General features: G+C 40.9%; 58 protein-coding genes, 1 tRNA gene, 1 pseudogene and 1 other annotated feature (1 of these 61 running past the window's edge). Of the genes and pseudogenes, 9 read left to right on the forward strand and 51 right to left on the reverse strand.

The genetic code is table 11. From position 1 onward, the window contains the following. Window positions 1–167: 167 nt before the first annotated feature. The 8 genes from HMPREF9088_RS09900 to HMPREF9088_RS09935 form a co-directional block, all read right to left on the reverse strand. On the reverse strand, window positions 168–1397 hold the full coding sequence (locus tag HMPREF9088_RS09900; RefSeq protein WP_007209114.1) for an ABC transporter permease: 1230 nt from the start codon (window positions 1395–1397) through the stop codon (window positions 168–170). Continuing rightward, on the reverse strand, window positions 1363–2097 hold the full coding sequence (locus HMPREF9088_RS09905; RefSeq protein ID WP_007209115.1) for an ABC transporter ATP-binding protein: 735 nt from the start codon (window positions 2095–2097) through the stop codon (window positions 1363–1365). Before HMPREF9088_RS09905 ends, HMPREF9088_RS09900 begins: the two co-directional genes overlap by 35 nt. A gap of 12 nt (window positions 2098–2109) precedes the next feature. After that, window positions 2110–3243, reverse strand: coding sequence for an efflux RND transporter periplasmic adaptor subunit (locus tag HMPREF9088_RS09910; RefSeq protein ID WP_007209116.1), 1134 nt, complete (start codon window positions 3241–3243; stop codon window positions 2110–2112). 227 nt (window positions 3244–3470) lie between these two features. Beyond that, window positions 3471–3830, reverse strand: a complete 360-nt coding sequence (locus HMPREF9088_RS09915) for a DUF1304 domain-containing protein (RefSeq protein ID WP_007209117.1) — start codon at window positions 3828–3830, stop codon at window positions 3471–3473. A gap of 2 nt (window positions 3831–3832) precedes the next feature. Continuing rightward, window positions 3833–4120, reverse strand: coding sequence for a putative quinol monooxygenase (locus HMPREF9088_RS09920; RefSeq protein WP_040366985.1), 288 nt, complete (start codon window positions 4118–4120; stop codon window positions 3833–3835). A gap of 16 nt (window positions 4121–4136) precedes the next feature. Further along, complete coding sequence (locus HMPREF9088_RS09925; RefSeq protein ID WP_040367435.1) at window positions 4137–4766, reverse strand: nitroreductase family protein; 630 nt, start codon at window positions 4764–4766, stop codon at window positions 4137–4139. 14 nt (window positions 4767–4780) lie between these two features. Next, on the reverse strand, window positions 4781–5185 hold the full coding sequence (locus HMPREF9088_RS09930) for a MarR family winged helix-turn-helix transcriptional regulator (protein ID WP_007209120.1): 405 nt from the start codon (window positions 5183–5185) through the stop codon (window positions 4781–4783). 174 nt (window positions 5186–5359) lie between these two features. Next, window positions 5360–5998: a deoxynucleoside kinase gene (locus HMPREF9088_RS09935; RefSeq protein ID WP_007209121.1), complete on the reverse strand. Its 639-nt coding sequence runs from the start codon at window positions 5996–5998 to the stop codon at window positions 5360–5362. Between the two features lie 218 nt (window positions 5999–6216). On the opposite strand from HMPREF9088_RS09935, the gene mvk reads away from it, so the two are divergent. From mvk to fni, 4 genes are read left to right on the forward strand one after another with little or no spacing between them, the layout of a single operon-like run. Beyond that, window positions 6217–7155, forward strand: a complete 939-nt coding sequence (gene mvk / locus HMPREF9088_RS09940) for a mevalonate kinase (protein ID WP_007209122.1) — start codon at window positions 6217–6219, stop codon at window positions 7153–7155. After that, entirely contained in the window at window positions 7148–8140 is a 993-nt protein-coding gene (gene mvaD, locus HMPREF9088_RS09945) for a diphosphomevalonate decarboxylase (RefSeq protein ID WP_007209123.1), read from the forward strand. The genes mvk and mvaD overlap by 8 nt, the downstream gene beginning before the upstream one ends. Next, complete coding sequence (locus HMPREF9088_RS09950) at window positions 8137–9219, forward strand: phosphomevalonate kinase (RefSeq protein ID WP_007209124.1); 1083 nt, start codon at window positions 8137–8139, stop codon at window positions 9217–9219. The genes mvaD and HMPREF9088_RS09950 overlap by 4 nt, the downstream gene beginning before the upstream one ends. Further along, complete coding sequence (fni, locus tag HMPREF9088_RS09955; protein ID WP_007209125.1) at window positions 9216–10262, forward strand: type 2 isopentenyl-diphosphate Delta-isomerase; 1047 nt, start codon at window positions 9216–9218, stop codon at window positions 10260–10262. Before HMPREF9088_RS09950 ends, fni begins: the two co-directional genes overlap by 4 nt. A gap of 195 nt (window positions 10263–10457) precedes the next feature. On the opposite strand, the gene HMPREF9088_RS09960 is transcribed toward fni, so the two are convergent. Next, window positions 10458–10931, reverse strand: coding sequence for a GNAT family N-acetyltransferase (locus HMPREF9088_RS09960; RefSeq protein WP_040366987.1), 474 nt, complete (start codon window positions 10929–10931; stop codon window positions 10458–10460). 394 nt (window positions 10932–11325) lie between these two features. Here HMPREF9088_RS09960 and HMPREF9088_RS09965 point away from each other — a divergent pair, with 394 nt between their 5' ends. Together HMPREF9088_RS09965 and HMPREF9088_RS09970 are read left to right on the forward strand one after the other, a co-directional pair. Beyond that, window positions 11326–12012, forward strand: a complete 687-nt coding sequence (locus HMPREF9088_RS09965) for a response regulator transcription factor (RefSeq protein ID WP_040366988.1) — start codon at window positions 11326–11328, stop codon at window positions 12010–12012. Further along, window positions 12005–13357, forward strand: coding sequence for a sensor histidine kinase (locus HMPREF9088_RS09970; RefSeq protein WP_040366989.1), 1353 nt, complete (start codon window positions 12005–12007; stop codon window positions 13355–13357). Before HMPREF9088_RS09965 ends, HMPREF9088_RS09970 begins: the two co-directional genes overlap by 8 nt. A gap of 123 nt (window positions 13358–13480) precedes the next feature. On the opposite strand, the gene HMPREF9088_RS09975 is transcribed toward HMPREF9088_RS09970, so the two are convergent. The 4 genes from HMPREF9088_RS09975 to tgt form a co-directional block, all read right to left on the reverse strand. Further along, window positions 13481–13933 (reverse strand): hypothetical protein, encoded by a 453-nt coding sequence (locus tag HMPREF9088_RS09975; protein WP_040366990.1) that lies wholly within the window; start codon window positions 13931–13933, stop codon window positions 13481–13483. 121 nt (window positions 13934–14054) lie between these two features. Beyond that, entirely contained in the window at window positions 14055–16652 is a 2598-nt protein-coding gene (adhE, locus tag HMPREF9088_RS09980; RefSeq protein WP_007209130.1) for a bifunctional acetaldehyde-CoA/alcohol dehydrogenase, read from the reverse strand. Between the two features lie 137 nt (window positions 16653–16789). Beyond that, window positions 16790–17140, reverse strand: coding sequence for a preprotein translocase subunit YajC (gene yajC / locus HMPREF9088_RS09985; protein ID WP_007209131.1), 351 nt, complete (start codon window positions 17138–17140; stop codon window positions 16790–16792). 64 nt (window positions 17141–17204) lie between these two features. After that, entirely contained in the window at window positions 17205–18350 is a 1146-nt protein-coding gene (gene tgt / locus HMPREF9088_RS09990) for a tRNA guanosine(34) transglycosylase Tgt (RefSeq protein ID WP_007209132.1), read from the reverse strand. Between the two features lie 148 nt (window positions 18351–18498). Between tgt and HMPREF9088_RS09995 the strand changes: the two genes are divergently transcribed. Then, window positions 18499–19209 carry a DUF975 family protein gene (locus tag HMPREF9088_RS09995; RefSeq protein WP_007209133.1) on the forward strand — a complete coding sequence of 237 codons (711 nt, stop codon included), beginning with the start codon at window positions 18499–18501 and terminating at the stop codon, window positions 19207–19209. Between the two features lie 176 nt (window positions 19210–19385). On the opposite strand, the pseudogene HMPREF9088_RS10000 reads toward HMPREF9088_RS09995, so the two are convergent. From HMPREF9088_RS10000 to HMPREF9088_RS10080, 16 genes and pseudogenes are all read right to left on the reverse strand, one after another. Further along, a pseudogene (locus HMPREF9088_RS10000) lies at window positions 19386–21895 on the reverse strand (cation-translocating P-type ATPase). Between the two features lie 181 nt (window positions 21896–22076). Continuing rightward, on the reverse strand, window positions 22077–23108 hold the full coding sequence (gene queA / locus HMPREF9088_RS10005; protein WP_007209136.1) for a tRNA preQ1(34) S-adenosylmethionine ribosyltransferase-isomerase QueA: 1032 nt from the start codon (window positions 23106–23108) through the stop codon (window positions 22077–22079). Between the two features lie 241 nt (window positions 23109–23349). Next, on the reverse strand, window positions 23350–26067 hold the full coding sequence (locus HMPREF9088_RS10010) for a YhgE/Pip domain-containing protein (RefSeq protein ID WP_007209137.1): 2718 nt from the start codon (window positions 26065–26067) through the stop codon (window positions 23350–23352). A 220-nt stretch (window positions 26068–26287) separates the two neighbouring features. Next, window positions 26288–27088 carry a pyrroline-5-carboxylate reductase gene (proC, locus tag HMPREF9088_RS10015; protein WP_040366993.1) on the reverse strand — a complete coding sequence of 267 codons (801 nt, stop codon included), beginning with the start codon at window positions 27086–27088 and terminating at the stop codon, window positions 26288–26290. Further along, window positions 27085–27396, reverse strand: coding sequence for a hypothetical protein (locus tag HMPREF9088_RS10020; protein WP_040366996.1), 312 nt, complete (start codon window positions 27394–27396; stop codon window positions 27085–27087). Before HMPREF9088_RS10020 ends, proC begins: the two co-directional genes overlap by 4 nt. Further along, window positions 27393–27767 carry a type II toxin-antitoxin system PemK/MazF family toxin gene (locus HMPREF9088_RS10025; protein ID WP_007209139.1) on the reverse strand — a complete coding sequence of 125 codons (375 nt, stop codon included), beginning with the start codon at window positions 27765–27767 and terminating at the stop codon, window positions 27393–27395. The genes HMPREF9088_RS10020 and HMPREF9088_RS10025 overlap by 4 nt, the downstream gene beginning before the upstream one ends. Before the next feature lie 17 nt (window positions 27768–27784). Further along, window positions 27785–28897 (reverse strand): alanine racemase, encoded by a 1113-nt coding sequence (gene alr, locus HMPREF9088_RS10030; RefSeq protein ID WP_007209140.1) that lies wholly within the window; start codon window positions 28895–28897, stop codon window positions 27785–27787. A 16-nt stretch (window positions 28898–28913) separates the two neighbouring features. Next, window positions 28914–29267, reverse strand: coding sequence for a holo-ACP synthase (gene acpS, locus HMPREF9088_RS10035; RefSeq protein ID WP_007209141.1), 354 nt, complete (start codon window positions 29265–29267; stop codon window positions 28914–28916). A gap of 148 nt (window positions 29268–29415) precedes the next feature. Further along, entirely contained in the window at window positions 29416–30984 is a 1569-nt protein-coding gene (gene cshA / locus HMPREF9088_RS10040; RefSeq protein ID WP_007209142.1) for a degradosome RNA helicase CshA, read from the reverse strand. A 346-nt stretch (window positions 30985–31330) separates the two neighbouring features. Next, window positions 31331–32356: an adenosine deaminase gene (gene add, locus HMPREF9088_RS10045; protein WP_007209143.1), complete on the reverse strand. Its 1026-nt coding sequence runs from the start codon at window positions 32354–32356 to the stop codon at window positions 31331–31333. Window positions 32357–32580: 224 nt separating this feature from the next. Continuing rightward, window positions 32581–33924 carry a UDP-N-acetylmuramoyl-tripeptide--D-alanyl-D-alanine ligase gene (locus HMPREF9088_RS10050; protein ID WP_007209145.1) on the reverse strand — a complete coding sequence of 448 codons (1344 nt, stop codon included), beginning with the start codon at window positions 33922–33924 and terminating at the stop codon, window positions 32581–32583. A 56-nt stretch (window positions 33925–33980) separates the two neighbouring features. Then, a complete protein-coding gene (locus HMPREF9088_RS10055) occupies window positions 33981–35048 on the reverse strand; it encodes a D-alanine--D-alanine ligase (RefSeq protein ID WP_040366997.1) in 1068 nt (355 codons plus the stop codon). Window positions 35049–35159: 111 nt separating this feature from the next. After that, window positions 35160–35609 carry a YaiI/YqxD family protein gene (locus tag HMPREF9088_RS10060; RefSeq protein ID WP_040366999.1) on the reverse strand — a complete coding sequence of 150 codons (450 nt, stop codon included), beginning with the start codon at window positions 35607–35609 and terminating at the stop codon, window positions 35160–35162. 226 nt (window positions 35610–35835) lie between these two features. Further along, complete coding sequence (udk, locus tag HMPREF9088_RS10070; RefSeq protein WP_040367007.1) at window positions 35836–36471, reverse strand: uridine kinase; 636 nt, start codon at window positions 36469–36471, stop codon at window positions 35836–35838. Window positions 36472–36570: 99 nt separating this feature from the next. Continuing rightward, window positions 36571–37245 (reverse strand): YjjG family noncanonical pyrimidine nucleotidase, encoded by a 675-nt coding sequence (locus HMPREF9088_RS10075; protein WP_040367011.1) that lies wholly within the window; start codon window positions 37243–37245, stop codon window positions 36571–36573. A 1-nt stretch (window position 37246) separates the two neighbouring features. Next, the gene (locus HMPREF9088_RS10080) at window positions 37247–37969 is read right to left on the reverse strand and encodes a pseudouridine synthase (protein ID WP_007209151.1); all 723 of its coding nucleotides are present in this window, start codon (window positions 37967–37969) and stop codon (window positions 37247–37249) included. Between the two features lie 295 nt (window positions 37970–38264). Between HMPREF9088_RS10080 and HMPREF9088_RS10085 the strand changes: the two genes are divergently transcribed. After that, window positions 38265–38879, forward strand: a complete 615-nt coding sequence (locus HMPREF9088_RS10085; protein ID WP_007209152.1) for a 50S ribosomal protein L25/general stress protein Ctc — start codon at window positions 38265–38267, stop codon at window positions 38877–38879. A 222-nt stretch (window positions 38880–39101) separates the two neighbouring features. Next, window positions 39102–39836 carry a helix-turn-helix domain-containing protein gene (locus HMPREF9088_RS10090; protein ID WP_007209153.1) on the forward strand — a complete coding sequence of 245 codons (735 nt, stop codon included), beginning with the start codon at window positions 39102–39104 and terminating at the stop codon, window positions 39834–39836. 267 nt (window positions 39837–40103) lie between these two features. Here the strand turns inward: HMPREF9088_RS10090 and HMPREF9088_RS10095 are convergent, their stop codons facing one another. The 22 genes from HMPREF9088_RS10095 to HMPREF9088_RS10200 all read right to left on the reverse strand — a co-directional run. Next, on the reverse strand, window positions 40104–40952 hold the full coding sequence (locus HMPREF9088_RS10095) for a MetQ/NlpA family ABC transporter substrate-binding protein (protein ID WP_040367012.1): 849 nt from the start codon (window positions 40950–40952) through the stop codon (window positions 40104–40106). Window positions 40953–40971: 19 nt separating this feature from the next. Beyond that, window positions 40972–41658 carry a methionine ABC transporter permease gene (locus HMPREF9088_RS10100; RefSeq protein ID WP_007209155.1) on the reverse strand — a complete coding sequence of 229 codons (687 nt, stop codon included), beginning with the start codon at window positions 41656–41658 and terminating at the stop codon, window positions 40972–40974. After that, complete coding sequence (locus HMPREF9088_RS10105) at window positions 41651–42682, reverse strand: methionine ABC transporter ATP-binding protein (protein ID WP_040367439.1); 1032 nt, start codon at window positions 42680–42682, stop codon at window positions 41651–41653. Before HMPREF9088_RS10105 ends, HMPREF9088_RS10100 begins: the two co-directional genes overlap by 8 nt. 51 nt (window positions 42683–42733) lie before the next feature. Beyond that, window positions 42734–42975, reverse strand: a binding site (T-box leader). Between the two features lie 55 nt (window positions 42976–43030). Continuing rightward, on the reverse strand, window positions 43031–43375 hold the full coding sequence (locus tag HMPREF9088_RS10110) for a glycine cleavage system H family protein (RefSeq protein WP_007209157.1): 345 nt from the start codon (window positions 43373–43375) through the stop codon (window positions 43031–43033). Continuing rightward, on the reverse strand, window positions 43357–43731 hold the full coding sequence (locus HMPREF9088_RS10115) for an arsenate reductase family protein (RefSeq protein ID WP_007209158.1): 375 nt from the start codon (window positions 43729–43731) through the stop codon (window positions 43357–43359). The genes HMPREF9088_RS10110 and HMPREF9088_RS10115 overlap by 19 nt, the downstream gene beginning before the upstream one ends. Before the next feature lie 18 nt (window positions 43732–43749). Further along, a complete protein-coding gene (locus HMPREF9088_RS10120) occupies window positions 43750–44928 on the reverse strand; it encodes an FtsW/RodA/SpoVE family cell cycle protein (protein ID WP_007209159.1) in 1179 nt (392 codons plus the stop codon). Window positions 44929–45037: 109 nt separating this feature from the next. After that, window positions 45038–45406 carry a hypothetical protein gene (locus HMPREF9088_RS10125; protein WP_007209160.1) on the reverse strand — a complete coding sequence of 123 codons (369 nt, stop codon included), beginning with the start codon at window positions 45404–45406 and terminating at the stop codon, window positions 45038–45040. Window positions 45407–45530: 124 nt separating this feature from the next. Continuing rightward, window positions 45531–45603: transfer RNA gene (locus tag HMPREF9088_RS10130), tRNA-Thr, on the reverse strand. Between the two features lie 95 nt (window positions 45604–45698). Beyond that, the gene (gene upp, locus HMPREF9088_RS10135; RefSeq protein ID WP_007209161.1) at window positions 45699–46328 is read right to left on the reverse strand and encodes a uracil phosphoribosyltransferase; all 630 of its coding nucleotides are present in this window, start codon (window positions 46326–46328) and stop codon (window positions 45699–45701) included. Between the two features lie 136 nt (window positions 46329–46464). Further along, on the reverse strand, window positions 46465–47706 hold the full coding sequence (gene glyA, locus HMPREF9088_RS10140; protein ID WP_007209162.1) for a serine hydroxymethyltransferase: 1242 nt from the start codon (window positions 47704–47706) through the stop codon (window positions 46465–46467). Window positions 47707–47786: 80 nt separating this feature from the next. Beyond that, the gene (locus HMPREF9088_RS10145) at window positions 47787–48827 is read right to left on the reverse strand and encodes an L-threonylcarbamoyladenylate synthase (protein WP_007209163.1); all 1041 of its coding nucleotides are present in this window, start codon (window positions 48825–48827) and stop codon (window positions 47787–47789) included. Between the two features lie 161 nt (window positions 48828–48988). Continuing rightward, entirely contained in the window at window positions 48989–49822 is an 834-nt protein-coding gene (gene prmC, locus HMPREF9088_RS10150) for a peptide chain release factor N(5)-glutamine methyltransferase (protein WP_007209164.1), read from the reverse strand. Then, entirely contained in the window at window positions 49815–50888 is a 1074-nt protein-coding gene (gene prfA / locus HMPREF9088_RS10155; RefSeq protein ID WP_007209165.1) for a peptide chain release factor 1, read from the reverse strand. The genes prmC and prfA overlap by 8 nt, the downstream gene beginning before the upstream one ends. Window positions 50889–50900: 12 nt before the next feature. Beyond that, window positions 50901–51479 carry a thymidine kinase gene (locus HMPREF9088_RS10160; protein ID WP_007209166.1) on the reverse strand — a complete coding sequence of 193 codons (579 nt, stop codon included), beginning with the start codon at window positions 51477–51479 and terminating at the stop codon, window positions 50901–50903. Window positions 51480–51752: 273 nt separating this feature from the next. Further along, a complete protein-coding gene (locus HMPREF9088_RS10165; protein ID WP_007209168.1) occupies window positions 51753–52169 on the reverse strand; it encodes an Hsp20/alpha crystallin family protein in 417 nt (138 codons plus the stop codon). A gap of 154 nt (window positions 52170–52323) precedes the next feature. Then, the gene (gene recQ / locus HMPREF9088_RS10170; RefSeq protein WP_040367014.1) at window positions 52324–54075 is read right to left on the reverse strand and encodes a DNA helicase RecQ; all 1752 of its coding nucleotides are present in this window, start codon (window positions 54073–54075) and stop codon (window positions 52324–52326) included. Between the two features lie 96 nt (window positions 54076–54171). Then, window positions 54172–54564 (reverse strand): hypothetical protein, encoded by a 393-nt coding sequence (locus HMPREF9088_RS10175; RefSeq protein WP_007209170.1) that lies wholly within the window; start codon window positions 54562–54564, stop codon window positions 54172–54174. Window positions 54565–54624: 60 nt separating this feature from the next. Then, window positions 54625–55017: an OsmC family protein gene (locus tag HMPREF9088_RS10180; protein ID WP_007209171.1), complete on the reverse strand. Its 393-nt coding sequence runs from the start codon at window positions 55015–55017 to the stop codon at window positions 54625–54627. Continuing rightward, a complete protein-coding gene (locus HMPREF9088_RS10185) occupies window positions 55007–55909 on the reverse strand; it encodes an ATP-binding cassette domain-containing protein (RefSeq protein ID WP_007209172.1) in 903 nt (300 codons plus the stop codon). Before HMPREF9088_RS10185 ends, HMPREF9088_RS10180 begins: the two co-directional genes overlap by 11 nt. After that, window positions 55902–56771, reverse strand: a complete 870-nt coding sequence (locus HMPREF9088_RS10190; protein ID WP_007209173.1) for an ABC transporter ATP-binding protein — start codon at window positions 56769–56771, stop codon at window positions 55902–55904. Before HMPREF9088_RS10190 ends, HMPREF9088_RS10185 begins: the two co-directional genes overlap by 8 nt. Continuing rightward, on the reverse strand, window positions 56768–57604 hold the full coding sequence (locus tag HMPREF9088_RS10195) for an ABC transporter permease (protein WP_007209174.1): 837 nt from the start codon (window positions 57602–57604) through the stop codon (window positions 56768–56770). The genes HMPREF9088_RS10190 and HMPREF9088_RS10195 overlap by 4 nt, the downstream gene beginning before the upstream one ends. Then, a protein-coding gene (locus HMPREF9088_RS10200) for an ABC transporter permease (protein WP_040367019.1) crosses the window boundary here: on the reverse strand, window positions 57601–57671 show its final stretch. It continues 892 nt past the right edge of the window; 71 of the gene's 963 nt are visible here — the last part of the coding sequence; the start codon falls outside the window, past its right edge — the gene reads right to left on this strand; the stop codon is at window positions 57601–57603. The genes HMPREF9088_RS10195 and HMPREF9088_RS10200 overlap by 4 nt, the downstream gene beginning before the upstream one ends.

A 57671-nucleotide genomic window follows, 5' to 3' on the forward strand; every position in this document is an offset into this window, starting at 1 on the left:
AATTTTTGTTCATTCTTCAAGAAACGGCCGAAAAAAATTCATTTTCTTGCCATCATTCTTTAAATAGTCTACGTCTTATTTTGTATCAAAAAAGACGTAGACTATTAATTATCGGTTTTGCAACTTGCTCAACAATTTGCCATTCACCAAATTATAGATGACTGTACTTATTGATAAATTGCTTTAATTGGATCCATTCTCGCTGCACTAAATGCAGGGATAATGCCAAAGATAAGTCCAGTCAGTGTTGAAACTCCTGTTGAAATAGCAAATATTGGTACTGTCATGACGGGGGTTATATCAATATAGCCACCAATAATCACCGATAAACCATATCCTAATGCTACTCCAAGAAAGCCACCTAATAACGTGATAAACGCCGATTCAAGTAAAAATTGCCATAGAATCATTCTTGGTTTGGCACCAATGGCTCTTCGAATCCCTATTTCTCGTTTTCGTTCGGTGACAGATACGTACATAATATTCATTACACCAATCCCACCTACTAAGAGAGATATGGCTGTAATAGCCATCAAAAACATTGTCATACTTCCGATTGATGCTTGAATTTGTTCCATGTTTTTCTTTTCTTGATTGTCTTCGCCAAAGGCACCTTGAATTTCTTCATGCGCCTCCATTAAAATGGTAGTTGCTTGATCAATCACTTGTTGCCGATTAGTGCCTTCTTTTAGTTTGAAAACGATCATAGTGATTGGTTTTGACTGGGTCAGCTCATTGTACGCATCTTTGGGTACAAAGTTACTCTGTGCTAGATTCCAGTCAGTTGTCATCGTTGCATTTTCATAGTCAAACGCTGGGAGAATACCGATAACCTTGAACATTCTACCGCCTATCGATACCGCTTGGTTAACCAATTCTTCAGCAGTTATCGTATCACCTAATTGTTGTTCAACAATATCTTTTCTGAGCAAAATAACATCTTTTCCACTATCTGAGGAACGAAAATCTCGACCATAAACAACCTCATTTGCACCAGGGTTAGGTGCAATATTCAGGTAGGCTTGTAACCCAAAATAATCTAGCACCCCGTCGATGACACCACTTCCCATGCCACTATCATAGAGTGGATAGATGGTCTCAACTCCTTCAATATCACGAACACGTTTCATATCAACTTTGCTAAAAGAAAATTCTGTTCCATCATTAAATGTGTATTCTTCTTCCGATTGGTCACTAGGAATATACTTTAATTTTAATTCATTGGCTGACAAGCTCTTATTGGTGGCATCCACGACTTGTTTTTTCATTCCTTCTCCCAAAGTGGAAATGGCAACTACTGAAGCGATACCAATGATAATACCAATCATCGTCAAGAACACACGTAATTTATGTGCTCGAATGCTAAGCAAGGTTGTTATCATAAGATTTCGAATCATGAGAGATAACCTCCTCTGTTTCGAAGCGACCGTCTTTCATATGAATGACGCGCGTTGCGTATTTTTTTAAATCTTCGTCATGCGTCACCATGACAATTGTTTTTCCTTTTTGATTCAGGTCCGTTAGTAATTCCATAATATCGCGACTTGTTTCCGTATCTAAGGCCCCAGTTGGTTCATCTGCCATAATTAACACCGGATCATTCACCAATGCTCGTGCAATCGCTACTCTTTGTTGCTGTCCTCCTGATAATTCCGTCACTTTTGCTGTTTTTTTGCTTGCAAGTCCGACTACTTCAAGAAGTGATTCTGATAATTTTCGTTGCTCTTTGCGGTTTTTCTTTCCTTCGTACACACAAGGCAACTCAATATTTTGACGAATATTTAAAGATTGAATCAAGAAAAATTGTTGAAAAATAAACCCCAAATGCCGATTGCGATAACTAGATTTGGTATTTTCATTTAATGTAGAAACATTTTTCCCTTGAAAACAATAGGTCCCACTATTCGCTCGATCAAGGAAGCCAATGATATTCATCAATGTTGTTTTACCACTGCCTGACTTACCCATAATCATAATGAATTCACCTTGATAAATAGTTAAATCTAACTCTTTTAGCACATGCAATTGTTCTTTGCCCATCGTAAAATACTTGTTCATACCAGTCATTTCGATAAGAGGAGTTTGCTTATTTTCCATCGCTTTCTCCCCCTATTCTATATCAGTGGATGTTGTATCAATGACATCCCCTTCTTTTACTTCCGTTTTAGACGAGACAATGATGCGATCGCCTGCTTCTAATCCTGAAACAATGTGCGTTGTCTCACCCTCTTCTTCGGCTAGGACAATGGCTTTACGAATCACTGAACCAAAGTCATTGACAAGGACATAACTAGTTTCTCCTTCTTGATGAATAGCTGCCGTCGGAATAAAAATAGGTGTTTCCTCTCCCACATTGATAGCTGCTTGAATATGGTACCCATTTTTCACTTTTTCAGGTTCGTCAATACTTAATTTCACTTTGTAACTAGATAAATTGGTGGCTTGACCTCCATCTCCACTAGCCTCACTATTTTGTTCTGGCGGATTGGCATCAATATATTGAATATGACCGGACAGTGTTGTGCCATTTGAAACAATCGTTAAATTGGCTTTTTGATTCACTTGAATTTTTTCCAAATCTTTTTCGTTCACTGTACCGGCAACATACAATGTCTCGGATATCAATCGCATGATTGGTGTATTCGCTTCTTTTACTTCTGGAATAGCTACCTTTCCTTTAAAATCAGCCGTTGTTTGAATAATTTGCTTTTCATTTAAATCAGCAAGTGTTTCATTAATATATTGTTCTTCTTCTAGAATCGTATCTAGTTCTGTTTGGTATTGGTTATCCAATTCTTCTTTTGTTGTAGTTCGTTCCTCTTCAGATGTTTTTTTCCATTGCTCAATGGCTCGGTTCCACTTGCCATAGAGCGCAACTTTGCGATTCGCTTGCCGGGTCAACGCATTCGTTTGATTTTCAACCTCACTTGTCACTGCTAGATCCTCAACTTCATATAAGACCGTCCCAGCATCTACTACTTGTCCATTTTGAACCTTTAGAGTTGGAACACTTTTTTTCTCTTCCCCCAATATATATGCTTGCGATTGTTCTGGTTGGACTTTTCCATTAATATACACTTGATCCATTTCTGGAACATCAAAATAAGTAATCTCCAACTCTTCTTTTGAAGGTGCATTTGCTTTTGAATCAGAAGATCCTCCATATTTTATTCCATACCAAATTCCTGCTCCTCCAAGCAATACGATTAAAACTGAACCCCAAATTAGCCACTTTTTCTTCATACTCCACCTCTTTTAAATTTAATAAAATGTAAGCCATTTTATTTATCTTATCATGGGAGTGTGCGTCTTTCTACGCCAAGATCATGAAAACTAGCTACCTTACATATCTGTTAGTTTAACAACAGTTGCTCAATTATTTTCAGTAAAAAAACAACGGCCTCACGCCGATAGAAACTCGGAATAAGATCGTTGTTTAAAAATTCAAATTCACTGTAAGACTAGTTCACTTAAAAAAATGTTGTAATCAACGCAAGTATCGCTAATCCACCTTGTTTCAAAATAATTTTTTTGTCACTTGTTAAACTACCATATAAAGCAACCAAAATGATGTATACCAACAATAGACGACTCAATTCAAGCGATGCCCCAGAAATAAAGACGCTGTACAATAAACCGACACCGATCAAGCCATTGTATACCCCTTGATTTTTGAAAAGCGTTTGGACAGATGGGCGATTTAGCTCATCTTTGGTCATATTAAAGACTCTGCTGGTCGCATCAGAGCTAGTCGCGATTGTTTCCAAATACATGATATAGAAAAATTCAAGTGCAACAAGAACAACTAAAATCGAAGTTAACGTAGACATCCTTACGCCTCCTTATCAAATGTGAGAATGCTCGTTTTTTGAGCAGCATAATCAGGCATATGTTGAAACAATTGTTGCAACAAAGGCTGTTGATTATGAGACTCGATTGCTGCTTGGTTTTTCCATTGTTCAATCATGACAAATTGATTTTTGTTTTCAAATGATTCATACAATTGATAATCAATACAGCCGGCTTCTTTGCGTGCTGCTTCAACAAGTGGCAAGATATCTGCTAAAAAGGCCTCTCTTTTTTCTGCTTTAATAAAAAAAGTTGCTTGAATTACTTTCATCATTCTCTCCCCTTATTTATTTAAATTCGGTAATTTTTTCTGCTGCTAAACGTACAGATGAATAACCTTCTTCTTTGGCTTTCCCAATAGATAAAATCATGACTGGTACGTAGCGCTCTTTGTCTAGTCCCATCGCTTCTGCTAACTGATCTGCTTCAAAGCCACCGATTGGATTGGTTTCGTAGCCGTGTGCGCGAGCCACTAGCATAAATTGCATCGCAGCTAAGCTTGAATCGATTTTGACAACGTCGTTCATTTGTTGGGTTGTAAAGTTTTTGTAGTAAGGAATAATTGCTGCAAGTTGTTGATCTCTCACGTCAGCTGGCATTTTTCCTTCTGCAACTGCTTGATCATAAATTTCTTCCCCAAGCTCATAACACGCCATATCTCCAAAAATTAGGACCATCGCTGATGAGGTATCGTTTTGACGCGTGTTAAAGCGAATCAATGGTTTTAAGTTGGCTTTTTGTTCGTCACTTTCTACGACGACAAAACGCCATGGTTGCATATTTACTGAAGATGGTGCGGTCGTTGCTTCTTGAATCATCGCTAACATTTCTTCGTGTGAGATTTTGTATGTTTCGTCGTAGACACGTACGGACTTTCTACCGAATACGATATCTGAAAATGTTTGTTCGTTTGTCATGTTTGTTTCCTCTTTCATTTCACTAATTTTGTTAATAGTTCTAATAAAGCGGCCCCCTCTTGATCATCTAAGGGCAACAAGTTTGCTTGGGTCTGTTCATGCTCGTTTTGACACGTCGTTAAATCAGTGAGCGCTTTTGACGTGGGCTTTACGAATACTTCGCGGTTATTTTCTGAGTTGCGTTTGCGAACGACGTATCCTTTTTCTTCGAGCAATTTCAGATGCCTAGTGACGGCTGCACTATCAATCTGCAATTCATTTTGCAAAACAGTCTGCGTGCATTCACCTTGTTCTTGTAAAAACAACAACAACTCATAGCGCGTGATACTAAATCCAGTCTCCCGCTCAAACTTAGTCGTCGTCTCTTGTGTGGCAAGCTTTAATTGATACAACAATTTACTGACTGCTCTTAAATCCATCGTGGCACCTCCTTTATATGACTAATCAACAATTGATTAGTCAACTATACTGCAAAAAAATTCATTTGCAAAGCATTTTGTTTTAAAAAAATCCAGAAGTTGTTTTTCAAACTTTTTGGATTTTCTGATTTTTTATAGTATTCAGATACGCCAAAAATAGTCTGGCTCCGTTCATTACGCTCTGATTTGTTTTAACGTCTGCTCGATCGTTTTCAGCACGGTTTGCGCTGCTTGCGTATCTTCGACAAAGTCCAAGGCATCGCCGTCGATTTGCATTTTAGGACTAGCATCATAGGCATCATACCATTGATCGTATCGCTTATTTAGCTCTTGATAGTAGTCATACAGACTAGGGTCGTGGGCGATTTGTTCATAAGGTCGTCCTCTTTTGGCAATCCGCTCCAACATTGTATCGAATGAAATACGAATATGGACCAATAAATCCGGATGTTTCTTTTGCGAAACGTCAGGCAGCTCTTCTAGCATATTGGCCAATAATTCATCGTACACCTTTACTTCAGTCTTCGTGGCACGACCGAGATCAGCGTTCAAATGAAACAACAGTGAATCTTCATAAATGGATCGATCCAAGACATTATCAGGATGTGAAAGCGCACGTTTGATGCTATCAAATCGCTTATTCAAGAAATAAATTTGCAATAAGAATGCATATTTTTGTGGCTCGGCATAAAACAAAGGCAATACTTCATTGTCCTCTACTGATTCATAAAAAGCTACACTACCTAAGTGATGTGACAACATGGCTGTCAAACTGGATTTGCCAGCACCAATTGTCCCTGCTAATACAATCATTGTATCCCTCCATCTTCTCTTCTACTTTTTTCAACCTATCCACTATAACGCATGTAAAAACGGGAAGCAATGACAGAAAGAGACAAAAAATTAAAATTCTTTCTTAAGAAAAGGAATTTTTTTTAAGAAAAAGAGGCGGAGAGCTTAACGTATCAGTCAGAATCTAGTAGAATAAAGCCTAGGTTTACTCGATATGACAAAATTGAAAGAGGAGAATTATGAGAGACGTGGGTATAGGTGAAGCAACAGGGAAAATTATTCTGATGGGAGAACATGCAGTGGTCTACGGCGAGCCAGCAATTGCCTTTCCATTCACTGGCACCAAAATAAGAGCCAGCGTATCTGAATCAGTATCAGGGAATGAATTGACCTCTAGCTATCATTCTGGCAGTCTTTCCAATATACCAGAAGCATTAGCCAATGTGCGTGCATTGACTACCCGCTTACAAAAGGAACTAGTTACTCCTGACTTTCAGCTACAAATTGATAGCACTATCCCGGCAGAACGAGGCATGGGATCTAGTGCTGCTGTTGCTGTCGCGATTACGCGCGCCTTCTTTGATTGGCAAGAGCGCGATTTGACAGAGGAGCAGCTACTTTTTTATGTCAATTACTCCGAACAAATTGCTCACGGAAATCCAAGTGGTATCGACGCTGCTGCGACGAGTGGTAGCCACCCTATTTTTTTCCGTAAAAATAAAGAAATTACGTCCTTTCCTTTGCATTTAGATGCGTATCTTTTAGTTGCAGATACAGGAATTAAGGGCCAGACTCGGGCAGCGGTGAAGTCTGTCGCCCAATTACATGAAGTCGATCAAGCATTTACTAGCAATCATTTGCAACAAATCGGGCGCTTAACCAAACGGGCACAAAAAGCCATCATGGGCAATCGACCGGAAGAATTAGGTTTATTGATGACTGAAGCCCACTTACGTCTTGCTTCATTACATGTCAGCAATACAACGTTAAATGAATACATTCGTCTTGCTCTCTCAGAAGGAGCATTAGGTGCCAAGTTAACTGGTGGCGGTCGTGGGGGTTGCTTTATTGTCCTGACAAAAAGCAAAGAAGACGCTGAACGGATTGGCCAAAAATTAAAAGTAGCTGGGGTAAAAGATACTTGGTTACAAGGATTGGGAGTTTATCAATATGTTTAAGGGAAAGGCACGTGCCTATACAAATATTGCTTTAATTAAATACTGGGGGAAAGAAAATCAAGCGCTGATTCTACCGAAAAACAATAGTTTGTCACTTACATTAGACGGATTTTACACCGAGACCGAGGTGCTATTTACTGAAGAAGCCACGAAGGATTGTTTTTACCTTGATGGTGTGAAGCAGTCTGAACAAGCGACAAAAAAAGTCACTACTTTTTTGAATTTAGTCCGTGAACGGGCCAACTGCCCGTTTTTTGCTGTCGTTCGTAGCCACAATCATGTTCCGACAGCTGCTGGACTGGCTTCTTCGGCTAGCGGGCTTGCTGCCTTAGCCGGTGCTTGCAATCAAGCACTGGGTCTTAATCTTGCACCTAAAGAACTGTCCAAGCTAGCACGACGCGGCTCTGGCTCTGCCTGCCGGAGTATTTTTGGTGGCTTTGTAGAATGGGATCGTGGTGACTCAGATGAGACCTCCTACGCCCTACCGATTGATGCCCAAGGATGGGAACAAGAGCTAGCGATGATTTTTCTCTTGATTAACGATCAGCCTAAAGACGTCTCTAGCCGCGAAGGCATGCAGCGAACAGTCGAGACTTCAGCATTTTACCCACAGTGGGTCAAAGAAGCTCAGGCAGACCTACACATCGCAAAAGAGGCTATCCAGCATCATGATTTTCAAAAATTAGGGACTGTCATGGAAGCCAATGCCTTAAAAATGCACGCAACGACACTGGCTGCCGTCCCTCCATTTACGTACTGGTCACCAGATAGTTTGCGTGCGATGAATCTAGTGCGCTCGATTCGTCAAGCAGGCTTGTTTTGCTACTTTACAATGGATGCTGGCCCGAATGTCAAAGTCCTTTGCCAGAAAAAAGATATTGCTGCAATTTTTGAAGTATTGTCTTCTACTTTTTCCGACCAGCAAATGGTTGTCGCATACGCTGGCCCAGGAATCGAACTTTTAGAAATGGACGTGACAAAATGATTGAAGTTTCTGTACCCGGAAAACTATACATTGCAGGTGAATACGCCGTTGTCGAGCCTGGTTACCCAGCTGTCATCGTCGCTGTGGATCAATTTATCACCGTAAAAATCGAAGCTGCGACAAAAAGTGGCACCATTCACTCCCAACAGTACAGCGATCTACCCATTCGATGGACGCGTCGCAATGGTGAACTGGTATTGGATCATCGGGAAAATCCCTTTCACTATATTTTAGAAGCGATTCGCTTAACAGAAAAATATGCGGCTGAAAAAGGTCGCTTACTTGCCTTTTATGACTTAAAAGTGACGAGTGAATTAGACAATTCCAATGGACGTAAATACGGTCTTGGATCAAGTGGTGCGGTGACTGTGGCGACCGTTAAGGCCTTGAATTTGTTTTATGATTTGGAGATGGATCAGCTGACGGTCTTCAAGATTTCAGCGCTGGCTCACTTGGCCGTGCAAGGAAATGGCTCTTGTGGCGACATCGCCGCTAGCTCATATGGTGGTTGGATTGCTTTTTCGACATTTGATCATAAATGGGTCTTAGATAAGCAAGAAAAATGGCCAATCGGACATCTCTTAGCTGAACCTTGGCCCATGCTCACGATTCAACCATTACCAACACCGAAAAATTTACGACTAGTCATTGGCTGGACAGGTAGTCCTGCTTCGACATCTGATTTGGTCGACCAAGTCTCGCAATCGCGCGGAGAAAAGCAAAAACTGTACCAACAATTTTTAGATGAAAGCAAAGACTGTGTGCAAACTCTGATCGATGCTTTTATGGAAGAAGATGTTCCGACAATCAAACGCATGATTTTAAAAAATCGTGAACTACTAGCCAATCTATCTCAGATTACTGGGGTCATCATCGAAACGCCTTCGCTTGAAAAGCTGTGTCAGTTAGCTATCTCTTGCGGGGGTGCAGCGAAGTCATCCGGAGCTGGTGGCGGGGATTGTGGCATCGTGATTGCTGACCAACGAACCGGTATCTTACCTTTGATGAGTGCCTGGGAAAAAGCAGACATCATTCCTTTACCACTGCACGTCTATCATTATCGAGGAGGAAAAAAATGAATCGCAAAGACGAACATGTTTCACTAGCCAAAGCCTTTCATAAAGATCGTCCATCCGACTTTGATCATGTTCATCTTATCCATCGTTCCTTTCCGCAAGTGGCTGTAGATGACATTTCGATCACCTCGGAAATGGCTAGTTTGCCATTGAAGACCCCCTTCTTTATTAATGCGATGACCGGTGGCAGTGAAAAGACCAAGCAAATCAATGAGCAATTAGCCACGCTTGCTCGTGAAACATCCTTGGCGATGGCAACAGGATCGGTCTCGATTGCCTTGAAGGATCCGTCTGTCCAAGATAGCTTCACAATCGTAAGAAAAACCAACCCCACAGGCATGATTCTTGCCAATGTTGGTGCGGGGAGTTCGCTAGAGCAAGCACAGCGAGCCATCGATTTACTTGAGGCCAATGCCTTGCAAATCCATGTGAATGCACCTCAAGAACTTGTCATGCCAGAAGGAGATCGTGATTTTCGCTATTGGTTAGAAGATATCGCTAAGATTGCTAGCACCCTTTCCATCCCCGTGATTGTGAAAGAAGTTGGGTTTGGTATGACCCGTGAAACCATCCAACAGCTTATCGACTGTGGTATCACCAGCATCGATGTCTCCGGCCAAGGGGGCACTAGCTTCACCCAAATCGAAAATGCTCGCCGAAAAAATAGAGAGTTTGGCTATTTAGATTCATACGGTCTTTCGACGGTTCAATCGCTACTAGAAGCTAATGAAGTCCCTTACCCATATGAATTCATCGCTTCTGGTGGCATCCGCCAGGCATACGATATCTTCAAAGCATTAGCATTAGGTGCCAATGCAGTCGGCATTTCAGGAACTATTTTGACTCATTTGTTAACGAAAGGTCTCGACGAAACAATCCTACTCGTCCAACAATGGCAATCAGAGTTAACGACGCTCTATGCCATGACTGGTAGTAAAACCACCGCGCAAACACGAACTGTGCCACTATATTTTACCGGCTCAGTTCGTGAGTGGTGCGATGCGCGTAGAATCGCACCCGATAGCTACAGTTTTCGAACTAATTGACTGGATTTAAAGAAAAGTTTTTGACAAAAGTAGTTGGCTCCGAACAATAAGTTAAAAATTACTTCTCAAATTTTTAACTTATTGCTGAGAGAATTGCTTTTGAACACTATTTATATATGTTTAAGGGAGTGTGATAGACTCTTATCACACTCCCCATTTTTGATAAATCTCAGCCCTTTTACAGATGTAACTTTTTTATACATCCTTAATGATTTTTCTATAAATAAAAGAAACTGCATTTGATTCATACGTTTTCTCCCCAATTTTCTTAAAGCCATTTTTTTCGTAAAAGAAATGATTTCTTAGTGAGAAAGCTGGCGTTTCTAATTGCCATATTCCCTTCTTCTCCTGTTCTAACTTCCTCCAAGCTAAACTACCAATTCCCTTACCAATAAATACTGGATCTAAACAAAAATAATTTACGATATTAGGAGTACCTATTGTATAAACTAACACACCACATTCTTCCTGATCGGCAATTATTATCAATGTAGTAAAAGAATCACTATTTATAATTTTTTTACTTAAGGTGCCATTATCATATCCTGGAGGACCTAATCTTATGGATTTTCCAAAAGCCACTTCACTATCAAAGTTAAAAGATTTTTCTAATACATCATTTAAAAATAATTCATCTTTTTCAATAAGTTCTCTAAACAAAATTTGCATGATTTTTCTCCTATGTTCACATCCACTAATACTCTTGCTATTGATGCTTCTCTGATTTAATCTTACACTACCCATATAGAAAACGCTATCTCAGTATTACCAATTACCTTATTTAGTTATATTATCTGAAAAAGTAGGAGGAGCAAATTATGTTCGAATACATTTCATTAAAATTTAAAAAAACCAAGCAGAAAGATTAAGAGAGAAAACTAGTTTATTACGAAAAAATGCTATGAGCGAGGTTGTTGTAAAAGCGGTGGATTCATATTTAAGAGCTTGTGACAGACTGTTGTCACACTCCCATTTTTTTATAAAAAGCAGCCCAGATTCTTTTTTTAAGGTTATCTTTAGTTGGACATGCTACAACCGATAGTATATGGGAGAGGTGAAAGAATTGATTAAATTATCGGTAGTAGAAGATGATGCTGTATTGTCTGAAAATATTTTAGAAATTATTGAACCTCTTGGTGAAGTTACCCAAGTCTATACGGGGAGTGAAGGGTTATTTGAATTAGAAACCAATATTTATGATTTAGTTATTTTAGATTTAATGTTGCCTGAAATGAATGGCTATGAAGTACTTGCACAAGCGCGGAAGCAAAATATTCAAACCCCTAACTTAATCTTAACCGCAAAGGATGCCCTAGAGGATAAGATTACCGGTTTTGAAAAAGGCGCCGATGATTATTTAACAAAACCATTTTACCGCGAAGAATTACCCATGCGTGTAAAATCATTACTCAAACGCTCATTAGGATTATTTGATGAAAATTCATTGGTCTATCGAGACTTGACCTGTTCGTTAAATACCAAAGAAGTGACGTATAATGGCGAAGTCTTACCGATCCAAGGGAAAGAATTTGAACTGTTAGTCTACTTCATTCAAAATCAACGCGTCATTTTAACGAAAGAACAAATCTTCGACCGTATATGGGGATTTGATTCTGCTACGACATTGACCGTGGTTGAAGTCTACATGAGTAATCTGCGTAAGCACTTACGGACAACGGGAATTGATAAAGACCTACAAACTTTAAGAAATGTTGGTTATATGTTAGCCGGAGCAGATGCAAATGAATAAAGAGTTGTCAAAGAAACATCGGATTCGTTTTTTCTTGATGAATGTGCTAGCGTTCGCCTTGATTTTCTTTGCTCTTGGATTGATCGTTCTAAACGTCTTTCATCTTTCCGCTTATCGCGAAACAGATGATGTCTTAAATTCCACGAGTATCAGTTCCCCGATCGTGAAACTAGAGATAGAACGCTACGAGCAACAAGATCCGTCTTACAAAAATACCATGAGTAAATCATCCACCCCTTTTCGTGGTGGCATGAGTAATAATTTCAATACCCAAGTCATTCTCTGGTCCCAAGACGGTGAAATTTTAAATACCGACACATTAGTCGGCCGCTTTACCCAATTTCAAAATCTATCTTTGAATACCAAATCACTAGATGCTATCGACACGATTGAGCTACAAGATACTGCTTCGGATAACACTTCTGTCTTTCATTCAGTTACTTTAAAGAATACAAGTGACGAAGATAGTGAAGTTGCCTATGTCCAAATTTTGGCCAACACCAATCAAATTCGTTCAGCGTTAGCTAATTTTCAAGTGATTTTAATTTTGTGCATGGTTCTCTTTTGGTTCCTTTCGATTGGTGTGAGTTACTATCTCTCTAGTCTCTCCATGAAGCCCATCTTAGCTTCTTGGAAACAACAGCAAGAATTCGTAGAAAATGCTTCTCATGAATTACGCACACCTTTAACAATTATTCAAAATAGCTTGCAACATTTATTTACAAAGCCGAACCGTACGATTATCGAAGAATCCGAAAGTATCGCGCAAGCACTGACGGAAACAAGACGCCTGACAGGACTGACCAATGATTTACTCGTCATCGCTCGTAACGACTCCAATCAACAAACCTTGCACAACAAAGCGATTGCAGTCCAAACTTTCCTGACAAATCTCATGAAGCCTTTCCAAGAAATGGCCGAACTCGATCAAAAAACATTTGTCTATGAATCGACGGTCGCCCCCAATGTTACTTGGACATTTGATGAGAAAAAGATGCACCAAGTAATCGTGATTTTGTTAGATAATGCATTGAAGTATACCAATAGCGGTGATACGGTCAAGCTTATTAGTACGATAAATAAGGAATGGCAAATCGAAGTTCAAAATACCGGACCGTCGATTTCAGATCATGACAAAGAACATATTTTTGATCGGTTTTATCGTGAAGATCGTTCCCGTTCGAAAGAAACTGGCGGCTACGGCTTAGGTCTAGCAATTGCCAAACAAATCATCACCGAACACAAAGGGACAATCATCGTCAAAGATGTGCAACCAAAAGGGGTTTGTTTCCAAGTGAAATTACCAAAACGTGTAGCGAAAGTGGACGCCACCAAGAAAAAGTAAACAAAAAATGCTAAGACACACTCATTCAACTACAAGCAAGAAAACCAGAAAAGCTAAAAGTTGTTTCGACACCTTTTAGTTTTTCTGGCTTTTTGTTTGTAGCTAATTTTGTCACAGCTTCATCTATTCACTTTTCCCAAATAGTCGTTTAAAAAAGCTCGCTTTTGGTTGTCTAGGTTCTTCTTTGATGGCCACTTCATTAGCGACTGCTGCTTCAAATTGTTTTGCGTCTTGTAGTAGTAGGTGATTCAATTCAATCAGGCCTTTTAGACTAGCTTCAAGACGACGACCCTCCCCTGTCTCCAACGATTGCCCTTGTTGCACTACAAGTCGCAAGGAATGCTGCTGTGCTAGTAATAAGGCGACTGTATCTTTATCTACAGGAATATCGGTAAATTTCCCAGATGAGTCATCTGCTAGTATCTCGACCGCTTCCGTGTAATCTCTCAATTCAAATACAAACCGTTGTAGTTGCTCTTGCTTCATCAAGTGTGGGTTTTGACTATAGCTTTCTTGCAGTTGTTTCAGCCGTTGATTCAAAGCTAAGCTAACGAAAACTGGTGATTCTTCTGTCATTCTAATGCTCCTCTCTGTCAATATTTTTATCATAACCCAATTCAATCAGGAGGTCTATTTGAAAAAAACACTGCAAAAGCTCGCTCTCTCGCTTGCTTTTGCAGTGTTCGGATTACAATCATTAGCCTTCGTATGCGTCTAAGATAATTTGTTTCAACTCAGAAATAAGTGGTTCTTTTGGATTTGCTGTTGTACATTGATCTTCATACGCTAATTCCGCCATACGGTCAACTGTGTTATCCAAAATTTCTTGTGTCACACCTTGAGCCTTTAAGTTCATATCAATACCGACATTGACACCCAAATCATAGACTGCTTTAGCCAAAGCTTCTACTAACTCTTCAGTCGTTTTTCCTTTTAGACCTAAGAAGCGTGCAATGTCCGCATAATCAGTATCCGCACGGAAGTAATCATATTTAGGGAACATCGCATGTTTTTGTGGGTCTTTTGCATTGTAACGAATAACGTGTGGCAATAAGATTGCATTGGTACGACCATGAGGAATACCATATTCTCCACCAATTTTGTGCGCAATCGAGTGAGAAATTCCTAAGAAGGCATTGGCAAAGGCCATCCCAGCCATCGTTGATGCGTTATGCATTTTTTCGCGAGCTTCCATATCGGCTGTATGTGTTGATTTTTCTAAATAATCAAAGACAAGTCGGATTGCCTGTGAGCTTAAGCCACGGGTATAGTCTGACGCCATTACTGAAACGTATGATTCAATCGCGTGCGTCAAGACATCCATACCTGTATCTGCTGTCACTGACGCTGGCACTGACAAGACAAATTGCGGGTCAACGATTGCAACGTCTGGTGTTAATGCGTAGTCAGCTAATGGGTATTTCACGTGTGTTTCACTATCTGTAATTACTGCAAATGGTGTTACTTCAGAACCAGTTCCTGATGTTGTAGGAATGCAGACAAATTGTGTTGTTTCAGGTTTGTCAATTTTGTATGTTCGTTTACGGATATCTAAGAATTTTTGTTTTGCTCCGAAGAATGATGTATCTGGGTGTTCGTAAAACATCCACATGCCTTTTGCTGCATCCATCGCAGAGCCACCACCAAGAGCGATTACAGTATCTGGTTTAAAGTCGACCATCATTTTTGTTCCAGCATAGACTGTATTGGTTGATGGGTTTGGTTCAACATCTGAGAACACTTCAATTTTTACATTGTTTGAACGACGAGCCAATACTTCACGAACCGTGTCTGCATAGCCAAATTGCACCATACCAGGGTCACAGACAATCATCACGCGTTCAACATTTTCCATTTTTTCTAAATACAACAATGAATTTTTTTCAAAATAAATTTTTGAAGGTAATTTGAACCATTGCATATTATTTCTCCGTTTCGCTACTGTTTTGACATTAATTAAGTTTACTGCAGACACATTCCGAGAAACTGAATTCTTACCATATGATCCACATCCTAGCGTCAATGATGGAATCATTTCATTGTAGATATTTCCGATTCCGCCTTCAGCAGATGGTGTATTGACTAATATACGACAAGCTTTCATTCGTAAGCCAAATTTGACTTGTAGCTCTTCATTTTCTGTATGAATAACAGCTGTATGTCCGAGTCCACCAAGCTCTAGCATCCCTTCGCATAGTTCAAAGCCTTGCTCAGTTGAATTAGCTTTGATCATCGCTAGCACTGGTGATAATTTTTCACGAGACAATGGATAATCAGGACCAACACCTGCTAATTCAGCAATCAATAATTTTGTTCCTTTTGGTACGTCAATACCAGCTAAGCTCGCAATCTCTTCAGCTGAATGGCCAACGATTGCGGGATTGACTGCGTATTTTCCTTCGTTCATTACTGCATCTTCTAATTTTTGTAACTCTTCTTTTTTCACAAAATAGACTTGATGTGCTTGGAACTCTGCTTTGACTGCGGCATAGACTTCTTTGTCGACAATCACTGCTTGTTCAGATGCACAAATCATTCCATTGTCAAATGTTTTCGATACAATCAAATCATTGACTGCTCGTTTTAATTTTGCTGTTTTTTCGATGTATGATGGTACATTTCCTGGTCCAACACCTAATGCCGGTTTTCCTGTTGAATACGCTGATTTCACCATGCCCGATCCACCAGTCGCTAATACAATGGCGATGCCTGGATGATTCATCAAGCCTTGCGTTGCTTCAATCGATGGGTATTCAATCCATTGTACACAATGCTCTGGCGCACCTGCTGCAATCGCTGCATCGCGCACGATTCGCGCTGCTTCAGCGGAACATTTTTGAGCGCTTGGATGAAAAGCAAAGACGATAGGATTACGAGTCTTTAAAGCAATCATCGCTTTAAAAATCGTAGTAGATGTTGGGTTAGTCGTTGGTGTTACCCCACAAACGACCCCGACTGGCTCTGCAATTTCGATAAGACCTTTTTGTTTGTCTTCATTGATAACGCCGACTGTTTTGTCATGCTTAATAGAATGCCAAATATACTCTGATGCATACATGTTTTTGATTGCTTTGTCTTCATAAATGCCGCGGCCAGTTTCATCGACTGCTAATTTTGCTAAATACATGTGTTTATCTAAGGCAGCCATTGCCATTTCATGCACAATGTGGTCAACTTTTTCTTGATCAAAATCAGCCATTGCTTTTAGTGCTTCATTACCTTGTGCAGCTAATTTATCAATCATTACTGATACATCAATCGCTCCTGTTGTCTTTTCTACTTTTGTTTTTGCCATAATTCGTTCCTCCTAATCCTCTTAAACATTGTTAATATATTCACAAATAGAGTGTACAACAGATACCAGTAGTTGTAAAGAGTTTATTGTGATGTTTTTCACTTTATTTTTTGCAAAAAAAAATTAGCCGCTGAGGACTAATCTTCTTTCGTTGTTGGTTCAACTGTTGGTTCTGTTTCTTCTACAGGAGCGTCTACCACTGGCGCCTCTTGTGTAACGATTGGTTCTTCTGTTGTTGGAGGCGTCACTGTACGAATCGCTGCTCGTTCAAACTCTAAATAAACGCCTTCGCAATCCAATGTAACGGTTTTTTTGTCATCATCTACTTCATAGATCACTCCATGCAAGCCACCAATCGTGATGACTTTACTGCCCGGTTGCATAGAATTTAATGTTTCTTCTCGTTGCTGTTGTTGTTTCTTTTGTGAACGTTGGAAAAAGAACATCATTCCCGCAAAAAAAACAACCATAATAACTACTTGTAACATCTCTTCACCTCATTTTTTTATCTCTTTCTACTTTATCACATACGTTTCAAGAAACTCTAGCTTTTTAGAAGTTTTTCGCATTTTCTTTATTAAATCCATACTCTTCAAAGAAATGTTGCCGGAATTCCAATAAATTATCGTCCATAATTGCTTGACGGACTTGGCGCATAAGATTTAACAAGAAGTACAAATTGTGATAAGAGGTCAATCGCATACCAAATGTTTCATCACATTTGATTAAATGACGGACATACGCACGACTATAATTTTTACAAGTATAGCAATCACAATTTTCATCAATTGGTCGGAAGTCGCGTGCATATTGTGCATTTTTGACAACCAGACGTCCTTTCGAGGTCATACATGTTCCATTTCGAGCGATACGAGTCGGCAAGACGCAATCAAACATATCCACGCCACGAATGACGCCATCAATTAAGGAGTCAGCGGCACCCACACCCATCAAATAGCGCGGCTTGTCTTCTGGGATCAAAGGCGTAGTAAATTCTAGCACACGATTCATTTCTGATTTTGGTTCTCCTACTGATAAGCCACCGATTGAATAACCTGGAAAATCCATACTTATCAAATCCTTGGCGCTTTGTCTGCGTAGTTCCTCAAAACCTGCTCCTTGAATAATACCAAATAGGCCTTGGCGATCGGGATGCAAGTGTGCTTCAAGCCCTCGGGCAGCCCAACGAGACGTACGCTCAACGGATTTTTTGACATAGTCATAGCTTTCATCAAATGGCGGACATTCATCAAAGCTCATCATAATGTCAGAGCCTAGCTTATTTTGAATGTTGATGGCTTTCTCTGGAGACAAGAAGAGCTTTGAGCCATTCAAATGATTTCTAAAATGAACGCCCTCTTCTTCAATATTACGCATATCAGCAAGAGAAAAGACTTGAAATCCTCCTGAATCAGTCAAAATAGGCTGATCCCAATTCATAAACTTGTGCAGTCCGCCTGCCTCTTCGACAATGTCTTCTCCCGGACGTAACCATAAATGATAGGTATTGCTTAAAATAACACCTGCACCCATCTGTTTTAATTCTTCAGGAGCAATTGTTTTAACAGTAGCAAGTGTCCCTACTGGCATAAACATTGGTGTCGGAAACGTACCGTGTGGTGTAATCAGCTCACCGAGGCGCGCACCGGTGTGTTTTTCTTTTTTTATTAATCGATAACGAATGGCTGGTTGCGACATTCATTTCCCTACTTTCTATTCTTTTTACGTATACAATTCATCATACGTTTTCTAACGATCATTTGCAAGTCACAGTTTCCTCCCAACAACTTTGTAAGTTGTATTCAGGCCTTAATTTGCTATACTTAATGGTAATAGGAGGAAAGTTATGAAATCAAATCGCGAAATCAAAAAACAGGCCAAGGAACTGTTGGCCGGACGCTGGGGAAGTGCTATTTTATTAAATCTTGTCCCCACCTTGTTAGTTATTGTAGTCTTTGTTTTGATCGGTATCCCTAGTATCTGGGCTTTATCGTCCATAACTCAGGATACAAGCACCACTATATTAACGAACGTCAGCAGTGACAATGATCCAAATTATATGGTCACACTAGGTGCCAATATTATCGGAACATTATTTAGCACCGCCATTACGTGGACATTTTTAGACTTATTGCGTGGAACAAAGCAAAAAATCAATCCACTTTCGGATGCCTTTCGTGCATTTCAATCACCATTTTTATTGGCTGTCGTTATTATCTGTATTCTAATCAGTATTTTCCAATCACTCTGGTTCCTTTTATTTGTTATTCCTGGAATTATTAAAGGGTATTCGTATTCACAATCGTATACCATTTTTTATGACACGTATCAACACACCGGTGAAAAGATGGGCTATTTGGATAGTATCACGGCAAGTCGTCGACTAATGAACGGCTACAAAATGCAATTATTTTTATTAGATTTAAGCTTTATCGGCTGGCATATTTTGTGCCTATTCACCGCAGGAATCGGCTACTTATGGTTAACACCGTATATTGCAGCTAGCCATACCGCATTTTATGATAGCTTACCAAAAGAAGAAGCACTGGTTTTCTAATATCAAAATAGAGTCGAGCAATAGGATCGGAATGTTCGAACAGTGATTTGTAAGAAGAAACGAATACATTTTGACAAAGAGCAAAAAAGAGCAAAAAAAACCAGAACGTCCAGAAGTTTGAGTACCAACTTCTGGACGTTCTGGTTTTTTTGCTTGTAGCTGACTGTCTCGCCAGTTTACTCTTCATCTGGTAAACGGTGGAATTTAATTAATTCATTAATGGCAACCGGAATTATCGATAATGCAATCGCCAATAACCAATGATTAAAGCTGATTCGTACCAAGCTAAATAATTCTTGCGTAATTGGTAGAATCGCGATAACAGTCGTAATGACAATGGCCAAAATAGCCATTTCAAAGAGTGATTTGTTTGATTCAAGTTTTACTTTAAAGATAGAACGATCACTTCGAACATTAAAGACGTGGATAATCGATGAATATGCCAATACTAAAAAGGCAACTGTTTGACCGACTTCATGGCTTGCCTCTACCCAGGGACTAATTGAATTCACAAATGTTCCTAAGTAATACCCAATCAAGGTAACTACCGTAAAAATTGACGCGTTCACGCCAATTTTTTGCCAGAGCCCACGTGAAAAGATGCTCTCGCTTGGTGCAATCGGATCTTCATTCATGATTCCTTTTTCAGCTGGTTCTTTTCCTAATGCAAAACCTGGCAAGCCATCCGCTACGACATTGACAAATAGCAATTGCACCGCGGTAAATGGTGCCCCCCAGCCAAATAGTATCGCTAACAACACAATAAAAATCTCAGAAATGTTACAGCTCAAAAGGAAATTGACTGCCTTACGAATATTTTGATAGACGGTACGCCCTTGTGCAATGGCATCGACAATCGTAGCAAAATTGTCATCAGTCAAGACCATATCCGTTGCCACGCTTTGACAATTCTGATTTTGTCTTCAGGTGTCACGCGCGCATAGACTGATAGTTGTTTGACTTTTGTATCTAGTTCTTCTTCAGACAATTCACGTAGCTGTGCGCCGGTCATTGCTTCACTGGCTTTTGATAAAATACCTAGCTCTTTGGCAATTGTGCTTGCTGTTACAACGTGGTCACCAGTAATCATGACTGTCTTTATCCCTGCATGCTTGGCACGTGCAATCGCCCCTTTACTTTCCGGACGTGGTGGATCAATCATACCGACCAAGCCTAAGAGATGCAGATCTTTTTCCAGAAATGCTGATGTCAGCTCAGTCGGCTCTTCATCAAATGTCCGGAAGCCGACTGCAATAACGCGTAAGGCTTTTTTCCCAAAGCGATCATTGACGACAGCGGCTTGCTCCACATCACCATAGCGGAAGCGTGGCATCAAGACATCAAAGGCGCCTTTGGTCACAGATAGATACTTCTTGCCATGCTTATGAATCGTTGTCATCATTTTCCGCTCTGAATCAAACGGAAGCTCTCCAATTCGGACATAGGACTCATCTAATTCTTTTTTAGTATGGTAATTTTCTTCTAATGAACGAACAATGGCTACCTCGGTCGGGTTCCCTTTGTAGCTTTTTTCATCGCCCGGCTCGATAATAACATCTGTACATAGTGACGCAAGCTTCAACACTTCGATGGCTTCTTCTGTCATCGCATCTTCCGCATCTACGACCTCATCACCATGGCGCCAAATACGACGGACAGTCATTTTATTTTGCGTTAATGTCCCGGTCTTGTCTGAACAAATCACACTCGTTGATCCTAGTGTCTCTACAGCAGGCAAGCGACGAATGATTGCATGTTTTTTGGCCATTTTTTGGACACCAAAAGCCAATGCTAGTGTAACAATTACCATTAGTGTTTCCGGAACTGCGGCTACTGCTAGTGATACAGCAGTCATAAATAGTTCTAAGACTGGTTCTTCTTGTAAATAACCAATCAAAAAGACAATCGCAGCGGCACCAATTGCAACAAAACTAATTCGTTTGCCTAATTGATTTAATCTTTTTTGCAAAGGTGTAGCGGTTTGCTTCGTGTCATTTAAGAGACTTGCTACTTTCCCCATCTCAGTCTGCATGCCTGTCGCCGTCACGATCGCTCTTGCACGACCATTAACGACAGTACAGCCTTTGAATACCATATTTAGCTGATCGCCGAGACTCTCGTCTTCCGTCGTCATAAAGTCAGCATTTTTTTCAACAGGTTCGCTTTCCCCGGTTAACGCAGACTCTTCAACACGGAGTTGGGAAGTTTGAGTTAGCCGAGCATCAGCGACGATCATTGAGCCATTTTCCAGAACAAGTATGTCCCCAACGACAACTTCTTCTGCATCTATCTCAGTGACGTGGCCATCCCTCAAAACAGACGTAACTTGCTTATTCATATCTTGCAAGGCTGCAAGTGCTTTTTCCGCATTTCCTTCTTGGACAATTGCTAACACTGAATTAATCACGACAATGGCGATAATTAATAACCCTTCAAATAAATCCCCATGTTCCGTCGATACCGCTGTGTAAAAAGAAATTGCGGCGGCAACTAATAAAATAATCGTAGTAAAGTCCGATAAGCTATGCAAAATCTTACTAATTAATGACTCGCTGGGCGCTTGTTCAAATTGATTGCGTCCATTTTCTTGCAAACGATTCGCCACCTCTTGCGATGTCAACCCATTCTCCATCGATGTTTGCTGCTCTTTGGCGAGTTGCGCGTAATCTTTCTTGTATGCTTCCATTCCATTCCTCCTATACTATTGACATGCAATTTAACTATAGCATGATTGTTTTATCGGATTCAATGAATACCCCTTGTTAAATCGAAACGTTTACGTTTTTTTAGAAAATTGGTGACTTTTTTCACTTTCGTTACGAAAAAACGTCCATCCCGAAAAATTCTCTCGAGACGGACGGTATGATTTATTTTACAAACATGGCATCGCCAAAGCTAAAGAAGCGATACTTCTCATCAATGGCATGTTGGTATGCTTCTAATACAAACTCTCGACCCGCAAAGGCACTAACAAGCATTACCAATGTCGATTTCGGCAAATGAAAATTAGTCGAGAAGGCATCGACTAGTTTAAATTGGTAGCCTGGCTTAATGAAGATATTTGTCCAACCACTGTCTGCTTGAATGGCTCCATCAAACTTCGTGCCAATCGTTTCTAGCGTGCGAATCGATGTAGTACCGACTGCCACGATTCTTCCGCCTGCGTCACGTACAGCAGTTAGCTCATCCGCAGCTTCTTGTGTCAGACGGTAAAACTCACTATGCATCTCATGCTCAGCAATATTGTCGACACTGACTGGGCGAAACGTCCCTAAACCAACATGTAGTGTCAAGTAGACCAAATGCACACCTTTTGCTTGAATTTTTTCTAATAGTTCTTTCGTGAAATGAAGGCCCGCAGTCGGTGCGGCAGCTGAACCGTTTTCTTTGGCATACACCGTCTGGTATCGCTCTGGATCTTCCAGACGTTCTTTAATGTATGGCGGCAATGGCATCTCGCCTAGTGATTCCAAAATTTCTAAAAAGATGCCCTCATATACAAAGCGAATCATCCGTCCGCCATGATCCAATTCTTCTTCTACAATTGCTTTTAAGCGACCATCACCAAATGTAATTTCTGTGCCGACTTTGGCACGTTTGGCTGGTTTGATGAGTGTCTCCCACGTATCTCCCTCGGTATTATTTAAAAGCAATAGTTCTAAATGAGCACCCGTCTCTTCTTTCACGCCATACAAACGAGCTGGTAGTACCCGCGTGTTATTCATAACCAACGCATCACCAGCGTTTAGCTCATCAATAATTTCATAAAAGTGCTTATCCGCCATTTCTTTCGTTTTGCGATCCAAAACTAATAAACGAGAACTTGCTCGGTCAGTCAAAGGGGTCTGTGCAATCAATTCCTCTGGTAAATCAAAATCAAAATCTTCTGTTGTTAACATTCGTTCTCTCTCCTTACTTTCTTGCTCTTTTATTTTAGCATGTTTTGTGGGCCAAAAAGGACTTAAAGCATAAATAATTTAGCTCTAATCATTCCATATAAACCGTGACATAAAATGAGACGTTTTGACCAAAAACCAAAAATCCAAAAGTTTAAGAAACAACTTTCGGATTTTCTGGTCTGTTTACTTATTGCCGAACATTCAGTATCTTACGAATGATTCATCGTGACGCACCCATTTTTTAATGGAAGAGATGGCTTTGTTTTGCTCGTTCGCTCATCCGTTTTTGCAAGTCAGTAACCTTTGGAAATAGATAGATACCGACTGCAGCAAAGCCTACGAACATACAAACTAAAAAGATCAAATCTTGCCAAGCATTCGCCCAATAAATGCCACCCGCCGATTCACGCAATAGATTCACAGCATACGTAAATGGTAAGAGTGGATTAATCATCTGGAAGAACTTTCCGGATACTTGGATAGGATAGTTCCCGCCACCACCAGAAATAGAGAGCACGAGAATAATGATTCCGATTCCCTTACCGATATTACCAAACATGGCGACGAGTACATAAATGATCATCATAAAGCTCAGCGCCACTAAGACCGCAAAGAATACACTCCACGCTGGCTGTCTCACATCTACACCAAGTAAGAAATAATTTCCGAGTGTCACGATCAACGCTTGCCCAATCGCCATTGTCAAAAACGTCAACATACGAGCAATAAATGTTTCTCGCTTGGTGAATTGATTCTTTTGTTTGTCATTGAGGAAGTAACCCGTTGTTGCCACACTCGAGAAGAGCAACGCGCCGACCCAAAGACAAAGAGCCGTGTAAAATGGTGTACTAGCCGAACCATTATTGGCAATCGGGTACATCGTAGTTGTTTTTAGATCGACCGGATTGGTAAAGAAGTCACTTTCTTTTTGAATGTCTTGCTTCATTAATTTAATGACTTGACCTAAATCAATGGTCTCTTCTCCCTTACGGATTGCTTCGGCTGCTTTATGAATTCCTGCTTGAATAGAAGGCCAGTCATTTTGAATGAGGTCGTCTGCTAAATTCAATGCCTTTTCTACGTCAGGGAATTTTTCATTCATCAAGGCCAGCGTTGAGGTCAAATCATTACGTACCGAAGACCAATCGTTTTTCATAAAGTTCGCTGCGAGCTGCAGCTTTTCAGCTACTGTCGGCAATTCATTGTTGTAAAGATCTGCCCCCTTATTGATGGCATCGACAATTTGCGTCATATGGCCATTTAATAAGGTATTCGCATCTGAAAGTTCTTGACGAATCGCTGGTAGCTGCGCTTGATACTTCTCTAAGATACTGATGGCATTTTTCACCGTGCCATGAGTGGCAGTTAGTAATGATTCAAGTTGTTCAAAATTCACTTGTGACATCAACGAAGAGGCAGTCGTTAAGGTATCAATTAACTGATTGACAATTGTCGTGATAGAATCGCCGACATTTAAGGCTTTGACATTGGTAATTGTTGTTTGGACAGCACCGGCTGCTTGATTAGCTGAAGTTAACAGTGCAGAAATATCTGTTTTGATTTGATCAAACTCACCATTTTTAGCCTGTTCTGCTAAGCTTGTCGCTCGTGTAGCAAGATCACTCACTGTCTGTTCTACTGTTTTTAGCTGCTGAATCACACTATCAAGAGCGGTACTACCTGTCGCCTGCTGCAAATTCTCTAAGAGTGTAATTACAGAATTAAGGAGTGTCGCTTGAGTGTTAAAGTGTGCGGCCAATGCTTCTAGCAAGGTCACAACTTGCTGTTTCTCCGCATCGGTCAATTCATTTTTATCCAATAAGGTTTGTAAATCACTGGTAGTTGTTTGGACATCGCCTGCCGCTTGCGAGATAGCATCTAGCGTAGTATCCACTGAGGTAATAATAGTCGGCAAGGCCGTTTGCAACTGCTTGGCAAAGGCTAGGACAGATTCCGAGGTACCAGATGCCTGACTGCCTAATTTTTCAATCTCTGGCCAGAGTGATTGGACTTTCTCGATAATCGCTAAGCCTTCTTTCGCTTCTGACACCCCTTGATTCATCGTCTGTTCTACTGATGAAAAGTCCTCATTGATTTCAGCTAGTTGATTTCCAGCCGCTTGCAATTCTGGAATTTTCTCTTGGAGTGTCAAAATAACCGCCGCTTGTTTTTCCAGCTCTGGCATTTTATCATTCAATGCGATAATTTTTTCACCTAAGGCATCCACTTCTGGCAAGTAACTACTAAATTCATTGGCTTTTGCGAGCTTTTCTTTCATCTCAGGTAACTTATCATGAAGTGTGACAATTTCTTCAAGATACCCATTAATTTCAGTCGCGTGTTCATCCGTTGTCAAAATCAGATTTTTCACTTTGTTAATCGAGACTAAGTTTGCTTCAATATCATACCCGACATCCTTTAGGGCTGTAAATAAGGTCGTAGTCGCAGTACTTATAAAGTTTTCAGCGACTTGGTCTTTTAAGCTATTTGCACCTTTATCGGTAATTTTTGGTGCAATGGCATTAATTTTTTCATTAAAATAATAATCAATTTGAGGTTTTTTGATTTCCCCTTTCGTAAAACTGATTAAATCTTCAGAGAAGTCTTTCGGAATATAAATACCAGCATAATACTTACCTGATTTCACTCCTTCTGTAACAGCTTTTTTGGATTTTACAAAGCGCCATCCTAGTTGATCATTTTTCTTTAATTTCTTTAATACTTCTTGGCCGACTTCAATTTTTTTATCATTCAGCGTCGTACCGACATCATCACTATAGATGGCGATTGGAATTTCGCCTGTATTCCCATATGGATCCCAAAGTGCTTTAATATTAAACCACGCATAAAGTGATGGTAAGATCATCAATGCTACGATTAAAAAAGTAGCTAATGGAATTTTAAAAATTCGTTGCCAATCCAACTTATATAAATAGAAAATACGTTTTATTTTTTTCACTTTCTCACCTGCTTTTTTTCAGTCGCTTGCTACTGTATCATATTTTCAAGCTCTGTTTCGACTTTTTTGCTCTCCCATACAGACACTTACTACGATTTGTCTAATAACACAGATTCTTACGTAAAAAATCCAATGAAAAAGATTCTTGTTACTAGTTTATCATGCCTCACGGCGACAAGTTAGTAGCGAGCCTTCTCTTTCACTGGATGTTAACCGTTGTTTAGTTGGACATAGCTGCATTTTTCTGAGCGGCCGTACGGACGGCCTTGATAGTAGCTGCTCGAAATTGACTTTCTTCTAATGATTGCACTGCTGCAATCGTCGTACCGCCAGGCGAGCAGACCATATCTTTTAATTCACCTGGGTGTTTGCCTGTTTCTAATACCATTTTCGCCGATCCTAAGACCGTCTGTGCAGCAAATTCATAGGCTTGCTTACGTGGCATTCCCTCGGCAACTGCCCCATCAGCTAGTGCCTCAATGAATAGATAGACATATGCTGGCGCTGACCCACTGACACCGACCACTGCATCCATCATAGATTCTGGTACGACTTCTGATTTTCCAAAACTGTCAACTACTGTATGAACTTCTTCCAACACATCAGCCGTCACTTCTTTTGAAGAAGAGATACTACTCATACCTGCTCCCACCATAGCTGGTGTATTAGGCATCACGCGAATCACTGGATTACTAATTGTTGCTTGAATTTGTGCAATAGTCACACCTGCTGCAATCGATACGATGACTTGAGTGGGTCTAAGATGATCTTTCATTTGCTCGATTACTTGGGGCACGATTGGTGGCTTGACTGCCAAAATAATTACCTCCACTTCAGCTAAAAAAGTAGCCAAATCCAACTGAGGAGTAACCTGATATGTATGAACGACTTTTTCTAAAGTGGGTGCGTACCGATGATTGTATACTTGAATTTCTTCCGGTGCACATAATTGGGACGCTATAATACCTTGAATCATCGCTTGGGCCATATTACCGGCACCGATGAACCCTATTTTCTTCATGCTTGTTCCTCCGATTCCGTAAATGATTGTACGCTGTTCTCTTTTATGATTAAGTAGCCACGCTGAGGTGGTCGCATCTGAGTAAATTGCTGAAAGGATAGGAGCAATTGCCACTCTTTATCTCCTTGTTGGAAGACACCGACATAAGTGACCACATCTGTCTCTTCTTTTTTTAAAAGTTGTGTCAACAAACAGTACCCAATCGGTATGCCTCGTTTTGTGCACAATTGCTGGCTTTTCTTTCGTAGAAAATAAACAAAGAAAAACAGGGTAATCAAAACAATACTATAGCCTACTAATTGACTCATTTAGGCAACAATCCATTCTCCGATACTTTGATATCAATCCCTACACTTACTTTGATTGCTTTTTCGACTTCAATCATTTTTTCTTCATCAATGCGATAAATTTTATCCTTTAATCGCGACTTGTCAATTGTGCGAATCTGCTCTGTCAAAATCACGGAATCCCGTTCAAGACCCGATTTTGATGCCGGTAGTGAGATATGGGTCGGTAATTTTGGCTTAGAAATTTTTGCGGTAATCGCAACAACGATAACGGTCGGACTAAAGTGATTTCCTAAATTATTTTGAACGATTAATACTGGTCGAACTCCCCCTTGTTCTGAACCAACAACTGGAGATAAATCTGCAAAGTATACATCTCTCCGTCTTATCATACTCTTCCCCCTATTATTTACTCATATTCTCTTGGCAGTCGCTCAGATAATAAGCAAGCGACTTCATAATGAATCGTACCAATATAGCTTGCAATGTCTTGCAATGAGATAGTTTTGTCTCCATCTGTGCCGATCAGTGTCACCGTCGTGCCTACTGGTATATCAGCGGGTAAGCGAATCATCAATTGATCCATGCAGACACGGCCGACTATTTCACAGAACTGGCCATTTACTAACACATGAAATCCTTGTAACTTTCGGACATAGCCATCCGCATATCCAATCGGTACCGTTCCAATCCATTCATCCTGTGTTGTTTCATATGTATGACCATAGCCAACACCGGATTCACTAGGTAATTGCTTGACCTGAACTAGCTGCGAGGTCAATGACAGTGCGGGCACTAATGAATAGCTCGGCTGAAGTGCATCTGAGGATGGATTCAGGCCATACATAGCTACACCATAGCGAACCAGATTCCCTAATGGCTCATGCCACAACTGAGTCGCGCTATTGGTGACGTGAATATACCGAGGAGCTTCTAATACAGCGATAGTCTCAAAGAAGCGTGCCTTTTGCTCTTGCCAATAGGTCGCATCTGCTTGGTCGGCTGTCGCAAAATGCGTGAATACGCCCTCTAGATAAAAGCCCTCTGCTTGCGCTAGTGACACCTCTGCTTGCTTGACCTCGCCTGAATCAATAAAGCCAATACGACCCATCCCTGTCTCAATCGCCAAATGGACAGCAATCGGCTCATCCCATGGGTTTTTAAGATAGGCTTGTTCGGCTTGTTTCAACCAGTCAGTTGAAGCGACTGGAATCGCCAATTGATACTGACTGACAATCGGCAAGTATGCACAATCGACCAATCCTAAAATAAAAACAGGTAAAGTAATACCCGCCTCTCTTAATTCAATCCCTTCATCAATTGTTGCCACACAAAAACCAGCAACGCCTTCTTCTTCCGCAATTTTTGCTACTTGAACGGCACCATGTCCATAGCCATTTGCCTTTATTACTGCAAATAATGATTGATCTGCGGATAAATGCTCTTGAACAGTCCGTAAATTTTCACGAATGGCCTCTGTATGGATGGTAATCCGCGTGGGACGATAGATGGATTTCACCATACTCGTTACCTTCTTTCTATTCCTCTAGGATAATTTGTGCAAAGATCATGATATCTGTATGAGTAATACTGACATGTGCAACACCTGACTGAAATGGCGAACGCGTCACAATTGGTGCACCGGCTTCATTTGCCAACACTTCGATGTCTTGAAAACTCACCTTGCCAATACCAGTCCCCCATGCTTTTGAAAACGCCTCTTTGCATGCAAAGCGACCGCCTAAAAATTCCACTTGACGATGAAAAGGCAACCGATCATACCATTCCAACTCTTTTGAAGTCAAAACTCTTTTCGCAAATTGCGGCTTTTCTTTTACAATTTTTGCCATGCGCTCTGTTTCGACCGCATCAATGCCAATTCCCTTTATCATACTTCAATTGTCCTTCCTTAGTTAGTCTTATTCTACCCAAAAAAAGCGAGAAAATACAGAGGAATTTTCCTCACTCTTCGAATTCCTACTACCAAACAAAAAAAGCTATCGAAGCCCCTAATTTTGTAGGCTTCGATAGCTATCTTCATTAATCTTGGTTAGAGCGGATGACAAAGCTGCGTTTGCTGCTGTCATTTGTGCGACGACTTTTCTTGTAGCCATCTTCACGGTTGCTGTTAGCCGGCTTGCGGTTACGGCTACCATTTTCGCCATCACGGCTATAACGGTTGTCGCGATTTTCTCCTCGACCGCCACGGCTATCACGACGGCGATTGTTGTTGCCTCTGCGGTTGCCGCCACCATTTCCACCACGATTGCCAAAGTTTTTCTTCCCTTGTGGCAATGGTCTTTCAGGTGTAATTTTGACTGGCACTAAGTCAGTTGGGTCTTTGGCTAGTATTTTCACTAGTAAAGCAGCCAAATCTTGTGCAGAGTAGCGTTCAAGCAAATCATCTGCAGCAGATAGGTAACGGTCCAAGCCGTTTTCATCCATTTTTGATTCAATTTCTTCCAAAGCAGCACCAAGTTGTCCTTTAAATGCTTCTTTTTCGGTTGGTGGACGTAATGGTGTCATGCGTTTTTTCGTTAAGTTTTCGATAGTATGCAAGTAGCTCATTTCGTTTGGTGTCACGAATGTTACAGACATCCCACCTTTACCGGCACGGCCTGTACGTCCAATCCGGTGAACATAGCTTTCTGGATCTTGAGGGATATCATAGTTGTACACGTGTGTCACACCTGAAATGTCCAATCCACGAGCAGCCACGTCAGTCGCTACTAAAATATCTAAGTTCCCATTTTTAAAGCTACGTAGGACACTCATCCGTTTTTGTTGAGATAAGTCACCATGGATGCCTTCAGCTTTATAGCCACGTGTTTCTAGTCCACGAGCTAATTCATCTACACGGCGTTTTGTACGACCGAAAATGATCGTCAATTCTGGTGTTTGCACATCCAATAAACGTGTCATAATATCAAATTTTTCAAAGTCTTTTGAGCGAACATAATATTGATCAATTAGGTCTGCTGTCATTTCTTTGGCTTTGATTTTTACGTGTTCAGGATTTTGCATGAATTTCACGCCGATACTTTTAATTGCTGGTGGCATAGTTGCAGAAAATAATAATGTTTGACGAGTCGAAGGTACTTTAGAGATGATTGATTCAATATCTTCTAAAAATCCCATGTTTAACATTTCATCTGCTTCATCCAATACTAAGGTTTCGACAGTTTCCAATTTTAGGGTGTGGCGATTAATATGGTCTAACATACGTCCTGGTGTACCCACAACGATATGTGGACGGTCTTTTAATTGACGGATTTGGCGGCCAATATCTGCTCCACCGTAAACTGCCATTACACGAACCTTTTTATCTTTACCTAGACGATACAGTTCTTCTTGTGTTTGGATTGCTAATTCACGTGTTGGTGAAATAACCAATCCTTGAAGATGGGAACTGCTCGTATCAATTTTTTCTAACATTGGTAAACCAAATGCTGCCGTTTTACCGGTACCAGTCTGTGCTTGACCAATCACATCTCTTCCTGATAATGCTAAAGGAATTGTTTCAGATTGAATCGGTGTTGCTTCCTCAAATCCTGATCGTTCTACCGCTTTCAACAATTCTGGTGAAAGTTCTAATTCTTTAAATTTCAAATGAATCCTCCTATTATTTCCTCATACAGTTCATCTGTACGGTCCCTCTGTTCTGATTTCAGCGGGCATGTATTCTTTGAGGTGTTCGTAGTTCTCATCTACCGTCATCCAAGGTAGATACACACCGAAAAACCACCTCTTGAAGGCATTAGAAAAGGCTAGGACAAAATTGTACAGCCTTTCGTCTCAGCCTAGCTTTGAATATACAGTAGAATAAATTCTACTAGCTATCTATTAGTTCCTTAATTAAAAGGGTCAATCCGTTTCTAAATGAATACTTCATCTTTCGGCACGTAGATCATTGTATCATAGCTTGAAATTTTCATCAAGTTTACAGTCTTTCATTTCAAACGTTATCAGCAAATTGAGCTGTCGCCATCTCGTGCATTATTTGTTGCTTCAATTGCTCAGATGCATAAGAATACTGTATCGCATCTTGATTCATTTTTTGGATATCTTGCCAGCTTAATTGATGTGCTTGGCTAATTTGCCAATACTCGTTAGTTAAGGTCGTATCAGACACCGTGCGATTGTCCGTATTTAAGCAGACCTTTAAGCCATTACGTAGCCAGTCTTTGATCGGATAATCTTGGTAGTCAGCCACCGCTTTGGTCTGAATATTGCTCGTCGGACATCCTTCAATACAGACCGAGTGACTCGCGCAATCCATTTGTGCTTGCTGATTATTTTTTAGCGCAATCCCATGCCCAATGCGTGTTGCTCCAAAGGCAATCGCTTGATAAATATTCGCCACACAGCCGCATTCACCCGCATGTAGCGTAAATGGAATGGTTTTTTCTTCTATATAAATACGTAAATTATCACCTAGCTCTTCTAAGTACACATCTTCTTCCGGTCCAGCTAAATCAAACCCTACTACCTTCTCTTCTGAGCAATCGAGACTCTCTTGAAAGACTTGAGCAATCGCCCGTGCTTCTTCTTGGCGCATACCAATAATCAAAATATTACCATCGATGGGATATTGTTTCTCTGCTTGGGCAATGCCTTTTGCGACAGCTTCGATTGTCTCAATCACCGTCAACCCTTTTGCCATTGAAAGACTCGGTGCAAAGCGAATTTCAATATAGCGTACGCCGTCTTCAGCTGCTTGCTCCATTACATCGAAGGCCGCCATTTCAAGTGCCTTTTTGGTCTGTAAGTAAGGCAATACGAAATCAAAACACTGCAAATATTCAGCTAAATTTCGACAATCCTTTGGCGCTTGCATCTGTTGACGTATGTCTTCAATGTCGGATATGGACATGTGTTGCTCCTGAGCAATAGCTTGCAGCGTTTCTGGTCGAATCGAGCCATCCAAGTGACAATGCAACTCAGCTTTGGGGAATTTTTTTAGGGTTTGATAAGTGATCATGCGAACCTCCTGAAAAGTATATTGTTCGCATTATAGCGATATTCCAGATGATAGTAAAGGATATCTTCTTAAGATTAGGATTGTTTTCATTTAATTTTCCTAATTTTTTCATTTTTTTAAAAATGAGCCACAAACAAATAACAGGAACTCCCAAAGTTTGCGGGTAAACTTTGGGAGTTCCTGTTTTTTACTTCCAGCTGAGACTGTATCAGCCGCTAACGTTGTCATTCAGTTTCACTTGTCAGTGCATCAACAACTTGATTCAATTTCATCCCGTTGCTTCCTTTTAATAGCAGCATATCGGCTGGTTGAAGTAATTGCTTTAAGTCCTCAATCAGTGCCGCTAATTCATTTGCATCATACAGTTCGAGTGGAACGTCACTGTCTCTAGCAGCTAATTCTTTGGCCAAATAATCCATTTGTTCTCCGACTAAAAATAAGCCATCATAATTTTGGACGTGATCAGCCATCGCCGCATGCATGACTGATGACTCTGGTCCTAACTCAAGCATGTCCGCTAGTACTGCAAAGCGTCGGCCTTGGACTGGCAGTTTGCCAAAGCTATCTAATACCAACCCCATAGCAGTAGGATTGGCATTATAGACATCACTTAAAAGCCGTGTCCCATTTTCCATCTCTAGCCACTGCGTACGATTTTTGGTCACTTGCACGTTTTTCAGTCCGTTGGCGATTTGCTCAGGTGTGACGCCAAATTTTTCACCAATACTATACGCAATTAAGGCGTTTTTGACATTGTATGTTCCTAATAAAGGTATGCGGTAGTCTTGCTCCTTCACGGAAAATACCGTTTGTTCCGCATGCTCTTCAAGAATATGCGCAGCGACATCGCCTGCATCTATTCCAAACGTCACGACTTGTTGCGTCATCCCTTGGACAAGTGGGGCTAACAATGGCTCATCGCAAGGAATAATCAAGCACCCATCCGCTGCCAATGCTGTCGCAATCTCCATTTTCCCTTGGGCAATCTTTGCTCTAGACCCTAAGTTTTCAATGTGTGCTTCACCAATCATCGTAATGGCTGCGATATCTGGTCTGGCAATTGTGGAGAGGGTCGTAAGGTCACCTGCATGATCCATCCCCATTTCAAGCACGACAACTTTGGTATCTTTTGGCATGTGTAAGATGGTGTAAGGCAAGCCAATTTCGTTGTTATAATTTCCTTGTGTTTTATAGGTGCGGAATGCTTGTGACAACACAGATGCCGTAAGATCTTTGGTCGTCGTCTTCCCGTTACTCCCCGTAATAGCGACAACTTTTGGTGCAAGCAACTCACGGTAATACGTCGCTAGTTTTTGCATCGCTTCTAGACAATCAGTCACCTGAATGACTGTGATGTCTTCTGGTTGGTCTTGCACACTCCAAAACGTTGCAATCGCTCCAGAAGCAATCGCTTGGTTAATAAAGGTATGCCCATCCCTGGCACCGGCTAATGGGACAAATAAACTTCCTGCCACTACTTTGCGGCTATCAAATTCGACACTTGTGACAATCCGGCTATCTTCTACTTCAAGACCAAATAATTGGGCCACTTCTTTTACTGTAAACATCGAGCTCTCCTTTAAAAAAGAGCAAAGCCACTAATAAGCGGTTGCTCTTTTCTCATTTATTCGTTCGTAACATCCATTAATAATGCTTGTCGTTGTTCAAAGCGATTCATTCCTAGTTGAATTAATTCCTCAATTAAATCACCATACTTCAGTCCAGTTTGCTCCCATAACGAAGGATACATACTAAATTGGGTAAATCCTGGCATGGTATTTAATTCATTTAAGAACAATTCATTTTTGCTAGTCAAAAAGAAATCACACCGGCTTAACCCACTACCACCTAGCATCGTGTAGGCTTTTTTGGCATACTCTTGTGCTTTCACTTGAACTTCATCAGGCACAGATGCTGGGATTTGCATTTCAATTTTGTTATCAATGTATTTCGAATTGTAATCATAAAACGCAACGTCTTTAACAATTTCTCCAGCCATTGTCGTGCGCACATCTTCGTTTCCAAGAATGGCCACTTCAATTTCTCTAGCTTCAATTCCTTGCTCAATCACTGCACGCGTATCGTATTGATAGGCTTCCTCTAGCGCATGCTGTAATTCTTCGCGGTTTTCAGCTTTTGAAATACCTACACTCGAACCCATATTGGCTGGCTTAACAAACATCGGATAAAGCATTGATCCTTCGCATTGTTCGAAAACTTGCTTTGGATTTTCTTTCCATTGATGCTTTAAGACAGGCACATACGGCACTTGAGGAATACCTGCTGCTTGTAAAATGTACTTCGTCATAATTTTGTCCATTCCACACGCACTCGTTACGACACCAGCACCCACATATGGCATGCCGATGGTTTCCAAAAAGCCTTGGATTGTACCATCTTCACCATTTGGTCCATGTAAGAGTGGGAAGACAATTGCTTCTTCTTGCTTGATTTCACTAGGATGAATTTCTTTTGCTGATGCTTGTTCACCTTTCCAGGTTAATTGCAAGATATCTTTGGACTCTGGCTTCTCTGTTAAAAGCGGACCTTTCACCCATTCACCCTTCTTAGAAATAAATACCAACTGAACTTGGTAATACTCATAATAGATTGCTTGTAAAACAGAAAAAGCAGACAAAACGGATACTTCATGCTCCGCGCTTTTTCCCCCATATAACAAAATAATTTTCAAAAGTTTTTCCTCCTGTAAGGTCACTTTCCAGTAATTTTCTCCCTTATTTTAGCATAAATACAAGAATATGCCACTAACCCATCCAAAATAATCCAAGCAATTTCGTGCCATTTACTTTAAACTTTTGGTTAACTCTTCGCGTAAAATACGCAAAAAGATTTGGCGATTCTGCTGTGTAAATGCACTAGGTCCTTTCACTCTGCGATGTTGCTTTCGCATCTGCGCATGCTCAAAGCGCTGTAGCAATAGTAGATCAATCGTCTCAGAAAGATACTCCTTGCCTGAGTGGTGAAACACACGCACACCCTTAGGCAATAACAGTGAAGCCAGCCCATAATCTTGCGTAATCACCCAATCATCTGCTTGTACAAGCTTAACAATTTCATAATCTGCCCGATCTGCACCTTTTTCTACATAAATCAAGGAGACAAAATCCGGATAGTCTTTGACCGTATAGTGAGCAATACTCGTTACAATGACGACTGCTAATTGACATTCTTTGGCTACTTGGATGACTTCGTTTTTTACCGGTGAGCCATCTCCATCAATCATAATGCGCAACGCATTTCCCTCACTTTTCTTTGAAATAAAAAAAGCCAACAGACTCTCATCTGTTGGCTAGCCAGTGTTATTTCTAACAGATGACACCATTTCCACATAGCTGTCATCCGACACCCTACAATCCGGTAGGCGAGAATCTCTTGTGCCTCTGGTTGAGTGGTTAGCATACGCTAACTTCCTCGGCTCATCGCATAGTAACTATCATAACACAAAAGTGGACAAAAAACTAGTTTGCTTCAGCTTTTAAGATTGTTTTGACTTTTGTTGTAATCAAATCAATCGCCACATGATTCTTACCACCCTCTGGCACAATCACATCTGCATAGCGCTTAGTAGGCTCGATGAACTGATGATACATTGGTTTCACCACCGATAAATATTGATGAATAACTGAGTCCAATGTCCGACCACGCTCTTCCATGTCACGCTTAATCCGGCGAATAATGCGGATATCATCATCGGTATCGACATAAATTTTGATATCCATCAAGTTACGCAAACGCTCATCTTCTAAAATCATGATTCCTTCTAAGATAATGACCTCTTTAGGCTCTTGATGTACCACTTGATCACTGCGTGTATGTGCCACGTAGTCATATACTGGGATATCGATTGCTTGATAAGCTAACAATTGCTCCAAATGGTCAATCAACAAATCCGTATCGAAGGCTAACGGATGATCATAGTTTGTCTCCAAGCGCTCGTCAAAGCTTAAGGAACTTTGATCTTTGTAGTACGAGTCATGCTCAAGCATCATAATGGAATGATTTGGGAAATGGTCAAGAATTGCGCGACTCACACTTGTCTTCCCACTTCCTGATCCTCCAGTTACGCCAATAATAATCGGTTGCTTCTTGCCCATTCCATTACCTCTTTCATTCACATTTTTACACTGTTATCTATTATAGCGAAAATCTCAAAAAATACCATGTATAACAGCCGATTTTCTTTGAAAGATGTGTTAGATTTTTTTCAATAAGTATGGTAACTCCGTCAAGTGCTGAATCCAATACGTGCTCTTGGCAGACGGGGTGGGGTGCAAATAAATCGTATCAATCCCACTTTGGTGACCGCCTTGAATATCAGAAGTCAGTGAATCCCCGATAATGACAAATTGCTCTTTCATTATGCCTGGATTTTCGGAAAAAACTTGCTCAAAGAAGCGTGGATCAGGTTTTTGGACACCTAAGTCTCCTGATACAAATAGTTTATCAAAATAAGGCAAGAGTTGCGCTTTAGCTAGTCGCTCTCTTTGTGTCTTCCCATCACCATTTGACACAATTTGCAGTGAATATCCTTGCTTAAAAAGTCCTTGAATCACTTCTAAGCTCGCGCCCAAGCGTTGATGTTGCTGAGTAAGACTTGCTCGAAAGGTGCTGTCTAGTACCGCAGCGTCACCGACTAATTGACAATCATACAACGTCTGAGCAAAGCGCCAGATTAACCACTGTTCTCGAGTAGCCCGATTTTTTTCAATTTGCTGCCAAGCGAGTTGATTATATGTATGATATGTTTTAGCTGTTCGCTTAGTTAATGGTACTTGCTGCTCATAAAAAGCACTCTTCAAAGCTGCCTCCTCTGCCGCTTGAAAATCGAGTAACGTATCATCCACATCAAATAATAATACTTGGTACATCTTAGTTGCCACCTTCCATAAAGGGTCGTAATGCTTCTAATTCATGTTTCGTCAGTGACCGATATTCCCCGACAGGCAACGTCTTGAGTTCAAGAGGACCAAAGCTGATTCGCTTCAAAAAGGTCACTTTTTTCCCACAAGCTAAGAACATTTTTTTCACTTGATGAAATTTTCCTTCTGATAAGACGACTTCCGCCTCACTCTCCTGATCATGACAGCTCTTTAAAAGAAGCTGTGCTGGCAGACAGCGTGTCCCACCGTGAAAAACAATGCCCTCAGAAAAAGCCTGTACGTCCTTTTCAGTCAAGCGCGCATTCACTCGGACACTGTACTTTTTATCGACTTTCTTCGTTGGGTGAAGAAGTTGATACCCCAGAGGTCCATTCGTCGTCACTAAGACCAATCCTTCTGTATCGCGATCCAGCCGTCCCACTGCATACAGACCCGCTACCAGATCGTCTGTAGCGAATAAATCAAAAATCGTTGGCACCACTTTATCATGATTGGCAGTAACGTACCCAGCTGGCTTATTCATCAGCCAGTAGCGTTCATACCACTCGACTACTTGGCCATCGACAGTCAAACAGTGGAGATGACTATCAACATTAAAAGACTGATTACGCATAATTTCTCCGTCAATCTGCACCAATCCTTTGGCAAATAGTCGTTTCATTTCTTTCCTACTTGTGTGTAGCTGTGTCTCAATTACTTTGTCAATTCGCATGTGTTCCCTACTTTTATTCGTAATTTTTTATCATTATACCGTAGCTGCCATTGTGAAAAAAGGGTTATCGTTTGACTTTGAATTTGAAAAGGCCTATCGTTAATAGTGTAAAGTAAATAAGTTTCTCATACACAGCGTTATAACCTGGTGGAGAAAAGTTAAAAAAACTTTTTGGGGTAGCTGTGACTAGCTACCCTCTTTTTGCGTGTCTCACGTACCACTTAATGTGCAAGAGTAACAAAATTTGCTTAAAAACTACTACCCATTTGGTAGGAAATTTAGGAGGAATTGAGTTATGTCAGTATCATTGGAAGTAAGTAAGAGAGAAGTTCGCCCCCGTTCTTTACGGAACAAATTACGTCACGAAGGAAAAATTCCTGCAGTTGTGAATGGTTACCAAATCGAAAGTACAACCATCTCGCTTGATAGTGCAGAAATTGAAAAAGTATTGCGTCAACATGGATTGAATACTGTATTAACCATGAGTATCGATGGTAAAAAAGTCAATACGTTGATCCATAACTATACGACTGATACCTTCACTTCAAAATTAACTCACATTGAATTTTTATCTGTCAACATGAACGAAGTCACTGAAGTCGAAGCCGAAGTTGTTTTAGTCGGTGAAGCTGCTGGTGTGCGTGCCGGTGGAGTCTTAACCCAAACATTGTACAGTGTGACAGTCGCTGCAACACCAGACAAATTACCAGAAAATGTCGAAGTAGACGTGACAGACTTAGAAATTGGTCAATCACTAAGCGTGGCAGACTTGAAAGTTGATGGTGATTACGAAATCATCACTGATGCAGAAGAACAAGTCGTTACAATCACTGAAGCACAAGTAGAGGAAGAAGAAACAACTGAAGAAGCTTCAGAACCAGAAGTTATTGGTGAAAAAGAAGAAGAATAATTAACTTTAAGGGTCGAACATAGTGTTCGACCCTTTTTTGAAATGAACGTTCAAAGTTAGCCATTTTTGTTACAATTTCTTTTTTTGTACGCTATTTTTTACTTTTTTATTCTCTCAAAATTTCTAGAATGTTGGCGAATAGTCACATTCTGGAAATTTTTTTAGAATCTCGTTTGATAATTTAAATCTAATAAGTTATTTAATAATCAGGGAGGTTCTTTCATGCAGAGTTTATTTTTTTCAAAAGCTCATCTCAAAAAACTAACTGAATTAAAACAACTCAATTGCAGCTTACTTCCAACTACCAACTCCTTCACTGTGGCAGAAGCAGCTGTACCTTTTGGTGATTATGTCCATTTTTTCCAAGAATCCTTACAAGAAAGTCTTCATTTCCAATTGCTAAATCAGCTTTTACAAGAGCCTTTTTCAACTAATAAGGACCTGTGTGAAAAAATATTTGTTAGCAAGTCTACCTATCTTCGGAAAATAAAAGAACTAGGCAATCAATTAAACAAGTATTGTCTACTTACTAATGATCTGAGACAACCTTCCTCTAAATTAGCTGAAATTCAACGTCGCACGATGCTCATTCCTGTCATGGCGTTGGATCTACTGGATCTTCCAAGTGAAGAATCTATCGAACAGACGCTCTTTTCACTCTTATTAGAAGAAAAGCAAAAATGGAACAGTTCGTTAAATCGGTTTATGTATGAAAGCCTCCATCATCCCGCTTCGCTGTTTTTCCAAAGTGAATCAAATTATATCTACCTTTGGAAACTCATTCTGGGCATTGAGCATTATCCAGTCGATAGTCAGTTTTCCAGGTACTTAGCCTCTCATATGAAAAAAAGAACCTCTTGCACTTTTCGCTCTCTGAACAACGAGAGCTCGGACGCTTGTTCTTATTTTTTTTCGCAATCTATCCTTGTGGTATACCGGATTGTTTCTACGAGCTAATATGTAAGCGCTACAAAAATATAAAAAAGCACTACTCACCTGCTATCGATCAATACTCATTGCTACTTACCTTTTTTCTTTTCCCTTAAATACAAAAATAACGTCGTGCTATTAAATCCGCAATGGGAAGTCAAAAATGAGCTACTATTAAAAAAAGAGAATCCAAAAGTTCGAAAAACAACTTCTGGATCCTCTTCTTTTACTGGTACCTAAACGCAATTGTCACAACCTTGGTTAAACGGTGTTCAAAAGCAGCCGCTTTTAAAATTATTTGGAATCAGCGTCCACGATTTTAACGGAGCCTTTCCATTTTTCATTAACGTAATCTTTGATTTTATCTGAGTGTAACACTTCAACCAATTTTTTGATTGCGTCTTTATTTTCATCGCCTTTACGTACAGCAATGATATTCACGTATGGTGTGTTGTCTTTTTCCAATAGAACGGCATCTTTTTGTGGGTTTAAATCAATTCCTAAAGCAAAGTTGGCATTAATGGCAACAAGATCACCTTCGCCATTTTGATAGACTGTCGCTAACATTGCTGGTGCAATATCATGATTAAATTTCAAATTTTTAGGATTCGTAGCAATGTCATCAAATGTTGCGGTTTGTTTATCTACGCCATCTTTCAAAGTAATCAAGCCATTGTCTTCTAGAATCGTCAAAATACGGCCCCAGTCAGATGTCGAGTTCGAAGTAATGATTGTCGCTCCATCTGCTAAGTCTTTGATATCATCAATTTTTTTAGAATACAAGCCCATTGGTTCCACATGGACAGCCCCAGCATTCACAATGTCATACCCGTATTTTTCTACTTCTTGATTCAAATATGGAATATGCTGGAAATAGTTCGCATCAATATCACCTGCATTTAAAGCTTTGTTAGGAATTGCATAGTCGTCCATCACTGTAATTTCCAAGTCTACCCCTTCTTTAGCCAAAAGAGGTTTCGCTTGTTCTAATATTTCAGCATGTGGCGTACTTGAAGCTCCGACCTTTAGTGTTGTGGTTTTTTCACTACTTGACTCACTTGAGCTTGAGTTGCTACTGCCACAAGCTGCTAGCGTCACCGCTGCAACTGCTGTAAAAATTAATCCCAATGTTTTTTTCTTCATCTTCTTTTCCCCCAATTTTTTATCGTTTATCTGTTTGTTTCGTCAACGTATCACCGATTGCTTGAACGATAAAGACAATCACTAATATGATGACTGTTGCAACCATTGTAACTGTGTAGTTCCCTCGTTGAAATCCTTCTTGCCATGCCAATGAACCTAAGCCACCAGCACCGATTGTCCCTGCCATAGCGGTATAACCAATCATAGTAATCGTCGTCACCGTAATGCCCGATATTAGGGCTGGAATGCTTTCAGGAATTAATACTTTGTATACGACTTGCCAATAGCTAGCTCCCATCGCCTCCGCTGCTTCAATCACCCCTGCGTCAACCTCACGCAAAGCAATTTCGACCAGCCGTGCATAAAAAGGCGCTGCGGATAATACCAAGGCTGGAATCGCTGCTTTCGCTCCCAGCATCGTTCCGACTAATATCGTCGTAAAGGGAATCAACAAGACCATCAAAATCATAAACGGTGTCGATCGGAAAATATTGCTTATGATGGATACTATTGTATACGAGAATTTTGATGATGCTTTCTTTTTCCTTCCCAAACTATAAAGCACCAAACCTAGTAATAACCCTAAGACAATCACGAGAATTGTTGAGACAATCGTCATATATAAAGTGTCATAAAATGATTGCTTCATCGCTGACCAATCGACTTGGTCAAAACTAAAATACGTTTCGGCAAAAGACTTATTCATGATTGATCACCTCGATTGCCACTTGTTTTGCTTCAAAATAAGCAAGTGCTTGATTAATCTCTGCTTCCTCACCCGTCAGTAAGACAGTCAAGGAACCAATCGATCCCTCTTTGACTTGATCAATTTTGCCGAACACTACATTGACATCTATTTGATAGTGTCTGATTGCTTGTGAAATGACAGGCTCATTGGCATTGTGCTCCGTAAACGTCAACGTGACTAAGCGACCATTGGGATTTTCTTTGATAAAAGTAGCCAATAGTTCAGGATCGATAGGCTCCTCGATTTCTTGGCGCACAAAGCGTTTCGTGACTTCTTTTTGTGGTTGGCGAAAGATGGAAACGACTGATCCTTCTTCAACGACTTGCCCTTGTTCCATCACAGCTACTTTATTACAGATTTGTCTGACCGCATTCATTTCATGTGTAATTAGTACAATGGTTAAATGGAGTTCTTGATTGATTTTTTGCAGCAAATCAAGCACTTCTTCTGTCGTCTGTGGATCTAGCGCACTGGTCGCTTCATCACAGAGCAGAATTTCTGGATCATTGGCTAGTGCTCGTGCGATACCGACGCGTTGTTTTTGCCCACCGGATAATTGCGAAGGATACGCTTTTTCACGTCCTTGCAGCCCGACTAGATTTAATAACTCAGTCGCTTTTTGCGCACGTTCTTTTTTGGGAACACCTGCTAGTTCAAGTGGCAATTCGACATTTTCTTGTAATGTACGAGACCACAAGAGATTAAAATGCTGAAAAATCATGCCAATTTTTTTGCGGAACTCTCGTAATTCCTTAGGCTTTAAGCTCGTAATACTATGTTCGTTGACGATTACTTCACCCCCTGTCGGCAGCTCTAATCCATTTAGCATACGGATCAATGTACTCTTCCCTGCGCCTGAATACCCCACAACACCAAAAACATCACCACGTTCAATCGTTAACGATACCCCATCGACTGCGTGAATCGAGCCATTTTTTCCATCATATGCTTTTTTTACGTCTCTTAATTCAATTAATGCCATCTTACCACCATCTTCCTTGTCACTATAAAAAAACGCCCCTTGTACATATGTACAAAGGACGTGCATCATCTGCCGTGTTACCACCTTAATTCGTTCTATCATAGAACCTCTGCCGATACAGAATACTCATTCGATATCGTTACACTATAACGGGTGTGCCCGTAGCTTGCTCACCAATCAGCTCACTTGCTCTTGCTCATAGACCATCTTCTATCTTACCGCCATACCCTTTTCCACCAGTCAGGGCTCTCTTTGATTTAAGTAAAATATACTCATCTATTCGTTGCTTTTTTCTATTGAGCACATTATAGCAAGGTGTTTTGTGACTTGTCAACGTAAACAGATAGATTAGTCTTCGATTGCTTCAAAATCCGCTGCTTGAACATCTTTCAAGCTTAAGAACCATGCATTCATTTCATCTTCATCATTTAACACGTCGATGTCGTTATTGATTTTTTCATTTACCGAAGAAATGACACCTGCTAGTGGGCTTACGAATTCATTCACTGCTTTTTCAGCTTCCACCTCTAACAGCGTGTCGCCTACGTTTACTTGTTTGCCTACAGTAGGTAAAGTCGCAAACGTCACATTGCCCAGCTCATCTTGCGCTTCTTTGGTCAAGCCAACACAGTATTCTTTGCCATTAAATAAAATCCATAAATTATCTACTTTTTTTAAACATCTTTTTTCCATGACGCTAGCACCCCTTCGTACGTTTGTTCTTTGAAACCATTGAGGACAAATTGCCCATTCTTTAATAAGATTGGTCGCTTGAGTAACATACCATCTGAAGCCAATACTTCACAGGCCTCCTCTAGTGTATACCCATCGACTTTGTCTTTCAAGCCTAACTCTCGGTAACGAATACCACTTGTATTAAAGAAATGACGGATTGGAAAGTCAGTTGATTGAATCCAATCTGCGATTAGCTCTTTTGATGGTGTATGCTCTACAATATCAATCAATTCAACATCAACATCATGCTCGTGCAAAAATTTCATTGCTTTTTTACATGTCGTACATTTTGGATACCCATACACTGTTATCATTGTTCGTCTCTCCTATTTTCATTCTTTTGCTTGAAATCTCATTGATAAAATTAAGCCAATCCCAATCATGTTGCTCAGTAAAGCCGATCCACCTTGACTAATAAATGGTAATGGAATCCCAGTCAGTGGCAAAAGACCGATGTTGGCACCGATGTTTTCAAATACGTGGAACAAAATCATCATGATAATACCTGAAGCGATATAGGCGTAAAATTCATTATTTGTATCGTAACAGACACGGATCATCCGGTAGATCAACATAAAATATAAAAAGACCACAAAAGCACTACCGATAAAGCCGAAATTTTCACCAATTACTGAAAAAATCATATCCGATTCTCGAACCGATACATAGACATCACTCACATTGAAGCCTTTTCCAAGCAAACCACCTGACCCAATCGCCATGATGGCAGTCGCTACTTGTCGTGAACTCCCCTGAATATCATGAAATGGATCAAGCCAGGAGTCAATCCGCTTAAACTGGTACGTCTTCACAATCCCTAAATCTGAAAGAAATTTTCTTCCATCTTCATTAATGACCAAGAAGAGTGTTAAACCGGCCAACGCTAAAAATAAGACAATCACTGGCACAACAATTTTCCAAGAAATACCTGACATCAAAAAGATGCCACCAAAAATGGCTAGAAAGACCAACATCGTTCCAAAGTCTTTTTGTAGTAAGACCAAAAGCAACACAGGAACAGTCACGGCAAAGAGTTTCCCAATCAGTAATAAATCCGAGGTCAAGTTCCGTTGCCGATAGACCGTATTGTGCGCTGTCACCACACGCGCCATCATCAAAATATACGCAATCTTCATCAACTCTGCCGGCTGTAACGTAAAGGAACCAATACTGAACCAATTTCGTGATCCTGTTGACTCTGCTAAAGTACGATCATAAAACTCTAAAAGCAAGGTCATAATCACCAAGCCACCACCATAAATATAAGGTGTCAAACGCCAAAGGACTTTTGATTTTATTTGCATAATAATCATCACTGCAAACATCCCTAGCACATACCACAATGCTTGCTTGGCTACCCCAGCAAATAGACTACCTTTATAGTTAGGATTTTGTGCATAGGCAACGTATAGGGCAGATAAACCAATTAAGCAAAGTAAAAATACCGGTAAAATAACTCCATAATCAATCCGACTATCTAATTTCTTACTCATTCTGCTATTTTTTTCCATGAATTCTCTCTTTCCATCGATTCGTTCTTTTCATTATAGCGCTAGACCACCAACAAAGAAAAGTCTCATCGGCTCGCAATCAATAAAAACTTAAGTTTTTCATCTACTACTATTCATCCGATGAATCAAATTGTTGTTTCATGATTTTTTGGAATTGTTGCTTTTTCGTACGATATTTGTAAAAGAGATGAAAGGCCCCTGCCAATAATAAAGTAATCGCATAGGGTGCGCTGTCATTCCAAAAATAAATCATGTTCCAATAAGCCAACAAGAGTAACGCCATCCAATAATAGCCAATGATCCGGAAAAAGACTCCTTTTGAGCCAATTTTATGGAAATACTCCTGCCATTTTTCTTCTGTCATCTTTTGAAGGTGGCGTTTCACTTTAAAATGAAGCATCAAAAATCCGACTGATAACACCGCAGACAATCGAATGCTAATAATAAACAAGAGCAATGTTCCTAAAATAAAAAGCATATAAACACTCCTTTAGTTGTTGGTTCCTTTTCTATTTTACACGAAAATAAAAAAAATGGGAATGTGACAAACATCTGTCACATCCCCATTAAAAATGAATAAATAGTGCTACTTTATTTTTAAATGCCAGCTGCAGGAATCGAACCTGTGACCTACGCGTTACGAGTGCGTTGCTCTACCTACTGAGCTAAGCTGGCAAAAACCACATAGACGATTATAGAAAAGAAACGGATTTTTGTAAAGAGGAAATAAGAGAAAATAGATAAAAACCTACTCTCTCTCATTCATTCTATTATTTTGTTCCGAATAAACGGTCTCCTGCATCGCCCAAACCTGGTACGATGTAGCCATTTTCATTTAAATGATCATCTAACGCTGCAGTATAGATATCTACATCTGGGTGGGCATCACGTAATGCTTTGACACCTTCTGGAGCAGATACAAGGCAGACAAACTTAATATTCGTTGCACCACGTTTTTTAAGTGAATCAATGGCCATAATTGCTGAACCACCAGTGGCCAACATCGGATCAACGACAAGTAATTGACGGCTATCAATATCATCTGGCATTTTAATAAAATATTCATGCGGCTCTAATGTTTCTTCATCACGATACATACCAATGTGACCGACTTTGGCAGCTGGAATTAATTCTAAAATACCATCTACCATGCCAATACCGGCACGTAAGATTGGAATAATCGCTACTTTCTTCCCAGTAAGAGTCTTTTGAACAGACTTCACGATTGGTGTTTCAATTTCAATGTCTTCTACTGGCATATCTCTTGAAATTTCGTAGGCCATTAGCATGGCGATTTCATCGACAACCTCGCGGAATACTTTGGTCCCACAATTCTTATCACGAATAATTGTCAGTTTGTGTTGGATTAATGGATGATCAATCACTTGAAATTTTCCCATGTTCGTTCTCCTTTGTGTTTTTTTCTATTGTAAAACAACTTTCTCAATGCCGCAAAGAATTTTACCGTTTAATACTATACCACAAAATCGACTTGAAAAAAGAGAATCCAAAAAAAATTTGGATTCTCCTAAGATTTTACTTTTTATAAATTGGGTATTGATCGGTTAGTTCTTTCATCTTCGCTTTCACTTCTGTTTGAATGGCTTCGTCCTCTGGGTTGCTTAAGACTTGCACAATAAATTCAGCGACTTTCGTAGCATCGGTTTCTTTAAAGCCCCGACTAGTAATCGCTGGCGTACCGACACGAATACCACTCGTTTTAAATGGACTTAGCGTTTCAAATGGAATGGAATTTTTATTAACCGTGATATTTACTGAATCTAGTAATTTTTCAGCTTCTTTACCATTCATCTCAAACCCACGGACATCAATCAATAATAAATGATTATCTGTCGCACCAGAAACCAACCGCGCACCCGCAGCTTGATTAAATACTTTTGCCATCGCTTGTGCATTGGCAATTACTTGTTCACTGTATTCTTTAAATTCTGGTGCCAACGCTTCTTTAAAGGCCACAGCTTTCCCTGCAATGACATGCTCTAATGGTCCACCTTGAATCCCGGGGAAGACATTGCTATTGATTTTTTTGGCTAGCTCTTCATCATTGGTCAAAATCATACCACCACGAGGGCCGCGCAACGTTTTATGTGTCGTTGTAGTCGTGATGTCTGCATAAGGAACTGGGTTTGGATGCAATCCTGCAGCAACCAAACCAGCAATATGTGCCATATCGACCATTAGTTTCGCACCGACTTCATCTGCGATTTCTCTAAATTTTTCAAAATCAATGATTCGTGAATATGCACTTGCACCTGCAACAATTAATTTGGGTTGATGTTTTCTAGCTAAAATGCGAATAACTTCATAATCGAGCACTTCAGTCGTTGGATCGACACCGTATCCTACGAAATGATACGTTTTTCCACTAAAATTGACTGGAGAGCCATGTGTTAAATGACCACCTGCAGATAGATCCATTCCTAAAACAGTATCTCCTGGCTCGATTAATGATAAATACGCAGCCGTATTGGCTTGTGACCCGGAATGTGGTTGGACATTTGCAAATTTAGCCCCGAAGAGTTCTTTTGCTCGCTCAATTGCCAAATTCTCAACGACATCAATAAATTCACAGCCACCATAGTAACGTTTGCCGGGATACCCTTCTGCATACTTGTTCGTTAGAATGCTTCCTTGTGCTGCTAAGACACCTTCAGACACGATGTTTTCAGAAGCGATCAGTTCCAAGTTGTTTTGTTGGCGTACACCTTCTTGATCAATTGCCTTCCATAATTCTGGATCAAATGCTCGATAGTCCATATTTGCACTCTCCTTTTTGACTAATTATGTGAATTGTAACACAGGAAAAAACACCCGCCTAGTATTCACCCTAAAAAGTATTAAACTTCTGTTTCATTGTTCGTAAAATACATTTGATTCGCTGCTTTTTTCAAGCGATTCATATAGGCGACACCTAAGCCATCTTCTGGATACGTCGCCACATATAAGCAATCTAAGCCCGCTTTCGTCTCATCTAAGGCCCGCAACCCAGAAAATAATCCTTGCGTCGCTGCTTGGACAGAGTCGTCGGCATACATATAGACTGCGGCGGCCTCTCCTCGAACTACTTCAGCGGCAGTCGGGCCCGCGAGTATCCCAGCACGTATCGGATGATGAGCCAGATAGCTTGCTACTTGCTCCCACTCTTGTTCATGAACCATTTGTACAGGGACAACGGGCGCATAATGTTTGTACTTCATTCCAGGAGCTTTGGGCGCTTCATCGGCACGAAGCAAATGACTATCGACAGCGACTGGTGTGTGACAGGCTTGTTCAAGCATTTCTTTTGTTACTGCTCCTGGCCTTAAAATCATCGGCGGTTTGTTCGGATCACTGAGATCAAGCACTGTGGACTCCACACCAATCTTTGTCGGCCCGCCATCTAGTACACCTTTTATACTGTGCTCAAAATCATGGATCACGTGCTCAGCAGTCGTCGGGCTAGGATGACCAGACAGATTCGCGCTTGGTCCGACCAATGGCACACCAGCTTGACGAATTAACTCCAAAGTCAAGGCTTGATCTGGCATTCGAAAGGCAACGGTCGCTAAACCTCCCGTCACGACTGTATCAAACGTATTGGGCTTGATAGGTAAAATAATCGTCAATGGCCCCGGCCAAAATGTTTGAACCAGTACTTCTGCTAATGGATGGCTTTCTTGAATGTATTCTTTGACTTGTTCGAAGCTAGTCACATGGACAATCAACGGATTATCACTCGGACGGCCTTTGACTTGATAAACTTTTTTTACCGCTTGTGGATTCAATGCACTGGCACCTAAGCCATAGACGGTCTCAGTAGGAAAGGCGACTAACTCCCCTTGTTGTATGTAATGTGCTGCTTGTTTGACCTCATCAGTTGAAATTTTTTGAATTTCCACAGTTTATCCACACCCCTTATTGGTTAAAACATTTAGTTATTCACATTTCAATAAGTTATCCCCATTTTGTGGATAACTATCTTTGCTTTTATCTTTCTAATATTGTGTATATCTCAGACTATTTTTGCGATGTTTCTTTGAGTTTTACACATTATCCACAATTAGTGGACAATGACCATTCGCGGTTGACCGAACAAATCCTTTTTCACTTGAACCTCTTTTTGCGGAAAAGCTGCTTGAAAGATTTGCTGGACTGCTGGTCCTTGGCGGTAACCAATTTCTAAAAATAGCCAGCCGTTTTCCGCTAGACAGGATTGCGCTTGGCTAGCAATCTTCTTATACATCGCTAAGCCTTGGTCATCTGCAAAAAGTGCCATCTTAGGCTCAAATTGGCGAACACTAGCATCCATGATGGACCATTCGTCTGAGCTAATATATGGTGGATTCGAGATAATGACATCCCACGTTTGATTTTTTACAGGTACTAGTGTATCACCATGATAAAACGTCACTTCACTGCCGATGCGTTTGGCATTCTTTTGGGCAATGACCAGTGCCTCTGATGACAAATCGACTGCCGCGACCTGCCATAACGGCCGCTCAGCCTTTAGCGTCACCGCGATGGCTCCCGTACCGGTACCGATATCCACAACGTGACAGGCTTCGCTTTGCACGTGCTTTAGACATTGATCGACTAATTCTTCTGTCTCAGGACGCGGAATAAGTGTCGCGTCACTGACTACAAACGTCCGACCGAAGAACGCTTCTTGTCCCGTCAAGTATTGAGGAGGGACATCGGCTAATAGCTGACGCAAATCACTAGTCAGCTGCTCTTCATCTTCTGGAAGACTTGGGTTATGCATTTGAAGTAGCCATGTTGTTGTGTCCCATTTTTTTCGCGTAAGAAAAACAGATTGAATCGCATGGCCTTCTTTGCCATGCGATTCTAATTGAGATTTAGCCTCTTGTATAAGTTGAAAATAACTTTTAGCCATTTTGTAATTCTTCTAGCTTCGATGTTTGATCATAAAGAACCAATGCATCGATAATCTCGTCCAATTTTCCAGCTAAAATTTGGTCTAGCTTTTGGATGGTTAAGCCAATGCGGTGATCTGTGACACGGTTTTGTGGGAAATTATACGTACGGATACGCTCTGAGCGGTCACCTGTCCCGACTGCTGATTTACGGTTCGCATCGTATTCACTTTGTGCTTCGTGTTGCAATTGATCATAGACCCGTGCACGCAAGACTTTCATCGCTTTCTCACGGTTTTTCAATTGGGAACGCTCATCTTGCATCGCCACTACAATCCCTGTCGGTAAGTGAGTCAGGCGAACGGCAGATGCTGTTTTATTGACGTGCTGACCACCTGCTCCAGATGCATGATAAATGTCGACACGAATGTCTTTATCTGCTAAATCTAGCTCTACTTCTTCGGCTTCAGGCATGACGACCACTGTCGCTGTCGATGTGTGAATGCGTCCTTGTGATTCAGTCGAAGGGACACGTTGTACTCGGTGAGCACCACTTTCATATTTAAGCTTGGAGAAGACATTGTCGCCGGTAATCATCATGATGACTTCCTTGTAGCCACCGATACCTGTAATATTGGCATCCATGACCTCTACACGCCAACCTTGTGATTCGGCATAGCGTTGGTACATATTAAACAAATCACCTGCAAATAATGCCGCCTCATCTCCACCAGCAGCGCCACGAATTTCCATAATAATGTTTTTGTCATCGTTAGGATCTTTAGGCAACAACAAAATTTTGATGGTATCTTCTAAGACTTCTTTTTCTTTTTTTAAATCTGATAATTCTTCTTTGGCTAACTCCGCCATCTCAGCGTCTAGATTTTCACCTAGCAATTCTTCTGCGTCAGCAATCCCTTGAACTACTTCTTTGTAACGGCGATACGTCGCTACTGTTTCACGGGTATTGGCTTCTTCTTTTGATAATTCCATAAAGCGTTTCGTATCGGAAACGACTGCTGGATCACTTAATAATTCTCCTAATTCCTCATAACGGTCTGCAATCGCTTGTAACTGATCGTACATACTTGCTCTCCTTTATTCTTCCATTCGTTTGGGGTGAAAATAGTGGTGGCGACAAACAGGATAATAGGCTTCATTGCCACCTATCTGAACTTGATTTCCCTCGTAAACAGGTTTTCCGTCAATATAATGTAAGTTCATCGTCGCTTTCTTATGACAAAACCAACAAATCGTCTTCATTTCTTCGATTTTATCTGCATATAATAACAAATACTTTGAGCCTTCAAATAATTCATTGCGAAAATCATTCTTTAAGCCAAATGCCATCACTGGGATGTTCAACTCATCGACAATTTGGGTTAACTCTATTATATGGTGTTTTTGCAAAAATTGCGATTCATCAATTAACACGCAATAAGGTGGTATTGCTAATTTGCGAATCACGTCATAAACGTTGGTTTTCTCAAAAATAGGAATGGCTTGCTCCTCTAATCCAATTCGACTAGAAACATTGCCCACTCCTGACCGCGTATCCAAAGCACTCGTCATCAAGATGACTGATTTGTTTTGTTCTTTATAATTGTGTGCCACTTTTAAAATCTCAATCGACTTGCCACTGTTCATTGCGCCGTACTTAAAAAATAACTGTGCCATTTCTGCGACTCCTTTTTTAGCTTCTTTGGTATTATACTTGAAATAGCAGATTTTTTACAGTGGAAACATTGGTATTTGTCTTGAACAACTACTTTACGGTGCCCATTTTTTCGTTGACTTGCTCCGCTTTGTTCTTTCTTTTTTTCCTCAAATATTTGTCCTTTGTCAGCGAATGGTAGAAACAATCACTGATAAAAAAAGACCCCCAAAAATTGACTTGTCGGCCTAATTTTTGGGAGTCCGCATCCTCTAGATGAATTCTTCATTAAAAGGTTACTTAATCTCAATCTTCTTTAATGGTTCTTTCGCATCTGCTCGTTTTGGTAATTGCATGGTTAACACACCATCCTTGAATTCTGCCGCAATGGCACTTTCATCAATTCCCTTTAACATAAATTGACGATGATACGATTGACTACTACGTTCGCGCCGAACGAAATGTCCTTCTTCGTCTTTGTCTTCCACAACATTGTTGCGTTCCGCTGCAATTGTTAAAACATCATGATCATAAGTCACATTTAACTCTTCTTTTTTAAATCCTGGTAAATCGGCTGTTAATTCATATTCGGCATCATTTTCTTTAATGTCTACTTGAAATGTGTCATTACCAAAAAACCTAGGGAAGAAACTGTCGAATAAATCATCCATTCTTGCTAACCCACCATCATATCTTGATACTGCATTTGCCATTTTCACTTTCCCCTTTCAAAATTGGTTTTCTCTTACAAGTACAAGCGGCAACACCTGTAAGTCTGGAAGCCTCTCACTTCCTTACACTTATTATTGTACTCACCCTCTAAAAAAATGCAAAGATTTAGCACTCTATTATATTGGGTGCTAAAAATTATTTATTCTCTTGAAGGATTGCTAAAAAAGTGGTGCCATATTTATCCAGCTTATTTTGGCCCACGCCTTTTATTTGAAGAAGTTCTAGTGTAGTGGTTGGTTGTTTCTGTGCCATTTCTTGCAAAGTCTTATCAGAAAAAATGACATAGGGTGGCACCCCCTGTTCTTGAGCCAATATTAAGCGTAGCTGCCGCAAACGCTCGAATAATTCATCATCTATAATTAGCTGTTTAACGACTGTTTGTTTGCGATAAACCCGTTGTTTTCCTCGTAGAACATCCACACTACTTGCAGAAACACTTAGTAACGGGTACTGGCCTTCAGATAACATGAGATATTGTTCCGCCGTCAAATAATCAATCAAGTCTGTGACTTCTTTTTGTGACCAAGTAGCCAACAAGCCATATGTCGTTAGCTGGTCAAATTTCCATTGACTAATTTTTTGATCTTTAGAACCTGTCAAGACTTTGCTAACCAACCCTTTCCCAAAGCGTTCCCCCATCCGTTTGACACAAGACAATACTTTTTGTGCTTCCTGTGTCACATCAATCGCTTCACGCTCATCTAAGCAATTGCTACACTTGCCACACGCCGTACCTGTTTCACCAAAATAGCGAAGAATGTAACATTGCAGACACATTTGCGTATGCGCGTATTGATTCATCTCACGCAATTTCAAATATTCGTTTTGCTTATAGTCAATTGTCGCTTCTGATTGCTCAATAAAAAACTGCTGAATTTGCAAATCTTGGGCGCCGTACAGCAAGATAGCTTCACTTGGTAAACCATCACGACCTGCTCGGCCTGCTTCTTGGTAATACGATTCGATGTTGCCTGGAATTTGTGCATGAATGACAAAGCGCAAATTGCTTTTATTAATCCCCATACCGAATGCATTGGTGGCGACCATGACTTGAATCTGGTCGTACAAAAAAGCATCCTGATTGCGTGAGCGTGCTTCTTCGCTCATCCCACCATGGTACATACCAACTGCAATTTTTTGGTGTTGCAACAAATGATACAAGCGCTCCACTTCTTTGCGCGTACTGGCATAGACAATGCCCGATTGCTTATGATTCACCTTTAAATACTCAAGCAAATACACATCTTTTTGGTCTTTGACGACTTGGAAGGCTAAATTTTCACGTGCAAATCCTGTTTGTATCACTTGCTCTGGTGCAATCATGAGTAATTGGCAAATATCTTGCGCGACTTCTGGTGTTGCGGTCGCAGTCAGTGCGACAATCGTCGGCGTTGTGGCAAATTGCTGCAGCCACTGTGCGAGATACAAATAGCTTGGGCGAAAGTCATGACCCCAATGTGAGATACAATGCGCTTCATCGATTGCCACTAAGGATAAGGTGACGTGTCGCAATAATTCCGTGAACTCTTTGGTTGCTAACCGTTCTGGTGCAACATAAAGCAACGAGACCTCACCTCTTGCCGCCATCCCTAACCGTTGCTGACTTTCGGCAAAAGAGAGACTGCTGTTCACATAGGTGGCTGAGATGCCCATCTCGTTTAGACTATCGACTTGGTCTTTCATTAATGAAATCAGGGGTGAAATGACTAGCGTCAAGCCCTCCATCATCATCGCCGGCAATTGATAGCAAACTGATTTTCCACCACCTGTTGGCATGATACCTAGGACATTCTCACCATTAAGGACGCGTTCAATGATCGCCTCTTGTCCTGGACGAAATTGATCATAGCCAAATGTTTGTTTTAGTCTTTGTTTTAATTCATTCATCGCTTTGTTGCACCTCTCCATTCCTTTCGATTATAGCGAATTCTGTCATCAATTCCTAGCTTCAAAAAAAAATGAACACTTGAAGAGATATACTCTTCAAGCGTTCCTATTTACTTTTTCAGTAGGTAGAAATGTCAGCTGCGCTACTTCTTTTGCCGTCAAGCCATACTTAGTCAAATCAAGCGAGCTTGGCCTCATCTGAGGCTGAGCGACTAAAACATCAATTCCAGCCGGAGTAACGAGCGAGCGCTCAAAACGAATCACTAAGCAACGATCATCAAGATACACAATTGACCACTTGCTTTTTAGAAAAGCGAGTACCCCCCTGCCTCGCCAAGTAAAGCCGCTCTCAGTCCGCGTATCAATGCCACAAATCTGCTTTCGTTTGGCTTTTCTAGTGTAACGAACCGTATCGATCAGTTTTAGAGGCGCTTCTTGTAAAAACTCATACGTGATGGTAGGATACTGGCGCTTGCCACTCGTCCACATGGGAAAGGTCGTCGCTGCAATGTGCCATTTCTTCAGTGACTTCAGCTTGCTTCCTCCTACTTAATTAAAAACGACCGTCTCCGTTACTTGAATTCCTTTGTCCAGTGATTGAATCACGGGGCAATTTTTTGAAACCAATTTGACACAACGCAAGGCTTTTTCTTGGTACTCTTTCTCGATGTGTACAAAAAATGTAATGTCAATCGCTGATAATGGTTCAGCTTGCTTTGATTGGTCTCGATCATAGGATACTTCTATTTTATCAAACGTATAGGGGATGTGTGAATTTTCCAGTACTGAACTATAGACATACCCACCACACGTCGCCGTGGCTGTCACGAGCATTTGGACTGGGGAATAGCCTACCTCTCTAGCCAAGATCCAATTCGTCGGCTCAACGGGTAGCTCAAATTTTTCTTTTCCTTTTTGAATGGTTAATGTTTCAACTGACATGATGGTCACTCCTTACAAAATGATTGGGTCGGACTTCTTGCCACTGAAAGTCCGTCGTTAATTGGATTGGTTCTTGATGAATTGGCTGTTGCAATTGCTGTCTAGCTAACTTTGGATCGGCAATCGGAGCCGCCGCCAATAGTTTTTTCGTATAGGCATGCTGCGGATGTTCGAATAAATCATTCGTTGGGGCTAATTCGACTAATTGCCCTTGATACATCACTGCGATGCGGTCAGAAATATGGCGAATGACCGACAAATCATGTGAAATAAATAAATACGAAAGTGCATATTCCTTTTGCAAGCGTACCAATAACGCCATGATTTGCGCTTGAATCGAGACATCCAAGGCGGAAGTCGGCTCATCGCACAAAATGAATTTAGGTTGGCCGACGACCGCCCGCGCGATACCAATGCGCTGCCGCTGACCACCGCTAAAAGCTTTTGGATATTTGTGAACATCGGCTCCGCTAATTCCCACCGTGGTCAATAGTGCCAAGGCTTTTTCTTTGGCGCTCGCCTTTGATTCACGAAATAGTGGCTCCATGACTAGTTCCAAGGCCGTCATTTGTGGATTCAAAGCAGAATAGGGATCTTGAAAAATAATTTGCATTTCTTGCGAGAGAGTATGCTTTTGGCTAGCTGTCGCATGCTGCAAGTCAATACCATTAAACAACACTTGACCAGATGTGAATGGCTCTAGCTGAAGAATCCCTCTGCCTAGCGTTGTTTTTCCGCTACCAGATTCGCCCACTAGCCCTAGCGTCTCCCCTTTGTAGATGGTTAGACTAATGTCGTTGACCGCATGGACTTGCGTTGTTTGCCCCCGCCAGTTTCTCGACTGAAAGACTTTGTCGGCGTGGGTGACTTGTACGAGTGGTTCTTTATTCATGCGTGCTTCCTCCTAGCCAGACACGATGCGTTGGTGACAATACAGTCCACTCGCCCTCGCTTTGTATTTGGTGTTTTTTGGGCTCTTCAACTAGCTCTTTATCCCCTAAATGAGCCGCTGCTAACAGCTGTTGCGTGTACGGGTGTGCGGCATGATAAAAGATTTCTTCTGTCGTACCTTCTTCAACTAGCTGACCTTGGTACATAACTTTGATTGCATCACACATACCTGCTACGACACCAAAATCATGAGTGACTAACAAGACCGCCAACTGCTCTTCTTTTTGTAGTTGCTGAATGAGTGTCAAAATCTGTGCTTGAATCGTAACGTCTAGTGCAGTCGTCGGCTCATCGGCAATCAACAGTTTGGGTTTTGCTAAGAGTGCCATGGCAATCATCACCCGCTGGCGCATGCCGCCAGATAGTTCATGCGGATATTGCTTCATTCTTCGCTCAGGCAGCGGGATGCCGACTTTCGTCAATTCTTGGATTGCTAACTCTTTTGCTTGGCGCTTAGGGATTCGTTGTTGACGGCGAATCACTTCAATCAAATGATACCCAATCGTGCGGACCGGATTGAGCGATGTCATCGGATCTTGAAAAATCATCGAAATCGGCAGCTTATCTTTGGGCGTGACGGATTGTCCTTGAAAAAGAAAGGTATCATAACTCGCTTGGGCGCCATCAGGTAATAGATTTAACAAGCTTTTCATCGTGATGCTCTTGCCACTGCCTGACTCACCCACAATCCCGACCACTTCCCCTTTATTGACAGATAGTGATAGCGGATGGACCAAGACTTTTTCTTCGTTTTTTGCTGTGTTTAATTTTACTGTTAACTCTTCGATCGTAAGTAAACTCACGCTGCTTGGCCTCCTTGTAGACGACTCTTGACAAAGTCGCCCAGATTATTAAATGAATAGACCGTTAATACGACAAATAGCCCCGGTAAGATTGCCATATAAGGCGCGCTTTGTAGCGTTGCCTGCGCATTTTGCAACAAGCTACCCCATGAAGACATCGGTTGCTGGATACCCATACCTAAAAAGCTTAACGCTGATTCTGTCATGATGGCACTGGAAATACTATTGGTCGCTGCGACAATCAATGTTGGCAAGACCGATGGAAAGACGTGCTTGGCAATGATTGTGAGGGACTTTTGTCCGATAAATCGCCCATAGGCTACATAGTCGCGCTCTTTAGCCGCTAAGGTCTCCGCTCGAATCAAGCGAGCAATGCTCATCCATGAAAATCCACCAATCACGATGACGATGGTCGTTAAGCCTGGTTTTAAGAAGACACTTAAGACAATCACTAAGACTAACCATGGAATTGCAGAGAGCACATCGACCGCCCGCATCAACACATTGTCCAACCAGCCACCGAAATAACCGGCAACTAAGCCAATCACTGTACCGATAAAGGTCGCTGTTAACATCGCCAATATTCCGACTAATAGCGACACGCGCCCACCGTATACCACCCGAATAAAGTAATCTCGACCGACTTCATCGGTCCCAAATAAATGCTGCCAGCTCGGTGGCTGCGACATTTGACTGACGTTTGTTGCAGTCGGATCAAGTGGCAATAGTGGCGCCCCTAGCGAGAGACAAATAAGGACAAGTAAAAAGATGGCGGACAGCAAATAGATTGGATGACGCAAAATACTTTTGAAACTAGAGTGACTTGTATTCATTTCGCGCTCCCTCCTTTACGGATACGAGGATCTACTATCGAGTACAAGACATCGGCAAGCAAGTTCC

This window comes from Enterococcus italicus DSM 15952, from assembly GCF_000185365.1.
Classification (GTDB): Bacteria; Bacillota; Bacilli; order Lactobacillales; family Enterococcaceae; genus Enterococcus_G; species Enterococcus_G italicus.

Coding starts and splice junctions, on each gene's coding strand:
- HMPREF9088_RS09900 (WP_007209114.1), bottom strand. CDS start 1,397: ATGATTCGAAATCTTATGATAACAACCTTGCTTAGCATTCGAGCACAT.
- HMPREF9088_RS09905 (WP_007209115.1), bottom strand. CDS start 2,097: ATGGAAAATAAGCAAACTCCTCTTATCGAAATGACTGGTATGAACAAG.
- HMPREF9088_RS09910 (WP_007209116.1), bottom strand. CDS start 3,243: ATGAAGAAAAAGTGGCTAATTTGGGGTTCAGTTTTAATCGTATTGCTT.
- HMPREF9088_RS09915 (WP_007209117.1), bottom strand. CDS start 3,830: ATGTCTACGTTAACTTCGATTTTAGTTGTTCTTGTTGCACTTGAATTT.
- HMPREF9088_RS09920 (WP_040366985.1), bottom strand. CDS start 4,120: ATGAAAGTAATTCAAGCAACTTTTTTTATTAAAGCAGAAAAAAGAGAG.
- HMPREF9088_RS09925 (WP_040367435.1), bottom strand. CDS start 4,766: ATGACAAACGAACAAACATTTTCAGATATCGTATTCGGTAGAAAGTCC.
- HMPREF9088_RS09930 (WP_007209120.1), bottom strand. CDS start 5,185: ATGGATTTAAGAGCAGTCAGTAAATTGTTGTATCAATTAAAGCTTGCC.
- HMPREF9088_RS09935 (WP_007209121.1), bottom strand. CDS start 5,998: ATGATTGTATTAGCAGGGACAATTGGTGCTGGCAAATCCAGTTTGACA.
- mvk (WP_007209122.1), top strand. CDS start 6,217: ATGAGAGACGTGGGTATAGGTGAAGCAACAGGGAAAATTATTCTGATG.
- mvaD (WP_007209123.1), top strand. CDS start 7,148: ATGTTTAAGGGAAAGGCACGTGCCTATACAAATATTGCTTTAATTAAA.
- HMPREF9088_RS09950 (WP_007209124.1), top strand. CDS start 8,137: ATGATTGAAGTTTCTGTACCCGGAAAACTATACATTGCAGGTGAATAC.
- fni (WP_007209125.1), top strand. CDS start 9,216: ATGAATCGCAAAGACGAACATGTTTCACTAGCCAAAGCCTTTCATAAA.
- HMPREF9088_RS09960 (WP_040366987.1), bottom strand. CDS start 10,931: ATGCAAATTTTGTTTAGAGAACTTATTGAAAAAGATGAATTATTTTTA.
- HMPREF9088_RS09970 (WP_040366989.1), top strand. CDS start 12,005: ATGAATAAAGAGTTGTCAAAGAAACATCGGATTCGTTTTTTCTTGATG.
- HMPREF9088_RS09975 (WP_040366990.1), bottom strand. CDS start 13,933: ATGACAGAAGAATCACCAGTTTTCGTTAGCTTAGCTTTGAATCAACGG.
- adhE (WP_007209130.1), bottom strand. CDS start 16,652: ATGGCAAAAACAAAAGTAGAAAAGACAACAGGAGCGATTGATGTATCA.
- yajC (WP_007209131.1), bottom strand. CDS start 17,140: ATGTTACAAGTAGTTATTATGGTTGTTTTTTTTGCGGGAATGATGTTC.
- tgt (WP_007209132.1), bottom strand. CDS start 18,350: ATGTCGCAACCAGCCATTCGTTATCGATTAATAAAAAAAGAAAAACAC.
- HMPREF9088_RS09995 (WP_007209133.1), top strand. CDS start 18,499: ATGAAATCAAATCGCGAAATCAAAAAACAGGCCAAGGAACTGTTGGCC.
- queA (WP_007209136.1), bottom strand. CDS start 23,108: ATGTTAACAACAGAAGATTTTGATTTTGATTTACCAGAGGAATTGATT.
- proC (WP_040366993.1), bottom strand. CDS start 27,088: ATGAAGAAAATAGGGTTCATCGGTGCCGGTAATATGGCCCAAGCGATG.
- HMPREF9088_RS10020 (WP_040366996.1), bottom strand. CDS start 27,396: ATGAGTCAATTAGTAGGCTATAGTATTGTTTTGATTACCCTGTTTTTC.
- HMPREF9088_RS10025 (WP_007209139.1), bottom strand. CDS start 27,767: ATGATAAGACGGAGAGATGTATACTTTGCAGATTTATCTCCAGTTGTT.
- alr (WP_007209140.1), bottom strand. CDS start 28,897: ATGGTGAAATCCATCTATCGTCCCACGCGGATTACCATCCATACAGAG.
- acpS (WP_007209141.1), bottom strand. CDS start 29,267: ATGATAAAGGGAATTGGCATTGATGCGGTCGAAACAGAGCGCATGGCA.
- add (WP_007209143.1), bottom strand. CDS start 32,356: ATGATCACTTATCAAACCCTAAAAAAATTCCCCAAAGCTGAGTTGCAT.
- HMPREF9088_RS10050 (WP_007209145.1), bottom strand. CDS start 33,924: ATGTTTACAGTAAAAGAAGTGGCCCAATTATTTGGTCTTGAAGTAGAA.
- udk (WP_040367007.1), bottom strand. CDS start 36,471: ATGGGCAAGAAGCAACCGATTATTATTGGCGTAACTGGAGGATCAGGA.
- HMPREF9088_RS10075 (WP_040367011.1), bottom strand. CDS start 37,245: ATGTACCAAGTATTATTATTTGATGTGGATGATACGTTACTCGATTTT.
- HMPREF9088_RS10080 (WP_007209151.1), bottom strand. CDS start 37,969: ATGCGAATTGACAAAGTAATTGAGACACAGCTACACACAAGTAGGAAA.
- HMPREF9088_RS10085 (WP_007209152.1), top strand. CDS start 38,265: ATGTCAGTATCATTGGAAGTAAGTAAGAGAGAAGTTCGCCCCCGTTCT.
- HMPREF9088_RS10090 (WP_007209153.1), top strand. CDS start 39,102: ATGCAGAGTTTATTTTTTTCAAAAGCTCATCTCAAAAAACTAACTGAA.
- HMPREF9088_RS10095 (WP_040367012.1), bottom strand. CDS start 40,952: ATGAAGAAAAAAACATTGGGATTAATTTTTACAGCAGTTGCAGCGGTG.
- HMPREF9088_RS10100 (WP_007209155.1), bottom strand. CDS start 41,658: ATGAATAAGTCTTTTGCCGAAACGTATTTTAGTTTTGACCAAGTCGAT.
- HMPREF9088_RS10105 (WP_040367439.1), bottom strand. CDS start 42,682: ATGGCATTAATTGAATTAAGAGACGTAAAAAAAGCATATGATGGAAAA.
- HMPREF9088_RS10110 (WP_007209157.1), bottom strand. CDS start 43,375: ATGGAAAAAAGATGTTTAAAAAAAGTAGATAATTTATGGATTTTATTT.
- HMPREF9088_RS10115 (WP_007209158.1), bottom strand. CDS start 43,731: ATGATAACAGTGTATGGGTATCCAAAATGTACGACATGTAAAAAAGCA.
- HMPREF9088_RS10120 (WP_007209159.1), bottom strand. CDS start 44,928: ATGGAAAAAAATAGCAGAATGAGTAAGAAATTAGATAGTCGGATTGAT.
- HMPREF9088_RS10125 (WP_007209160.1), bottom strand. CDS start 45,406: ATGCTTTTTATTTTAGGAACATTGCTCTTGTTTATTATTAGCATTCGA.
- upp (WP_007209161.1), bottom strand. CDS start 46,328: ATGGGAAAATTTCAAGTGATTGATCATCCATTAATCCAACACAAACTG.
- glyA (WP_007209162.1), bottom strand. CDS start 47,706: ATGGACTATCGAGCATTTGATCCAGAATTATGGAAGGCAATTGATCAA.
- prmC (WP_007209164.1), bottom strand. CDS start 49,822: ATGGCTAAAAGTTATTTTCAACTTATACAAGAGGCTAAATCTCAATTA.
- prfA (WP_007209165.1), bottom strand. CDS start 50,888: ATGTACGATCAGTTACAAGCGATTGCAGACCGTTATGAGGAATTAGGA.
- HMPREF9088_RS10160 (WP_007209166.1), bottom strand. CDS start 51,479: ATGGCACAGTTATTTTTTAAGTACGGCGCAATGAACAGTGGCAAGTCG.
- HMPREF9088_RS10165 (WP_007209168.1), bottom strand. CDS start 52,169: ATGGCAAATGCAGTATCAAGATATGATGGTGGGTTAGCAAGAATGGAT.
- recQ (WP_040367014.1), bottom strand. CDS start 54,075: ATGAATGAATTAAAACAAAGACTAAAACAAACATTTGGCTATGATCAA.
- HMPREF9088_RS10175 (WP_007209170.1), bottom strand. CDS start 54,564: ATGTGGACGAGTGGCAAGCGCCAGTATCCTACCATCACGTATGAGTTT.
- HMPREF9088_RS10180 (WP_007209171.1), bottom strand. CDS start 55,017: ATGTCAGTTGAAACATTAACCATTCAAAAAGGAAAAGAAAAATTTGAG.
- HMPREF9088_RS10185 (WP_007209172.1), bottom strand. CDS start 55,909: ATGAATAAAGAACCACTCGTACAAGTCACCCACGCCGACAAAGTCTTT.
- HMPREF9088_RS10195 (WP_007209174.1), bottom strand. CDS start 57,604: ATGAATACAAGTCACTCTAGTTTCAAAAGTATTTTGCGTCATCCAATC.